A 57,671-nucleotide genomic window follows, 5' to 3' on the forward strand; every position below is an offset into this window, starting at 1 on the left:
AACTATTTGCTGTTTCGTGTATGCCAAAATTTTCGGATATCTTAGATGTCTCGCTCATAAATCCCGTCTCCTCGCTCCACTTCGCTCGACCACACAATACCAAGTCCCTCAAATGCCCTGCGCACTATCGGCAATGTCTCTTCAGGAAATACGTGGTGTGTCACCCCAGGGTGTTCGTCCATAGGGCTGGAGACCTGCCAGCCTAGAAGCAGTACCTTCGCTTCTCTCTTGGGCAATCGTCGCACTAACCGGAGTTTCACTAAACCGTTTGATGTGGCAGCTTCGATTCTGAGAGGACAATTTGCTTGCACATCTAGGTGGAAACGAAGCCTTCTTGCATCGTCCGAGGATTCTATAGAGCTCAATTTCCGAAGACGACCTCTGACAAACTGACCAATGAAGTATGAGAAAGCTAGTCCGACACGCGCCCGACACAATAATATCCCCCCCACGTTTAATGGCAGCACTGAAAGCCCAATCCATTTACGATGCAAATAGACTGCAGAGTCACCCATGTCATCAGGTGCATCCGTGAACCGTGCTGCGATTTCTGCCAACATCCGCGACGACCATACATCAAGTCCTTCTATAGGGGCACCAATCCATTCGTCCACCTCCCAAAGCTCCGCCCAATCTTTACAAGAGGTCTGTTCAATCAAGCGTATCCGTCCAGCTACTAGTGGTGTTACCGAAGGGGGGAATCCCACGGCCGGACCTCCACCCATCAGCACTGCCATACCATCCCCAACCCTTACTGCATGCACTGGAGCCGCAAGCCACTTGCCACCGTCTAACCTTACCATGTCGCCCAACTCGGCCAGGCTGTTCAGAACAGCCATCACCCCCGGATGCATATCATCCCCGTTGTCCGTAATTTCAGGCCATAGCGGCACTAACCTATGCCTCACCATACTGGTAAGGCGTATAGAGGCTGTAGATTCCCATACACCATACCTATCTGTAGGAACTGAGCACAGATACGACATAGTTCGTAAGCACTCCGATACTGCCGATATCCGTAGTCCTTCCCCAGATAATCTGCAACGCATTCCGGCGGCGACGATTTTTTGAGCCCTTTCACGGGTGACCGCTAACCATTCCATCGTCACCCCCTCAAGCTGTAGTTTCGTCTGGGCGTTCGGAAAACTCACGTTCAGCAATTCGTGCTATCTCCTTATCTGGTCCCCCTAAAGCTTTAGCCCAAGGGACAGCCCAAGAAATTAATAGCGAATGGAGGTCACCTGCAAGGTTCCCATTAGGCATTCCCATGAGGATCGCGTAGATACGGTTGACCATGCGTCGCCACAAATTGCCTCCTTCAAATCCGGCCTCATCAATTAGCTCTCTAAATTCTTCCATATCTGGCTTAGGACAGTCGGTTTCTTGACCTTCAAGTCGCCCCCATGTTTCTTTCGTCAGGCGCCCGAATTTCAACTGTGGTAGCTTTGCGGAGATTCCTCGCATCTGAAGTGTATCTGTGTCAAATACAGGCCCCAGCTCAGCAAGCATACCACCATCAGGAAATGCGGCAGGTCCCTGCGTCCAAGTGGTTATCAGAGCAAGATGATCGTAGCCGGATACGGAAAATTGGCGTCGAACGACAATGTCGCGAACCGCTGTGCCGTAGACTTCAAACGCTGAGAGGTTCGCCCCTTTCAATAGTAAACAACCCGACGATTCAGCTATCGTCTCGATGCACTCTGATGCAGCCTCGTCAGAAAATAGTCCAACCGGCACCCGCCATTCATGGTAAGTCGGGCCGCCTATAGCAGCAGCGACTGCGTCAGCCACAATGTCAGCAAGTGAGCCAGAAAATTGGATTATCTGTCCGGCAATAAAGGCTGCAACAATATGACGAGCTACAAAAATCGATGCCCCTTTAGCAACACCGACTGCTTGCAGGTTTGATTCAAGAATTTTGCAGGCACTATCGATGGACAAAATATCGATGAATGGTCCTTCCGGATTATTTTCAAGAAGCCTTACACGTTGTTTTATTCCGGAACCAGCGTTGTTTTCTACTAAGCGACCCTCCAGAAAAGTTGCTCGTTCTGTAAGAGTAGCAATGGATTCGATTACACCTACCCTCTTAGCCTCATGTTCAGAAAGCGCGGAGATCGTAGATTTGAGTTCTACAAACTCGTTTACGACTCCATCCCACCTATCTCCGCGTAACGAAAACTCTTGCAAGCTTTGAGCAAGAACATCTAGTTGGAAGTTAACTTTAGTTAATACTTCATTATTTTTTTGGCTCGCCGCACCGAGTTCATAAACTACTGTCTCAACCATCCCTGAATGTTTCGTTTCTACATCCAGCAAGGTCCTTAGTTCATTAACTGCCGCAGTATTCCAAGTGATATCATTCGAGACTTTATCCACATCTTCGATAAGAGAAGTAGAAATGGATTGAAGCCGTCCGATCCGTTCGTCCGCACCCGCAATTGCCGCTTCGATAACTTCAAGACGACTCCTGATCCCTTTCAAAAGGGCTGGAAGCTCATCGACTATCTTGTCGCGCATAAGATCTGAGGCAAGCCGAAAGTGAGCTAGCGCTACTGCTGTATCGGGATGGTCGGGAAAGCTACTAAATGTTAATAAACGTTCAACGTCTTCTCTAGCAACTCCAGGAAAACTGTCAGCAAGCTCTCTAATGAATATTGGGCTTGATACAAAGGAAGGGGAAGAAATGTCATAATTTGGCAAGGCTTTTCCAAAACGGTCCTCAGCCCAAGCACCCCAAAAAAGAGCGAAGCTCTTCCAAGCGCCCTCATCCTCTAAGCTTGTTTGTGGCCGGAACATGCGCCCAATTAGCCGCTTCTGTTTCTCCTTAACTTCAGCTTGTGAACCCTGTCTAAAACCCTGCACCCGTGGCAATTTGCTATATACAGCCCGGCGTAAATACAGAGGGATCTCCTCGATGAACTTGGTGACCGCAGTTTGTCCCAATGCGGAAATTCGCTCCTTGGCCTCTTTGCTGTATTGGTAACTCATGATGAGACACCTTTTCTCAAACGTTTTAGCTCAAAGCCGCTTGCAAGAATTTCGCTTACCAGCGAACGGTAATGAGGAATGAGTGGTAGTTCGGGGCTAATGTCAACTAAAGCCTCAACCAGCATAAGATCATCCATCTGTGCGGCTCTCGGCGAAGCAAGCTGCATTTGAAAAATGAAACTGAGCAGCCTAGTCCTTAGCTCTGGGGCGAGTTTTGTATTTATGCCATCCGGTGTAGCACATATTGGAGTGCCGGAAAGATAAATGCGACCAAAGCCACCGAATTCGATTTCCACGTGGTAAGTCGGATCGGCCAAAAAGAATGTCAATTTTGCTAATGCATCTGTACGCAGCAAGCGCATGTGTTGATTGTGCGGTGGTGCGTCACTCCCTGAAGAAAGCTTTGATATACTGCGCCCGGACATTCCTTCAACGAAAAGTATCCCCTCCGCGCCCAAAGGCATGGACAGGTATTCCAACCTGACGCCCTGTGACCTGACCTCAGCGAAAGCCTTCATGCATCCTCGTCGATGTAATGGAACTATATTACGAATACCGTCAGGAGTGAGGAAAGCTAATTCAACCGAAGGATAACTACTAAGGCACTCTGGAGGCTGGGAGAAGACAAAAAATTCTTTTACATCCTGTTTGGTTGCTTCAGATATTCCAACTAGATCACTATAATAGGGTTTAAGAGAAAAGAATGCCGGTGAACTTTCCACCCCAATTACCGAAAGTATGGTGGATGCATCTTGGACACTCATGTTAGGCCCATAGCCCTGCTGTGCCACTGGCATCGTATTCGCAGATACTAGTACTACGTCCGATCGAATACATGTGACCTCGTTAACGCTAGTTTTTCTTGTGAGAAATGGCCAAACTGGAACAATAGATGGCTTGGGAAGTGCTACAGGCAGACCAGTGAAAAACCGAAGCCAGGCAATACAATCCGCTGACATGGCATCTGGCAGAGTAACAAGGGACAAATTCCACCCCTGCCTTCCAGGAAGTTTATCAATCACAAACTCATCGGGGAAATCAGGCTCAATTGGCTCTCTCCAAAGAAACGCGAAAGTTTCAAATCTTCTCAATTCCTGAATTCGGGGAAACCCAAAGGTCGATCCGTCCCCCGAAGCAGCAAAAGCGGCAGCACCGAAAGAGGGTAAACCCGGCAGTTCTCTCTCCACCCCAGCTTCGAATAAAGGATCAGGCGTGCCAGAAAAAGATAGGATGCGATAAGATGCCGTCGAAAGTTCGGCGCTTACTCGGCGACGCTTCACCATACTATGCATATCGATCGTTTGGTTCCTACCACCTAAGTCCAGAGTAACTTTGGCTCGACATATTCGGCACGAGGGTAAAACCAACTCAATCGACCATCCTCTACGTTCAACCCCTGTAGGTATCAGCAGACGGAGTTCCATTTTCTGCCTAATAATAGTTGCGGTATTAGCAATATTAGATTGTACTTCAACATGCTGAGTATGCTGCCCAGGTACAAAATTCTCACATTCCGTCGTTCCCCATCCAGGCCAATGGGCGAAATATGATTTTTTTATCTTTCCAACGCGTAGGCTGACCTTCATTTTGCACACCGGACATATATATAAAGCAAACTTTGATGCCTGTGCTGCCGATTCAACCCTGCCTAACATTTTGTTAATGGCGTAATCCAATTGCTCTCCCCCGCGCATTGAAAGATAAAAGATTACTGGGTCATCCTATTATTTTTAACTTATCCATTTGAATGTGTAGACTTCCCGCTTGATTACCAAATAATTCAATGAAGTCGTTCGACGTCCAACTACGGTATTCAGGTCTACGTCTCGAACGGGCAATAATCCACCTGTCCATAGCCCGTTCAGCAATCTCTTTTGCTGACAGAAGCGAAGTTAGATCTGGTTGACCTTTGCCTGTATTAAGTATACTGATTGCATTATCCGCCAGTTGACTTATGAAAACCTCGCGATGAATACCGTGTTTCATCAAATCATTTCTAAAACCAAGGGCAGTTAGTGCCGCCCGTGTCGTTCGCAAACGCCAATTTGGCCCTTGTCCGAACGCATGTTGGTCTGCATAGGTGTGATCAATATCACGCAGGTAATCACGCAATTCCAAGAACAATCGGTCCGGTATGTGAAAGTGTCCCCATCCACCGGTGTAACCAATTGATTTGAGATATTGAATACCATCTAACTTTAGCCGGTTATAAACCGATGAGCGCCCCATCGACGATGTAGTTGTAATGGCTAGGAGTCGCGCTTTTTTCTCTTCTCCAGATATAACACCGATAGTATTGCCATAAGCTCTAGCAAAATCGTCATACAGATCGCGACTTCGAAGCAGGCACGCTATCAGTTTACCTCCTAGAAGAGAATTATATGGGGGAATTGCTCCAAGCACGTAGGCATCCATTATATTGACAAGACGGGCACTTCTATCATGCGTATCCCAACCTATTAACTTATCACGTACAGCAAGGTTAAAAACAGGATCTCCAATAGCAATAAGTCCCATTAGTTTCCCATTGTTTTCGTCCCATACAAGATAACGAAGACGCCGACCAAACCCGTTTGAAACAGGAACAGACCATGATAACGCTGCTAGTCTAAAGAGATCGCCTAGCTGTGTCCCAGAAGAGACTCTTTCAAGAATCGGTGATATTTTCTCAGGGTCAAGATCTCGACCTGAAGCAAAGAATTGCATCAATTTTCCAGCTTTCTGCGAAACGAAATCCTTGTTTGAGAAAAGCCGATCTTCCCTCTGGGCACGGTGGAGAGTACGGATCACATCTTTTGTACTACCAGGCGCACGTAAGCCACCTTCTTCAGATCTTGTAAAACCAAGGGACTGCAGGTGTTCCCGCAATTTTCTTTTTAGATTAGCTTCACGCGGATTGACACTAACTACAACTGTGTTGCCTTTTGGCATTTTTCTTCTTGTTTCCTCTAAGTCCTTGCCCAGTCAAAACTCTAAATGGAGCATTTGACCTGAAATGCCCCGGATTGTGTGAAAGCAGTTTTGTTTGAGGAAGGCTCGAATTAACGGTTCATTCAGACTACAGTCTCTAGGAATAGTTTGCATCAACTTAGCTTGGAGAGATACACATTTACACCAATTTAGTGAGCTCTAAGGATTTATAGTATTAGCCCTGTATTAGCCCTGTATTAGCCCCCTGATGATCCATACACCTATTCTAACTTAGGCTAATATTGCCTTGACGAGCGATATACTAGTACGCTGTAGCGGTGTTACATGCCAGCCTAGACAGCGCGGAATAGGCCGTGTGGTGACAACAGTATTTGTCTATCGACGTAGGGCGGTAGCTGTCCTTGCCTAAATTGAGATAAATTTATTTGAATTCATACGGCACTACATACCCCTCCCTATTCGCATCCAGGTAATCCGCCCACCACTGCACCATCAGCTTACGTTCTTCAATATGCTCAGCCCGATGGATATACGCCGCCCGCACCCCGCTACGCTCCTGGTGGCTCATCTGCCGCTCCACCGCATCCCGTGACCAAAGTCCCGACTCCACCAGCGCGCTACAGGCCATGGTGCGAAAACCATGGCCGCATACTTCGGTTTTCGTATCGTACCCCATCGCCCGCAGCGCCTTATTAACGGTGTTTTCGCTCATCAGCTTTTTAGGATCATGGTCGCCCGGGAATACCAACGTCTGGTTATCACCGCATAGCGCCCTAATCCGCTTAAGCAATACCACCGCCTGCCGTGACAGCGGCACCAGATGCGGCGTATGCATCTTGGAACCGCGCTGGGAGAACTTCACCCCTTCAATAGGCTCACGTTCGGCCGGCAGGGTCCACATCGCCCGTTTCAGGTCAATTTCCTGCCAGCGGGCAAAGCGCAATTCGCTGGAACGGATAAAGATCACCAGCGCCAGTTGCACCGCCAGACGGGTTAATTTCCTGCCGCCATAATCCTCCAGGCGTTCTAAAAAATCCGGCAACTGTTCCAACGGCAATGCGGGATGATGCTTCGCTTTACGGGTGGCAATCGCGCCGACCAAATCCTGGGCGGGGTTATAGTCAATCAAGCCGTTTTGCATGGCGTAACGCATTACACCGGTGACCCGTTGTTGCAACCGGGAGGCCACGTCCAGTTTGCCAGTCGCCTCTACCGCTTTTAGCGGTTCCAGTAAATCGCGTATTTTCAACTCGGTGATATCGCGATCACCCAGGCTCGGGAAGAGGTAGACCTCAAGGTAATGCATTACCCTGGCGGCATGGTCCGCCGACCAGCGCTGGTTGCTGGCATGCCAGTCGCGCGCCACCGAGGCAAAGGTATTCGCCGGCGCATTGGCCAGCTTTTCTGCTTTGCGCTGTTCGGCGGGGTCGAGGCCGTCTGCCAGTAAAACGCGGGCTTTTTCACGCAGTTCACGGGCCTTGGCTAAACCAATAAGGGGATAAGCGCCGAAGGAGAGTTTTTTTTCTTTACCCTGGTAGCGATATTTAAGCTGCCATAATTTTGATCCGGCTGGTTTTACCAGCAGATATAGGCCGTGGGCATCGCTGAGCTTGTAGGGTTTTTCGAGCGGTTTTGCGTTGTGGGCAGCGCGATCTGATAAAGGCATTTTGGGGGCCTCGTGTAAATCGAACCGAAAGAGCCCCCATTAAAGCCCCCAAATGGACCGGATGTCAATGGATGAAAAACGACCAGTATGGAAGAGGGAAAAATCGACAGGTCAGAAAGGCGTGAAAGAATTTCTTTATTTAACAGACGACTATGGAACACAGTGGAAGATTATGGACACAAAAAAAGCCACCCTTGGGTGACCTGATGGTGTACTAATGGTGCCGAAGGCCGGAATCGAACCGGCATGCCCGAAGGCGGTTGATTTTGAATCAACTGCGTCTACCGATTTCGCCACTTCGGCACTGAAGTTAGTATACGGAAAACGAGGTGCATTATACCGTTAACGCATCCCGGCGCAATACTAATCAGCTTCAGGTGCTGCCGACTGCTGAAAAAACACCCTTCCGGGCGGGTTCATGCGGCCGGTATGTGAACCCATCCCGCGCCGGCGCCTTTTTTACCGCTGGCATCCCGGGCACCAGTAAAACGGCCGCGATGTTACCGTGGTTTTTTCTATCGGCCGGCCGCAGCGCTCGCAGGGCTTGCCCGCGCGGTGAAAGACCCGGAAGCGGAATACCGCGCCGTGGTGCTTATCGATATCGCTTTGTCCACGGGTGGCGTAGGACAAGCGCGGGATGTCAAGGATGGCCTCGCACAGGCGGCGCAGCTGCTGCGCGCTTAAATCACGCGCCTTGTGCTGCGCGGTCAGGCCCGCCTGCCAGAGAATCTCCACCCGCAGGTAGTTGCCCAGGCCGGCGATAAACGACTGGTCCAGCAGCAGGCCGCCGAACTGGCGGCCGCTAAAGCGGGGCGACGATAGGCGATCGATGACCTCCTCCACCGTCAGGGCCATATCCAGGGCGTCGGGACCGATGCGCAGTAAAAACGGATGCGCGGCCAGTTCATCGGCACTGAGGATTTTGATATCCGAGGCGCTGTAGAGCAGGATGGCCTGGTCGGCGTTTTCCAGGCGTACCCGCAGATCGCGTTTGGTGACCGGTGATTCCCCGGCCGCGGCCACCCGCCAGACGCCATAGAGCTGGTTATGGCTGTAAAGCACCTGGCCATTGGAAAACCAGGTTAGCAGGGCTTTGCCCCGGGTATCGATTTTCTCGATATGCTGGCCCACCAATCCGTCCTCATAAGGCTTAAGGTGGGGAAAAGCGAACCAGGCCCGGGTTATGGGCCTGTTTGCCATCGCCGCCAGCAGGGTATCGGCGGCGCGGCGGATTTCCGGTCCTTCCGGCATTGCTGCACTCCGTTATGTTCCGTTTATGTTTCGTTTCTGTACTTAAGATAGCACCGGCCGTCGGGAATAGTCTTAATTTGCCGTCCGGCGGGGGGTTTTCACCCGTCCGCGCTGGCGGTGCGGCGCGGGTGTGGGGTAGGTTATTCGCAGATTAACAGCCGGCGCGTCCGGCGCGACTATTTCAGGAGTATGCTTATTATGATCACCACCCACCGCAGGTTAATGGCGCTGGCCGTTGCCGCCGCGCTCTGTACCGGTTTGGCCTCGGGCGTGGCCCAGGCGGCCGGCAACTGGATGGATTCGGTTAACAGCGCGGTTACCGAGCTGAATAAATCGTCCACCGGCAACGGGTCCGGCACCGCCGGCGCCACCACCGGCAATAACGCCAGTTCGCTGGCCGCCCTGTCGGGCCTGCTGAACGGCGGCGACAAGGCGTTAAGCTCCAGCAGCATGACCAATGCCGCCGGCGTGCTGCAATACTGTGTTAAAAATAACCTGCTGTCCGCCAACGGCACCTCGACGCTGAAGGACCAGTTGCTTGGCAAGCTGGGGATTACCAGCACCGCCAACGCCAAAAGCCAGGATTATCAGGAAGGCCTGGGCGGCCTGCTGACCACCGGTAAAAACGGCCAGGTGAATCTTAACGATTTGAGCAATTCCCAACTGGGGCAGAAGGTGAAAACCAAGGCCTGCGATGTGGTGCTGAAACAAAGCAAGAATTTCATTTCCTGACCGCGCGGGATAAGGCGCGGGAACTACCGCGCCGGATATGCCGTCCGGCATGGCATATGCCCGCGGGCGACAACGCCACCTATACTAAAGGGTAGTTGCAATTCTCAGACTAAGTTCAACATAAGGCACATCCACAGTCAGTTTGTGTGTATTAGTTTCCCTCCCCCGCTTATATTCGGTTATCATAAAACCGCCCTTCACATGGTAAACATAATATTAATATCATGCTATTTACACTCAATTAACTATATTATGAAACGCAACAATAATGGCAAGACATGCCAGCGCCAGCGCCCTTTCGCGGTCATTTTATGGCCTTCTCCGGCGCTGAGGCATTTCATTGGAGATATTTTCGCCTTGTCATCGTTAAAAAATAAAAGATAAAATCATTAGTCACTGAAAGCAGTACGTTAATAATTCTCATGCTATCGATATATAGGAGCAGTAGAAGCAGGATAATAATTTATTTTGCATTTATATCCGTTTAGCTATCGGATATCCCTCAAACCAGCGTTCTAGATCATGACAATTATATGAATAACTTTGATTTCAATTTATTGATAGTACTCAATGCGCTGCTGGAAGACTGTAGCGTAAATCTGGCGGCCAGGAAACTGAACGTCACCGCGCCGGCCATCAGCAAATCGCTGAATAAGATTCGGGGGCTGTTCAACGATCCCATCCTGGTGCGCAGCGGCACAAAACTGATCCCCACGCCCAAGGCTATCGCACTTAAGGAGGATGTGCGCCAACTGGTCAACCGCATAGAGTCGATGCTCAATACCAATATGGCCTTTGAACCCCATACCACCACGGTGTCCTTCACCATCGCGGCGAACGCCACCATCGTCTTTACCCTTAACGCCTCGTTATTCAGCGAAATACAGCGCAGCGCGCCGAATGTCTTTATTAATATGGTGCATGATTCGGAATTTGATGATGATTTCCTGCGCTCCAACGATATTGATCTCTACATTGGCGAAATGCGCGATCTCAATCCGGAAATTACCATCCGCACCATTCACTCGGCCAAATGTTATTTTATGTGCCGCTGCGGTCACCCTATTATTTGTGGGGATAAAAATATGGATAACTTATTGAAATATCATTTTGTCCAGACCAAGGAAAAATACCCGGCCGGGTCGGACGAAGCAATGAAATATTTTTGGTCCACGCGCCATGTGATGGGCACCACGCCCGGTTATATGGCCACCATGAACGCCATTACCCATTCCGACGCGCTGGCCATCGTGCCGGATTTTGTGGTGAATAACCTGCGTAAACTGAATATCGCGGTGGAGTTTTTCAGCGCCGATTTTGATTTGGGCAAACGCAGCATCATCCAGGCTTGGCATTCCAAGCATAATCACTCGCCCTGCCATAAATGGCTGCGCGACCTGACCAAGGTGATGTTTGTCGAGAGTATTAAATGAGTTTTTTACGGTTGTAATAAGAGAGCTGAATCTGAAGGTCGATGCAATGGGCCTGCGCCAATCCAACCCGGCGCTAACAGGTTTTGCCTGTTAGCGCGTCGGGATATCTTTACCGTTTCTTCAAGAGCAACGCCACGCTTATCACCAGGAAGGCCATGCTGGGGAGCAGCGCGCCGAACAGCGGCGGCATATTGTACACCAGGCTGAGCGGTCCGAAGATCTGATCCAACACGTAGAACAAGAAGCCGAAGCTGATACCGGTGATCATCCGCACGCCCATCGCCACGCTGCGCAGCGGGCCGAAAATAAACGACAGGGCCATCAGCATCATCACCGCCACCGAGAAGGGCGAGAAGATCTTGCTCCACATATTCAGCTGGTAGCGGCTGGCTTCCTGCCCGCTCTGCTTGAGATATTTGACATAGTCGTATAGCCCGGAAATAGACAGTGATTCCGGGTCGAGCGCCACCACGCCCAGCTTATCGGGGGTGAGGTTGGTTTTCCATTCCCCGCTGAGCGTTTGCCGGCCGGTGATCTGCTGGCTGTCGGTCAGGTCGGATTCATCCACCTGCGCCAGGCGCCAGGTGCCGTCGGTAAAGGTGGCGCTGGCGGCGTAGCGCAGCGTCTGCAGGCGGTTCTCGTGGTTGAAGTGATAGATATTCACCCCCGACAGCTGGTTGTCGCTGACCACCCGTTCGATGTAGATAAAATCGCTGCCGTCCTTGGCCCAGAGACCGTTTTGCACCGACAGCATGGAGCCGCCGTATAACGACTGCGAGCGGAAATTACGCGCCATCTGCTCGCCCTGGGGGGCGACCCATTCGCCGATGGCCATGGTCAGCAGCACCAGCGGGATGGCGGTTTTCATTACCGCCGCGGCGATTTGCATGCGGGTGAAACCGGAGGCTTGCATCACCACCAGCTCGCTGCGGCTGGCCAAAGTGCCGAGCCCCATCAGCGCGCCGAGCAGCGCCGCCATCGGGAAAAAGATTTCAATATCCTTCGGCACGCTCAGCAGGGTATAGAGCCCGGCGCCCGCCGCGGAGTAATCGCCCTGCCCCACCTTGCGCAGCTGATCGACGAATTTGATGATGCCCGACAACGACACCAGCATGAACAGGGTCATCATGATGGTGTTGAAGATGGTTTTACCGATATAGCGGTCCAGTACTCCAAACATCAGGCCGCTCCTCTGATATGTAAACGTTCGCGCGCCCGTCTGAACGGTACGCTGTCCCACAGGTTAAGCAGCAGGGCGATGCCCAGGTAGGCCAGGTTGACCAGCCACATCCATATCACCGGATCAAGCTTGCCCTTGGCGCCGTTGGAGCGCAGCGAGCTTTGCAGCAAAAAGAACACCAGGTACAGCAGCATTGCGGGCAGCATGCTTAATACCCTGCCCTGGCGCGGGTTGACCGCGCTGAGCGGCACCACCATGATAGCCATGATAAACACCGATATGATAAGGGTAAGGCGCCACTGCAGCTCCGCGCGCGCTTCCGGCTGGCTGGATTGCCACAGGGCCTGCAGGGTCATCTGCTCGGCGTCGTTGTTGTTCACCGATACCGCCTGGTGGCCGATGACCGCCTGGTACTGGGTAAAATCGGTAATGCGAAAATCACGCAGCAGCGCGGTGCCCTCGTAGCGGGTGCCTTTATTGAGGTTAACCACCTGCGAGCCGTCGGGACGCTGGGTCATATGGCCCTGGTCCGCCACCACCACCGAGGGGCGCGAGTTACCATGCGGGCGCAGCTGCGCGAGGAAGACGTTCTGGAATTCCTGCCCTTTGACGTTGCCGACAAAGAGGACGGAGTTGCCGTTTTGCGCCGCCTGGAACTGCCCGCCCACCATGGCCGCCATGCTGGGGTTGGCCTTGGCCTCCGCCAGCACCTCGTCCTGGTGCCGGGACGACCAGGGCGACAGCCAGATGACATTGGCGGCCGCGAATAACGCCGTCAGCACGCTTAACAGCAGCGCCGCCTTGATCAGTACGCTCTTGCCCAGCCCGCATGCGTGCATGACGGTTATTTCGCTTTCGGCATACAACCGGCTCAGGGTCATCAGTAACCCAAGGAACAGGCTAAGGGGAAGAATCAACTGCGCCATTTCCGGCACGCCTAAACCGAGCAGGGATAACACCAGGTTTGTCGGGATATCGCCGTCTACCGCCGCGCCCAGGACCCGCACCAGCTTCTGACAGAAAAAAATCAGCAGCAGGATAAACAGGATGGCCAGCTGGCTTTTAAAGGTTTCCCGAACCAGATATCTAATGATGATCACGCTTATTTCGCCTGTGAAAACTTGTCTTTTTGCAGGAAAATCGATAATTTCTTCGCTAATGCACTATTAATGCGTATCAATTAGTCACCTTTATCGCCAGATAGAGTATAACAACATTAAGCGTTCGGCTGTGCTATGAGAACGCACTGATTATTGCCGGAATAACGTCCTTTGCGTCGTTCAGATTAACACATAAGAGTTAATGCAAAGGCGGGGGATACGATAGGGAATGAAATATTTTATCCCGGTTGGCCGTCTTTGTCTTTAAGATTCAGGAGAGTGCATGGAGTTCAGTGTAAAAAGCGGTAGCCCGGAAAAACAACGCAGTGCCTGTATTGTCGTCGGCGTCTTCGAACCGCGCCGTCTGTCGCCGATTGCCGAACAGCTCGACAAAATCAGCGATGGTTATATCAGTGCCTTACTGCGCCGCGGCGAACTGGAAGGGAAGGTGGGCCAGACATTGCTGCTGCACCATGTTCCCAATGTGCTTTCCGAGCGTATCCTGCTTATCGGATGCGGCAAGGAACGCGAGCTGGATGAGCGCCAGTACAAGCAGGTGATCCAGAAAACCATTAATACGCTGAATGACACCGGATCAATGGAAGCCGTCTGCTTTTTGACCGAACTGCATGTCAAGGGGCGTAACACCTACTGGAAAGTGCGCCAGGCGGTGGAAACCTCCAAAGAGTCGCTTTATACCTTCGACCAGCTGAAAAGCAATAAGGCCGAACCGCGCCGGCCGCTGCGTAAGATGGTGTTTAACGTGCCCACCCGCCGCGAGCTTACCGGCGGCGAGCGCGCCATCCAGCATGGACTGGCCATCGCCTCCGGCATCAAGGCCGCGAAGGACCTGGGCAATATGCCGCCCAATATCTGCAATCCGGCCTACCTGGCATCCCAGGCGCGCCAGCTGGCGGATAAGTACGGCAAGACCACCACCACCCGCGTTATCGGCGAGCAGCAGATGAAAGAGCTGGGCATGAACGCCTATCTGGCGGTCGGCCAGGGCTCGCAAAACGAATCCCTGATGTCGGTTATCGAATATAAGGGCAATCCGGATCCGGAAGCGCGTCCGATCGTGCTGGTGGGCAAAGGCTTGACCTTTGATGCCGGCGGCATCTCCATCAAGCCCGCCGACAGCATGGACGAGATGAAATACGATATGTGCGGCGCCGCCACCGTGTACGGCGTGATGCGCATGGCGCTGGAGCTGAGCCTGCCGCTGAACCTGGTGGGCGTGCTGGCGGGATGCGAAAATATGGTCGACGGGCGATCCTTCCGTCCCGGCGATGTGTTGACCACCCTGTCCGGCCAGACGGTGGAAGTGCTGAACACCGACGCCGAGGGGCGGCTGGTGCTGTGCGACGCGCTGACCTATGTCGAGCGTTTCGACCCCGAACTGGTGATTGACGTCGCCACCCTGACCGGCGCCTGCGTTATCGCCCTGGGCCATCACTTGACCGGGCTGATGTCCAACCATAATCCGCTGGCCCACGAGCTTATCGCCGCCGCCGAGCAGTCGGGCGACCGCGCCTGGCGCCTGCCGCTGGGAGATGAGTTCCAGGAGCAGCTGGAGTCCAATTTCGCCGATATGGCCAATATCGGCGGGCGGCCGGGCGGCGCCATTACCGCCGGCTGCTTCCTGTCCCGTTTCGCCCGCAAATACAGCTGGGCGCATCTGGATATCGCAGGCACCGCCTGGCGTTCTGGCAAGGCCAAGGGCGCCACCGGGCGTCCGGTCTCCATGCTGGCGCAGTTTCTGCTCAATCGCTCCGGTCTCAACGGTGACGAGTAGGCCTAAAAAAGGTAAACTTGTCCGGGCGGCCCAGGCCGCCCGTTATTTTTCCGTTCTCCCCCTCAGGCTTGACTAAAACGGTACATGAAAAACGCAACCTTTTATCTTCTCGACCGGCAGGATCTCCAGGAAGGGCTTAGCCCCATGGAGCGGCTGGCCTGCGATCTGGCGGCGCTCCACTGGCGCGCCGGTAAAAGGGTGCTGATAGCCTGTGACGACGAGGAGCAGGCACTGAGGCTGGACGAAGCCCTATGGCAGCGGGACCCGGCCGCCTTTGTTCCCCATAACCTGGCGGGCGAGGGGCCGCGCTATGGCGCGCCGGTGGAGCTGTGCTGGCCCAAGCGCCGCGGCAATGCGCCGCGCGAGCTGCTGATAAGCCTGCTGCCGCAGTGCGCGGATTTTGCCTCCGCTTTCCATGAAGTGATAGACTTCGTCCCGGACGAAGACGCATTAAAACAGTTGGCGCGCGACCGGTATAAAGCCTATCGCAGCGTCGGCTTCCAATTGACCACGGCCACGCCGCCAACGCAGTGAAATACGACGCATAATGGAAAAGACATATAACCCGCACGATATCGAGCAGCCGCTGTACGAGCACTGGGAAAAACAGGGCTATTTCAAGCCGCATAACGATACCAGCAAAGAAAGCTTCTGCATCATGATCCCGCCGCCGAACGTGACCGGCAGCCTGCATATGGGTCATGCCTTTCAGCAGACCATTATGGACATTATCGTGCGTTACCAGCGCATGCAGGGTAAAAACACCCTGTGGCAGGTGGGGACCGATCACGCGGGCATCGCCACGCAGATGGTGGTGGAGCGTAAAATCGCCGCCGAAGAGGGCAAGACCCGCCACGATTACGGCCGCGACGCCTTTATCGAAAAAATCTGGCAGTGGAAGGCGGAATCCGGCGGCACCATTACCCGCCAGATGCGCCGCCTGGGCGCCTCGGTGGATTGGGAGCGCGAGCGCTTTACCATGGACGCCGGGCTGTCCGAGGCGGTGAAGGAAGTGTTCGTCCAGCTGTTCAAGCAGGATTTGATTTACCGCGGCAAACGCCTGGTGAACTGGGATCCCAAGCTGCGCACCGCCATTTCCGATCTGGAGGTGGAAAACCGCGAATCACAGGGATCCATGTGGCACCTGCGCTACCCGCTGGCCGACGGCGCCAGGACCGCGGACGGCCGGGACTACCTGGTGGTGGCCACCACCCGTCCGGAAACCATGCTGGGCGATACCGGCGTGGCGGTGAACCCCGCGGACCCGCGCTATAAAGACCTGATCGGCAAATTCGTCCTGTTGCCGCTGGTCGGCCGCCGCATCCCCATCCTCGGCGACGAGCATGCCGATATGACCAAGGGCACCGGCTGCGTGAAGATCACCCCGGCCCATGACTTTAACGACTATGAGGTCGGCAAGCGCCACGGCCTGCCGATGATCAATATCCTGACCCTGGACGGCGATATCCGCGAACAGGCGGAAGTGTTCGACACCCTGGGCGAGGCCAGCGACGCCTGGAGCGGCGAGATCCCGGCCGAATTCCGCTCCCTTGAGCGTTTTGCCGCCCGCAAGGCGGTGGTCGCCGCCTTCGACGCCCTGGGCCTGCTTGATGAAATCAAACCCCATGCCCTGACCGTGCCTTACGGCGATCGCGGCGGCGTGGTGATTGAACCCATGCTGACCGATCAGTGGTATGTGCGTACCGCGCCGCTGGCCAAGGTGGCCATCGAGGCGGTGGAAAACGACGCTATCCGGTTCGTGCCGAAGCAGTATGAAAATATGTATTTCAGCTGGATGCGCGATATTCAGGACTGGTGTATTTCCCGCCAGCTGTGGTGGGGACATCGCATCCCGGCCTGGTACGACGCCGCCGGCAAGGTCTATGTCGGACGCGACGAGGCCGAGGTGCGCCGCGAAAACGGCCTTGACGCCTCGGTGGCGCTGCGCCAGGACGAGGACGTGCTGGATACCTGGTTCTCCTCCGGCCTATGGACCTTCTCCACCCTGGGCTGGCCGGAGCCGACCGAGGCGCTGAAGACCTTCCACCCCACCAGCGTGCTGGTGAGCGGGTTTGATATTATCTTCTTCTGGATCGCCCGCATGATCATGCTGACCATGCATTTCGTCAAGGATGAACAGGGGCGTGCGCAGGTGCCGTTCAAGACCGTGTATATGACCGGCCTTATCCGCGACGACGAAGGCCAGAAGATGTCGAAATCCAAAGGCAACGTTATCGACCCGCTGGACATGGTGGACGGCATCTCGCTGCCGGCGCTTATCGAAAAGCGCACCGGCAATATGATGCAGCCGCAGCTGGCGGACAAAATCCGCAAGCGCACCGAAAAGCAGTTCCCCAACGGCATCGAGCCGCACGGCACAGACGCGCTGCGCTTTACCCTGGCGGCGCTGGCGTCCACCGGGCGCGATATCAACTGGGATATGAAGCGCCTGGAAGGCTATCGCAACTTTTGTAATAAGCTGTGGAACGCCAGCCGCTTTGTGCTGATGAACACCGAGGACCAGGATTGCGGCCAGCATGGCGGCGAGATGAGCCTGTCGCTGGCGGACCGCTGGATCCTGGCGGAATTCAACCGTACGGTAAAAGCCTATCGCGACGCGCTTGACGGCTACCGCTTCGATATGGCGGCCAATATCCTCTATGACTTTACCTGGAACCAGTTCTGCGACTGGTATCTTGAGCTGACCAAACCGGTCATGACCGGCGGCGCCGAGGCCGAATTGCGCGGCACCCGCCATACCCTGGTGGAGGTGCTGGAAGGCCTGCTGCGCCTGGCGCATCCCATAGTGCCGTTTATTACCGAAACCATCTGGCAGCGGGTGAAAGTGCTCAAGGGCATTACCGACGATACGCTGATGCTGCAAGCCTTCCCGCAGTTTGACGCCACGCTTGACGATACGCAGGCGCTGGCGGACGTGGAATGGATTAAACAGCTGGTTATCGCCGTGCGCACCATTCGCAGCGAGATGAATATCGCCCCCGGCAAACCGCTGGATGTCCTGGTGCGCGGCGCCACGGCGCTGACCCGCCGGCGGATTGCGGATAACAAGAGCTTTATCCAGACGCTGGCGCGGCTGCAGAGCCTGGATATCCTGGCGGACGGCGAGAAAGGCCCGGTCTCCATCGTCAAGCTGGTGGAGGAAGGCGAACTGCTGATCCCGATGGCGGGCATTATCGACAAAGCCCTGGAGCTGGACCGGCTGGCCAACGAAGTGCTGAAAATCGATACCGAGATCGGGCGCATCGAGAGCAAGCTGTCCAACGAAGGTTTTGTCGCCCGCGCGCCGGAAGCGGTGGTGGCGAAAGAGCGGGAAAAACTGGCGGGTTATGCCGACGCCAAGGCCAAGCTGCTGGAGCAGCAGGCGACCATCGCCAATTTATAGCTGACAACGAAAGCGTCACCCGCGGGCGTTTGCCGGTCAGGCCATGCCCGCGGGCATGAGGGCGAGCGTAAATCGTCCCTGGCGACATAGACGCGCGCTTATGGCTCACACGGAGGTGAGCCATAAGCGCGTGCCAACGTCCGCGCCGTCGTGCAAAGACGTGGGCGCTCGCTCGGTTCCCGGCCCGGCACACCCGCTTTCAGCGCGTGTGGAGGTTTGCCGGCAATCGACAAAAGTTTAACCGCCGTTTAATTTATTTGCATCCGCCGCCCGCGCGATGCTATTACTCATAACAATAAATCCAGAACGCTTAGTGTCTTTTTTCTTTTTTGGGTAATGACGATGTCCACAGCTACTTCAGTCAATATTCTGGTGCGCCCCATTACGCCGGAAGATAACCATGCCATTGCCGACGTCATTCGCCAGGTATCGGCCGAGTTCGGCCTGACGGCGGATAAAGGCTATACCGTCTCCGACCCGAACCTGGATAATCTGTACCAGCTCTACAGCCAGCCGCGCAGCGCGTACTGGGTGATTGAGTTTGAAGGCAGGATTGCCGGCGGCGGCGGCATTGCCCCGCTGGCCGGCGCGGATGTGGGGATATGTGAACTGCAGAAGATGTATTTTTTATCGGTCCTGCGCGGGCGCGGCCTGGCCCATGAGCTGGCGCTTAAGGCGCTGGACTTTGCCCGCGGGCAGGGGTTTACCCACTGTTACCTGGAAACCACCGCCACCCTGACCCGGGCCATAGCGCTGTATGAACGGCTGGGGTTTGGGCATATCGCCGGGCCGATGGGCCACACCGGACATGTGGATTGCGAAGTCACGATGCTTAAGCCTTTGATCTGACGGCGCGTATGGCCTTAGTGGCGGGTGCCGTTGTCGTCCTGATCCAGAAGGCCGCGCGCCGGCGGGGCCGAGCCGTCAATCCCCTCTTCGCCGTCCTCATCCGCTTCGTCGTCTTCGTCGTCTTCGCCGTCTTCAAAATACGTGCCCCAGCCGTCATAGTTGACGCCCAGGCGCTCGGCCAGGGTAAACAGCTGTTCGACCTGGGTGTCGATAAGTTCCGCGTTCAGCGCGATTTCGCTGACGGCGTCGCAGCACATCAGCACGGAGCCGTCTTCCACTTCCAGCTCTTCGGCATCGGTGACTTCATAACCCAGCTTGAAGGCTTCGACCGCGGCTTTTTCCAGCGTATCGAAATTCTCGGCGGACAGATGGTGTTCGATGGTGTAAAGCGCTTCCGGATCGCTGCCATCTTCCAGCAGCTCTTCGATTATCAAACGCGTTTCGTCACGCTGCTCTTCCAGAAATTGATGTGCCATGCCCTCAATCCTCAATGCGTCGGTCGGCCTGTTAGGAACCTATTTTCCCACAGCCGGGGGTAAGGCTCCAGCTTAAACATGAAAGAATTGATATCAACACTTGAAATTGAATATTCATACATATAAAGTGAATTTAAATTCAATTTACAATTGATTAAGACCGGAGAACGCCGCATATGAGCCAGTTCTATCACCGTCATTTCCTGAAGTTATTGGATTTCACGCCCGCCGAGATCCATGAATTACTGGCCCTGGCCGCCAGCCTGAAGCGGGAAAAACAGTCCGGGCGGGAAACGCCGCGCCTGGCGGGTAAAAATATCGCGCTCATCTTCGAAAAAGACTCGACCCGCACCCGCTGCTCTTTCGAAGTCGCCGCATTCGATCAGGGCGCGCGCGTCACCTATCTCGGCCCGAGCGGCAGCCAGATCGGACATAAGGAATCCATTAAGGATACCGCCCGGGTCCTGGGCCGGCTTTACGACGGCATTCAATACCGCGGCTATGGCCAGGAGATCGTCGAGACACTGGCGCGCCATGCCGGCGTGCCGGTGTGGAACGGGTTAACCACCGAGTTCCACCCTACCCAGTTACTGGCCGATCTGCTGACCATGCAGGAACACCTGCCGCAGAAAACCTTCGCGCAGATGGCGTTCGCCTACGTGGGGGACGCCCGCAACAATATGGGCAACAGCATGCTGGAAGCGGCGGCGCTGACCGGCCTGGATTTACGCCTGGTCGCCCCCAGCGCCTGTTGGCCGGATAAGCGGCTGGTGGCCCATTGCCGCGAACTGGCGCAACAGCGCGGCGGCAATATTACCCTGACCGAGGATATCGCGGCGGGCGTGCGCGAGGTGGATTTTATCTACACCGACGTTTGGGTTTCCATGGGCGAGGAGAAAGCCCTGTGGGGAGAGCGTATCGCCCTGCTGCGTCCCTACCAGGTCAATATGGCGATGCTCCGGCTGACCGGCAACCCAGAGGTGAAATTTCTGCACTGCCTGCCCGCGTTCCATGACGACCAGACCGGCGTAGGCAAACAAATGGCCGAACAATATGGCCTGGCCGGCGGCATGGAAGTGACCGACGAGGTGTTTGAATCGGCGCACAGCCTGGTATTCGATCAGGCGGAGAACCGGTTGCACACCATCAAAGCGGTGATGGTGGCAACGCTCGCGCGGGAATAAGCCGGCGTACTATCTGTTCAGCGAACCAGGGCGGTGTCGATTTTCACCACCGCTTTGCGCACATGGGCCGGCGCGCCGACCGCGCACAGCGGTTTATGCACTTCGCCGGGGTAATACACCACAAAGTCGCCCGCCTGCATCACAAACTGTTTTTCCTGCTCGCCCGCGGCCAGGAAGGCAATATCCTTATCCGCCAGCCAGTCGGTATCGGTCTTGCCCGCCGGCAGGTTGCTGAAGGTCATGCCTTCCACGCCGTCCAGCACGATCTGGATATCGAGATATTTAGCGTGGAACTCGGCGCGGCGCTTTTCCAGCAGATCGGTGCTGTCGTTGGAGATCAGCACAAATACCCGGTCGCCGTCGATATCATGCTTACCCAGCGGCGTCTCGCTGGTAATGTGTTGTTTGACATAGTCGATGGCGTCACGCAGCTTGGCGGGCAGATAAGGCACGAGATCGAGATGATGGATATTACCGGTGATCATAATTTTTCCTTAAAATGAAATATCGTTTCATTATAAATCAGATTGCGCGCGAAAAAAGAGAGTTATTTAACACTTATTTTGATTAGCAAGCCAATCGTTTGCTTATTCATAAATATCGGCGTCTTGGCCCTTGAAGTGTGCCGGCACGCGCGTATAATTCCGGGCAATTTGCCGGGAGGATCAATGAACAGCTGCGTGATTTTTGCTGCCTATGACTGCCGCCGCCTGCCCGCAGGCGGCCAGCTGCCGTTGCTGCTCCCGTTGCCCGTTTTTATCTATCCGTATCAGGCCCCTCGTTGAGGGGCTTTTTTTTGCGCGCTATCCCGGACCGCGATCTACACTTGCGCAAGGCCGGCGTCAACGACACCCGTAAGGAGGACATACATGGCTAACCCCCTTTATCAAAAACACATCATTTCCATTAATGACCTGAACCGCGAGGAGCTGGAGCTGGTACTGCGCACCGCAGCCGGCCTGAAAGCCCGTCCGCAACCGGAGCTGTTGAAACATAAAGTGGTGGCCAGCTGTTTTTTTGAAGCCTCCACCCGTACCAGGCTGTCGTTTGAAACCGCCATCCACCGCCTGGGCGCCTCGGTGGTCGGGTTCTCCGACGCCGGCAATACCTCCCTGGGCAAAAAGGGCGAAACCCTGGCGGACACTATTTCGGTTATCAGCACCTACGTCGACGCCATCGTCATGCGCCATCCGCAGGAAGGGGCCGCCCGGCTCGCCACCGAATTTTCCGGCGGCGTGCCCATCCTCAACGCCGGCGACGGCGCCAACCAGCACCCGACCCAGACCCTGCTTGACCTGTTTACCATTCAGGAAACCCAGGGACGGCTGAATAACCTTAACGTGGCCCTGGTGGGCGACCTGAAGTACGGCCGCACCGTCCACTCCCTGGCCCAGGCGCTGGCCAAGTTCGACGGCAATCACTTTTTCCTGATCGCGCCGGAAGCGCTGGCGATGCCCGCCTATATCCTGAATATGCTGGCGGATAAAGGCATCGGGTACAGCGTGCATGCCACCATCGAGGAAGTGATGCCGCAGTTGGATATCCTGTATATGACCCGGGTGCAGAAAGAACGGCTGGATCCGTCGGAATACGCCAACGTCAAGGCCCAGTTTGTGCTGCGCGCCGTGGATCTGCTGAAGGCGCGCGCGAATCTCAAGGTGCTGCATCCGCTGCCCAGGGTGGATGAAATTGCCCACGAGGTGGACGCCACGCCCTACGCGTATTATTTCCAGCAGGCCGGCAACGGCATTTTCGCGCGCCAGGCGTTATTGTCCCTGGTGTTAAACGATCAACTGGCAGGCTAAGGGGAAAGAGAATGACTCAGGATAATAAACTGCAGGTCGAGGCAATCAAGCGCGGCACGGTGATCGACCATATCCCGGCGCAGGTGGGTTTTAAGCTGCTGACCCTGTTTAAGCTGACCGCCACCGATCAGCGCATCACCATCGGGTTGAACCTGCCGTCGAACCAGTTGGGGAAAAAAGATCTGATCAAGATCGAGAACGTGTTCCTTACCGAACAGCAGGCGAACCAGCTGGCGATGTACGCCCCCCACGCCACCGTGAATCGTATCGATAACTATGAAGTGGTGCGCAAGCTGACCCTGACGCTGCCGGATCGCATCGACGGCGTGCTGACCTGCCCCAACAGCAACTGCATCAGCCGCAGCGAGCCGGTGGCCTCGGGTTTTACGGTCAAAAGCCGCGACAACCAGGTGCACCTGAAATGCAAATATTGTGAAAAAGAGTTCGAGCATCAGGCGGTTATCCAGAACGCCTGAGCTGGGCACGCGCCGGTTTAGTCTTTATAATGGCCGGCAATGCTTTTTGATTCGCCTATCAACCCCAGGAGCCAGCATGTCCCGTATTATCAGTACTGAAAACGCACCGGCCGCCATCGGACCCTACGTTCAGGCGGTCGATCTCGGCACTATGCTTTTCACCTCAGGCCAGATCCCCATTAACCCGCAAACCGGGCTGGTGGCCGATGATATCGCGGCGCAGGCCCGTCAATCGCTGGACAACGTGCGGGCGATTGTGGAAGCCGCCGGCCTGAAGGTGGCGGATATTATTAAAACCACGGTGTTCGTCAAGGATTTAAACGACTTCGGCACCGTCAACGCCGCTTACGAAGCTTTTTTCACCGAACATAACGCGCCCTTCCCGGCCCGTTCATGCGTGGAAGTGGCGCGCCTGCCGAAAGACGTGCAGATTGAAATCGAGGCCATCGCCGTACGGCGCTAGGCCATGACAGGCGCGCGCGGCGCCTTAGTTAATCCAGTTTTCAATCAGCAAACCCTCGACCCGGCTGAATTCCGCCGGGTTGTTGGTGACGACGACCAAACCCTCGCTGCGGGCATGGGCCGCGATATGCACCTCGTTTACCCCTATCGGCAGGCCCGTCTGTTCCAGATGGGCCAGGATATCGCCATAATGCCGCGCCGCTTTCGCGCCATACCCCAGGACTTCCATGCGCGAAACAAAACTCTCCACCGCCCGGTAATTGCGCGCCGCATCCGCGCTTTTTTCCGCGGCGTGCATCAGCTCGGCCAGCGTAATGGACGATAACACCATGCGCCCCGCATTGGCGTTAAACAGGTCGAGCATCTCAAGCGGACGCCGTTTTATCACGTAGATGACAAAATTCGTCTCGAGCATATATTTATACATTAAAAGGACTCACGCTCAGGTTGCGGTTGAGAGGGTCTTTCCTCCGGAAAATCTTCCGAGACCGCCGGGTCGGTCAAAAAAAAGCTATCCCAGCGGTGCTGCGCGGGAGAGATAATCCGCTCATTCCCCACCGCGCGGACATTCACCACCTTCACATCATCGGCAAAGCGTAACTCAGCCGGGATGCGCACGGCCTGCGAGCGATTATTGATAAAGATTGTACTCGTGGACATCCAACCTCTCCTTTAGCCTGTTTATTCATCAAATTATACGTCATTACGGTATATAGCAAGTGTATATGGCAGGCAAGCGTCCGCGTGCAACAGGTTAATTTTACGCACCATTTTGGGTAGTAAAAGGCGGCGGCGGCGTTGCGCGCACTAAAATAATGCAGGCGGACGCCCCGCGGCATGGTTTTCTCCGGTGGCCGCGGTTCCCGGGCTGGCGCGTTTTATGCATGGGTTGTCAATGGAGCTGCTAACGGGGTTTTATCAGCGTTGATGGGCCAGCAAAGGTAAACAGATGATTAAAATAAATCTTTCCGGGTCGCCCTTTTTTGATGAGATGCTGTTGGCCGACGGCGGACATCGCGGCCACTACGGCGCTTACTGGCAATGGCTGCAGCAGGCGGACCGGCAGGCCATTCAGCAGAAAAAAGAAGAAGCCGAGCTGTTGTTTCACCGGGTTGGCATTACCTTTAACGTCTACGGAGAAGAGGGCGGCACCGAGCGCTTGATCCCGTTCGACAGCGTGCCGCGCATTATCCCGGCCAAGGAGTGGGCCTGGATGGATCGCGGCATTCGCCAGCGGGTCAAGGCCCTGAACGCGTTCCTTTATGATATCTACCACGGGCAAAATATCCTAAAGGCGGGTATCGTGCCGACGGAACAGGTGCTGGCCAACGAACAATACCAGCCCTGCATGCAGGGGATCGATCTGCATAATAATACCTATGCGCATATCGTCGGCACCGATATGGTGCGCAACAGCGACGGGCACTATTATGTGCTGGAAGATAACCTGCGCACGCCGTCCGGCGTTTCCTATATGCTGGAAAACCGCAAAATGATGATGCGGCTTTATCCGGATCTGTTCGCCAGCCAGCATATCGCCCCCATCGAGCGCTATCCTTTCGACCTGCTGCAAACCCTGCGCGAAAGCACGGCGGTGGAAGACCCGACGGTGGTGGTGATGACGCCGGGGCGTTTTAACAGCGCCTACTTCGAGCACAGTTTCCTGGCGCAGCAGATGGGCGTGGAGCTGGTGGAGGCCGCCGATCTGTTCGTCAAACAGGGCGCGGTTTATATGCGCACCACCGAGGGACCGTGCAAGGTGGATGTGATCTACCGCCGTATCGACGACGCCTATATCGATCCGCTGGCCTTTCGCGCCGACTCCACGCTGGGCGTGCCCGGGCTGCTGTCGGTCTACCGCGCCGGCGGCGTGGTGCTGGCCAACGCGCTGGGCACCGGGGTGGCGGATGATAAATCCATCTATCCCTATGTGCCGGAGATGATCCGGTTTTATCTTTCCGAAGAGCCCATCCTCGGCAATATCCCCACCTGGCAGTGCCGCGATCCCAGCGCCCTGTCCTACGTGCTGGCCAACCTGGAAAAGCTGGTGGTGAAAGAGGTGCACGGCGCCGGCGGCTACGGCATGCTGGTGGGGCCGAAAGCCTCGCGCGCCGAACTGGCTGAATTCCGCCAGCGGCTGCTGGCCAACCCCAGCAACTATATCGCCCAGGAGACGCTGGCGCTGTCCACCTGCCCGACCTTTGTCGAGGAAGGCCTGGCGCCGCGCCATATCGACCTGCGGCCGTTCGCCCTGACCGGCGATGAGGTGCGGCTGGTGCCGGGCGGGCTGACCCGGGTGGCGCTGAACGCCGGCTCGCTGGTGGTGAACTCGTCCCAGGGCGGCGGCACCAAGGATACCTGGATTATGGAGGACGACGCATGCTAAGCAGAACCGCCAGCGAACTCTACTGGATGGCCCGATACCTGGAGCGGGCCGAGAGCATTGCCCGGGTATTGGACGTGACCTATAAGCTGTCGCTGATGCCGCTGCGCAGCCAGCAAAACGAGGATTTAACCCTGCCGCTTAACCTGACCGGCACCCACGAGCTGTTTGCCGAGCATTATCCCCGCCTGAGCATGACCAATCTGCTGAACTTTTTCGCCCTGGATCCCCACAATCCGAGCAGCATCTACAGTTGCTTCGAGGTGGCCTGGAACAACGCCCATGCGGTGCGCGGCAGCCTGTCATCCGAGGTGTGGGAAAGCATTAACGCCACCTGGATCGAAATGAAGCTGATGCGCGGCAAGGGCGTGGCCAAGGTGGGCACCGACGCGTTCTTTGACTGGGTCAAGGAACGGGCGCACCTGTTTCGCGGCGCCATGTTCGGCACCCTGCTGCGCAACGACGCCCTGTGTTTTATCCGCCTCGGCACGCTTATCGAGCGCGCCTACGCCACGGCGCAATTGCTGGGCGTCAAGGACCAGCAGCTGGATGCCGACTCCGATCCGGTGCGCGAATATTATCGCCTGGATACCCTGCTGCGCGCGGTCAGCGCCCGCGAGGCCTACCACAGCCTGTATAAGCATCCCGTCAGCCGCGAAACGGTGGCCGAGCTGCTGGTGCTGCGCAACGATATGCCGCGCTCCCTGCGCGCCTGCGTGGGCGACGTGGTGCAGCAGCTGGAGCGGATCGGCGGCCAGCGGGCCAATGTGCCCCGGCGGCTGGCCCATACCCTGAACGTGGAGCTGCGCTTCAGCACGCTGGATGAAGTGCTGGCGCTGGGGTTGCAGGCTTATATGATGCAATTCCAGGGCAAGATCAACGCGCTGGCGGAAAGCATTAACCATACGTATCTGGAGGCGTTATGAAACTGGCCGTCGATCACCTGACCCATTATCGCTACGATCACGAGGTCAAATTCAGCACGCAATACCTGCGCCTGACGCCGCAGAACACCGCCCGGCAACGGATTATGGAATGGTCGCTTAACCTGCCGGAGCAGGCGACGCAGGTTATCGACGGCTTCGGCAACCTGCAGCATGTGCTGACCCTCGACCGGCCGCATGAGGTGATCGCCATCCGCGCCAAAGGCGTGGTGGAGATTGCCGATAACAGCGAGGAAATCATGGAGGAATGCGGCCCGCTGTCGCCGCTGGTCTTCTTGCGTCCCAGCCCGCTGACGCGGGCGGACGAGGCCATCCGCACTTTCGCCGCGCGTTATTACCGCGCCGCCGCCGCGGACGAAAGCCTGCGCGAACTGATGGCGGAACTGCGCGAACGCATGCCCTATACCCCCGGCGCCACCCAGGTGCAGGATTCGGCGGCTAAAGTATTTGCCGCCCAGCACGGAGTCTGTCAGGATCATTCCCATGTATTCCTGGCCTGTTGCCGCAGCCTGCATATCCCCGCGCGCTACGTCAGCGGCTATATTTACAGCGAAGACACCAAACACGTGGCGATGCACGCCTGGGTGGAAGTGTGGCTGAACGAGCACTGGCAAAGTTTCGATATTACCAATAATACCTGTAACCCCAGCCAGCATCTGAAGCTGGCGGTCGGCTTCGATTATCTCGACGCCTGCCCGGTGCGCGGCTCGCGTATCGGCGGCGGCTACGAGGAGATGTTTTCAGAAGCGACGGTGGAGCAGACCGAGGGAAGCCACCCGCCAGGCAAGGAGAGCCAGGCCGGCGCCCAACAACAATAACCTGCATAACGAGGATATATTTCTATGACCTACTGCGTGGCGATGCGCCTGTCGGACGGACTGGTGTTTGCCTCCGACTCCCGTACCAATGCCGGAGTGGATCATATCTCGACCTTCCGCAAGCTGCATGTCCTGCATCAGGACAGCGAGCGCACGCTGGTGCTGCAAAGCGCCGGCAACCTGGCGACCACCCAGAGCATCATCAACCTGCTGCGGCTGCGCACCCGGGATATGGAACGGCCGAACCTGCTGACCGTGCCTACGCTGTTCGACGCCGCCAGCCTGATTGGCGAAACGGTGCGGGAAGTCATTTTCCGCGACAGCAGCGCGCAGCAAAGCGGTTCCAGCACCGATTTCAGCTGCAGCATCCTGCTGGGCGGGCAAATCGCCGGCGAAGGGCCCCGGCTGTTCCATATCTACCCGGAGGGCAATTTTATCGAGGCCACGGAAGATACCCCCTACTTTCAGATTGGCGAGAGCAAATACGGCAAACCGATTATCGACCGGGTATTGTCCTTTGACACCCCCCTGGAACAGGCCATGTGCTGCGCGCTGATTTCCATCGACTCGACGCTGCGCAGCAACCTGTCGGTGGGCCTGCCGCTGGATGTGATGATCTATCGCCGCGACAGCTTCGCCAGCGACGAGCAGTATCGCATTACCGAGCAGCACCCCTACTTCGCCACTATCCGCAAAGCCTGGGCCGAAGGACTGCTGAACACCTTCCTGCAGCTGCCGCCGCTGAAGCTGGCGGAGAATTAGCCGGCGCGGGACGAGGCTTGGCGCCGGCGTGCACTTATTGCCAGCCATACCGGCGCACGAACCAGCCTTTCATGGACTGGACCAGCGCCATATAGCCGGCGAGTATCGCCACCAGCCAGGGCCAGTAGCCGCCCGGCAGCGCCTGCAGGTGCAGGAATCCGGCCAGCGGCGTAAAGGTCATGCCGACGGTGGCGGCGATGACCGCCAGGGTGGTGATGCCAAGCTGCCAGGACGGGCGACTGTGCAAAAACGGTATTTTACGCGTGCGCAGCATATGCACCACCAGGGTTTGCGACAGCACGCCCACCACAAACCAGCCGGTCTGGAACAGAGTCTGTTGCTCGGGCGTGTTGGCTTTGAATACCCACCACATCAGGCAAAAGGTCAGGATATCGAAGATGGAGCTGATGGGGCCGAAAAACACCATAAAACGCCCCAGGTCCCCGCTGCGCCACCGTTGCGGGCGCCGTAGCTGCTCCTCGTCCACCTTATCGAACGGGATGGCAATCTGCGAGATATCATAAATCAGGTTCTGCACCAGCAGATGCAGCGGCAGCATCGGCAGGAACGGTAAAAAGGCGCTGGCCACCAGCACGCTGAAGACATTGCCGAAGTTGGAGCTGGCGGTCATGCGGATATACTTCATCATATTAACGAAGGTGCGCCGGCCCTCGATTACGCCCGCCTCCAGCACCATCAGGCTTTTTTCCAGCAGGATGATATCCGCCGCCTCCTTGGCGATGTCCACCGCCGAGTCCACCGAGATGCCGATATCCGCCGCGCGCAGGGCCGGCGCGTCGTTAATGCCGTCGCCCATAAACCCCACCACGTGCCCTTCCCGGCGCAGGGCGCCGACAATGCGCGCTTTTTGCAGCGGCGTCAGTTTGGCGAACACCGTGGTCGCCCGGGCGATAAGCGCCAGCTGCCTGTCGTCCATGCCCTCGATCTCATCGCCGGTCAGCACCCGGTCGACCGCCAGGCCGACGTCCCGGCAGACCTTGGCCGCCACCCGTTCGTTATCGCCGGTGAGTATCTTCACCGTGACGCCGTGCCTGGCCAGCGCCTCCAGCGCCGGCGCGGTGCTTTCTTTCGGCGGGTCGAGAAAGGCGATATAACCCTCGAGGATCAGGTCCGCCTCATCCAGCCGGCTGAAGTCGCCGCGTTCCATGGCGACGGGTTTACCGGCCACCGCCACCACCCGCAGCCCTTGCAGCGACAGCTCGCCGGCCACGGCGCTGATTTGCGCAAGCGACGCGGCGCCGAGCGGCACGATATCGTCGCCGTGGCGCACCCGGCTGCAAACGCCCAGCACCTCCTCCAGCGCGCCTTTACAGATAAGCCGCGCCTGGCCGTCGTCGGCGCCGACAATCACCGACATCCGGCGGCGCTCAAAATCAAAGGGGATTTCGTCGATTTTGCGCCACCGCGCCTGCGCCAGGCCGGCGTCTTCCTGCGCCATCTTTTCCAGCACCGCCTTATCCAGCAGGTTTTTCAGGCCGGTCTGGTAGTAGCTGTTCAGCCAGGCGTTTCGCAGCACCCGCTCACAGCGCTTGCCGAACGCATCGGTATGGCTGGCCAGCACAATTTTATCCTGGGTCAGCGTGCCGGTTTTATCGGTGCACAGGATATCCATCGCGCCGAAGTTCTGGATGGCGTCCAGCCGCTTGACGATCACCTTCTGGCGCGAGAGCTGCACCGCCCCCTTCGCCAGGGACGAAGTGACAATCATCGGCAGCATTTCGGGCGTCAGGCCCACGGCCACCGAGAGCGAAAACAGCGCCGCTTCCCACCAGTCGCCCTTGGTAAAGCCGTTCACCAGCAACACCACCGGCGTCATGACCAGCATAAAGCGGATCAGCAGCCAGCTGACCCGGCTGATGCCCAGCTGGAACGCGTTTGGCGGCGCGCATTGCGCCGTGGACTGGCCGGCAAGCTGACCGAACCAGGTGCTATCGCCGGTACCGATGACCAACGCCTGCGCCGTGCCGCTTACCACATTGGTGCCCATAAAACACAGGTTGCCGCATTCCAGGGGATTGCGCCCGGCCTCCCCTGCGACGCCGGCTTTTTTTTCCACCGGCAGCGCTTCGCCGGTCAGCGCCGCCTGGCCGATAAACAGATCCCGGGCATGCAGGATGCGTAAATCCGCCGGGATCATATCCCCGGCGGACAGTTTGACGATATCCCCCGGCACCAGGCTGGCCATGGCGATCTCCTGGTACACGCCGCTGCCGCCCGGCCCGTCGGCGCGCAGTACCGTGGCGGTATTGCTCACCATGGCCTTGAGCGCGTCGGCGGCCTTGTTGGAGCGCGCCTCCTGGATAAAATTAAGCAGGGTGGCAATCATCACCATCAGGGCGATCACCCCGGCGGCAATAATGTCGTCGGTGCCGTAGGACACGATGCCCAGCACCGTCAGCAGGATATTGAAGGGATTGCGATAGCAGGACCATAAGTGCCGCCGCCAGGTCAGCGGCTGCTCGGCGGCCACGCTGTTCAGGCCATGCCGCCGGTGCGCGATGGCAACGCCGGCCGCGTCCAGGCCCTGCGGGCCGCTGGCGAAACGCGCGTAGAGTTCCGCTTGCGTGGCCTGCGCGCACTCCAGGCAAGCGCGGGTCAGGGCGGCGGGCACAGTGCGGCTGGCGCCGGCTTTCAGCCCATCCAGCATCAGGTCGCGCTGGAACAGGCGGCGGGGCAAATGATGATAGAGCCGCGTAAAAAGTTGACGTGCGTAAAGTGTAATCATGATGCTGTCTTCCGTGCCGATCCGGACGAATACCGCCGGGCAGGGCAAAAAGTTCATCAGCAGAAGAGCGTCGCTTCTGCCTGCCGTTTATCATCCGGCAAGGCAGGCGCGAAAAAGCGCAGGGGCTTTACCGGATGGGAGAATAACAATCAGGGTTGGGTACGGGGTCCATACAGGTGATCCACCTCCGGTGAGACAAAAAACATGCGGTTATCGACAAATCCGCCCGCGGGAAGACGAAACTACTGTCCCTGGCGCGGCAACTTCTTTAGGGTAGGTAACGTCAGGCATAAACTGTATTGCAGGCAGCCGCGTTTATTTCCTGGCGGACTATACGGCCCCAGACATCAACGAAAAATAAACAACTATGCGTTTGCCGGCTGATAATTGAACCCCTTGGTCGCGACAGCACATTTTGCCCCGTTGCCAGGCAATCGTTATACCGTCACGATGAAAAACAACCGGGAGACCAGCGCATCGACAATCATAACGACACCGGCGGCAGGCCGGCTGCGGGGCGGAGGCTAGCATGACGGTCCCGTGGTGGCGCAACGGCGTTATTTACCAGATTTACCCGAAAAGTTTTCAGGACAGCACCGGCAATGGCTGCGGCGATCTGGCCGGGATCACCCGGCGTCTGGATTACCTGCACCAGTTGGGAGTGGATGCGCTGTGGCTGACGCCTGTCTATCGCTCGCCCCAGGTGGACAGCGGTTATGATATTGCCGATTATTACGCCATCGACCCGGCCTACGGCACGATGGCGGATTTTGACGCGCTTGTGGCCGGCGCCCACCGGCGGGGCATGCGCATCATTATGGATATGGTGCTTAACCACAGCTCCACTTCCCATCCCTGGTTTATCGCCTCGAAAGACCCGCACGGCCCGTACCGCTCCTATTATTTCTGGCGCGACGGCCGGGACGACGGCCCGCCCAATAACTGGCTGTCAAAATTCGGCGGCAGCGCCTGGCACCAGCCGGCGCCGGGCGGACAATACTACCTGCATTTGTATTCCCGGGAGCAGGCGGACCTGAACTGGGCGCATCCGCCGCTGCGCGCGGAGCTGAAAAATATCTGCCGGTTTTGGGCCGATCGCGGTATCGACGGCCTGCGCCTGGACGTGATCAACGTGATAGCCAAGCACCCGCGGCTGCCCGATGCGACCGGGGGCGACGGCCGGCCTTTTTATACCGATCTGCCGCAGGTGCAGGATTATCTGCGCGAGATGAACCGGGAAATCTTTACGCCGCTGGCGCTGACGACGGTGGGGGAAATGTCGTCCACTTCCCTGGAGAAATGCCGCCAGTACGCCAATCTCAACGGCGAACAGCTGTCCATGGCCGCCCATTTCCATCACCTTAAAGTGGATTACGCCGACGGAGAAAAATGGGCGCTGGCGCCGCCGGATTTTGTGCTGCTCAAGCAGATATTCAACCGCTGGCAACGGGGGATGCACCGCCACGCCTGGAACACGCTGTTTTGGTGTAATCACGATCAGCCGCGCATCGTTTCCCGCTTCGGCGACGAGGGCGAGCTGCGGGTCGTCTCGGCCAAGATGCTGGCCATGACGCTGCACGGCATGCAGGGAACGCCGTTTATCTTCCAGGGCGAGGAACTGGGCATGACCAACCCCGCGTTCAGCGCCATTACCGACTACCGCGACGTCGAAAGCCTGAATATGTATGCCGACGCCATGGCGCGTGGCCTGGGCCGCCAGCAGACGCTGGACGTCCTGGCCGCCCGATCCCGCGACAACAGCCGCACGCCGATGCAATGGGATGACGGCGTCAACGCCGGGTTCAGCACCGGCACGCCGTGGATTGCCGGCGCCGGCAATGCCGCCCGGATCAACGCGCGGGCCGCCCTGGCCGACGCGGATTCGGTATTTTATTGTTATCAGCGGCTGATTGCGCTGCGCAAAACCCTGCCGATCCTGACGGAGGGGGATTATCGCGACCTGAGCCCGGCGCACCCCGCGCTTTGGCATTACCGGCGCGCCTGGCGCGGCCAGCGGCTGCTGGTGCTGGCGAATCTGGGCCGGCAACCGCAGCAGTGGCAGCCGGCAACCGCCTGGCGCGGCCCGTGGCGGCGGCTGATGAGCAATTATGCCGATACGCCCCACTCGCCGGAGCCGCTGACATTGCGGCCTTATGAGGCGGTTTTCTGGCTGCGGGAATAATCACGCGCGCGGATAAAACCCGCCGGTCGCCCCGCCCGCCCGTCGGTAACGGCGACCGGAAAATCGCGCGAAAAATTTTTTAACGCCCCAAGCCGCCCCGGGGGAAATTTATTGATTTATTTTCAGCGGCATAAACCGCGACGGCCGGTTTATCGGCTAAAAACCGCGCTGTACAACTCTTCGACCACGGGTCGATTTTATTGCGTTAGGTCAAGTTTAGTGACATCTGACTAGCTCATACTCTACATCTAGTGGCATTATTGATTATAACAAACTAGATATAGTGTTTACCTTCTCTACCGCTGGTATCGCGCCCGGCCAGGCCCGCCGGGAAAACGGCCGGTAAAAGAAGGAAACACCTAACCCGCCCCCAGGCGTAAAGGAGTCGCATCGTGAAACCGGTAGTGATCAAACGAGACGGTTGTCAGGTCAATTTCGATGAGCAACGGATTTACCAGGCGATAGTGCATGCCGCGCAGGCCGCCGGTGTTCAGGATAACGATTATTGCGCCACCGTCGCCGCCCTGGTGGGCCAGCAGATGAATTCCCGCTCCCATGTCGATATCCGCGATATCCAGGACGCGGTGGAAAACCAGCTGATGGCGGGGCCGCATAAAACGCTGGCCCGTTTGTATATCGAATACCGCCACGATCGTGACGTCGCCCGTGAACAACGCGGCCGCCTGAACCAGGAAATCCGCGGCCTGGTCGAGCAGAGCAATATGGCGCTGCTCAACGAAAACGCCAATAAAGACAGCAAGGTCATCCCCACCCAGCGCGATCTGTTGGCCGGCATCGTCGCCAAGCATTACGCGCGCCAGCACATTCTGCCGCGCGACGTGGTGCTGGCCCATGAACGCGGCGAAATCCATTACCACGACCTGGATTACGCGCCGTTCTTCCCAATGTTCAACTGTATGTTGATCGATCTGGAAGGCATGCTGACCAAAGGCTTTAAAATGGGCAACGCGGAAATCGAGCCCCCCCGCTCCATCTCCACCGCCACGGCGGTAACCGCGCAGATTATCGCCCAGGTGGCCAGCCATATCTACGGCGGCACCACCATTAACCGGATCGACGAGATCCTGGCGCCCTACGTGGCCGCCAGCTACGACAAACATCGCAATACCGCCACGAAGTGGAAGATTCCCGACGCGGAAGGGTATGCCCTGTCGCGCACCGAAAAAGAATGTTACGACGCTTTCCAGTCGCTGGAATATGAAGTCAATACCCTGCATACCGCCAACGGCCAGACGCCGTTCGTCACCTTCGGTTTTGGCCTGGGCACCAGCCGTGAATCGCGCCTGATCCAACAATCCATCCTGCGCAACCGCATTGCCGGGCTGGGTAAAAACCGCAAAACCGCCGTTTTCCCGAAGCTGGTGTTCGCCATTCGCGACGGCCTGAACCATAAATTCAGCGATCCCAACTATGATATCAAGCAGTTGGCGCTGGAATGCGCCAGCAAACGCATGTACCCGGATATCCTGAATTACGATCAGGTGGTGAAGGTTACCGGTTCATTTAAGACGCCGATGGGCTGCCGCAGCTTCCTCGGCGTTTACGAGGAGAACGGCAGGCAGATCCACGACGGGCGCAACAACCTGGGCGTTATCAGCCTCAACCTGCCGCGCATCGCCCTGGAGGCCAAACGGGACGAAGCCCGTTTCTGGCAATTGCTGGATGAACGCCTGGTGCTGGCGAAAAAAGCGCTGATGACCCGTATCGCCCGGCTTGACGGCGTCAAGGCCCGCGTGGCGCCGATCCTGTATATGGAAGGGGCCTGCGGCGTGCGCTTGAAAGCCGATGACGACGTGGCCGACATTTTCAAGAACGGCCGGGCTTCCATTTCGCTTGGCTATATCGGCGTGCATGAAACCATTAACGCCCTGTTCGGCGGCCAGACCCATGTCTATGACGATCAGACGTTGCGCGCGAAGGCCGTGTCCATCGTGGCCCACCTGAAGGCGGCCACCGACCGCTGGAAAGAAGAGACCGGCTACGGCTTCAGCCTGTACAGCACGCCGAGCGAAAACCTGTGCGACCGCTTCTGCCGTCTGGACGCCGCCGAGTTCGGCATCGTCGAAGGCGTGACCGATAAGGGCTATTACACCAACAGCTTCCACCTTGACGTGGAAAAGCAGGTCAATCCTTACGACAAGCTGGATTTTGAAGCGCCCTATCCCCCGGTCTCCAACGGCGGGTTTATATGCTACGGCGAATATCCGAACCTGCAGCATAACCTGAAAGCGCTGGAAGACGTCTGGGACTATAGCTATACCCGGGTTCCCTACTACGGCACCAACACGCCCATTGACGAATGCTACGAGTGCGGTTTTACCGGCGAGTTTTCCTGTACCAGCAAAGGCTTTACCTGCCCGAAATGCGGCAATCACAATCCGGCCAAAGTGTCGGTAACCCGCAGGGTGTGTGGTTATCTCGGCAGCCCGGACGCGCGGCCGTTCAACGCCGGCAAGCAGGAAGAGGTGAAACGGCGGGTGAAACATCTGCCCGACGGCCAGCTGGGCTGACAGGGATGAATTATCACCAGTATTACCCGGTGGATGTGATTAACGGCCCCGGCACGCGCTGTACGCTGTTTGTGTCCGGCTGCGTGCACCAATGCCCGGGCTGTTATAACAAAAGCACCTGGCGGCTTAACTCCGGGGTGCCCTTTACCCCGGCCATGGAAGACCGGATTATCGCCGATTTACAGGATACCCGTATCCACCGCCAGGGGCTGACGCTCTCGGGCGGCGATCCGCTGCATCCGCAGAATCTCTCCGCCGTGCTGCAGCTGGTGCGGCGCGTGCGCGCCGAGTGCCCGGCCAAGGATATCTGGGTCTGGACCGGTTACCGGCTGGCGGAATTAACCGACGCCCAGCAGGAGGTGGCCGCGTTGATAAACGTGCTGATCGACGGTAAATTTATCCAGGCGCTGCGGGACCCGGCGCTGATCTGGCGCGGCAGCAGCAACCAGGTGGTGCATCATCTGCGTTAACATCCGCCATCATCCGCGAAACCGTCGCGATTACGCCGTATCGCGGCGGGCATCGCGGCTTACCCCCTGATTTGTCAGTTAGTGCAAATTACCCTTGCCAGTTTTTGCTTATCAAGTAAAAATTGATGCGCATCAATAAGCTGTCCGCGCTTTTCGCGTTCACTTAAGCCGACCGGCGCCTTTTCCACGCCGGAGTCGCCAAACAAGGGAATTATCGTGTCCTCCGCTTCAGTAACAGAATTCATGGTCAAGCTACGCTGCCGCAGGCGGCGGGTGTTCGCTATGATTCTGCTGGCCTTTTGGCTGTTACTGAACGCCCAGCTGGCGCTGGCCAGCCACCAGTGCTCAATGCCGGTTACCGCGCTGCCGGCGGCCCTTGAGCATAGCGAGCATATGCTGCATGACAATATGCCTTCGCAGCAGCGCGCCGCCGCGCCCGGGTTATTATGCGATAAGCACTGCGTGCCGGATTCCGCGCAAAAAGACACCCAGCACGCGCCGTTCGTGGTCCTGCCCAGCCAAACCGATCTCCAGGTGGCCGAGTGGCGCGACGAACCGCGCCTGCCGGATGTCGCCTGGCTTACCCCGCCCATAGCAGGGCCGCCGGCGGAGATTCAATTCTGCCGGTACCGGTTATAGATCCTGACATAACGCCAACGGTTGCCGTCGCCTGAACGCGACGGTAGTGGATGACTTATGTTCAGGAATCAATGCAATGCGCACATTATTTATTGTTGTTCTCTCCGCTGTTTCTGTTTTTGCCTTGCCCGCGTTTGCCGACGACATGGCCGGTATGGGCGATATGCCCGGTATGCATCATGATCACGGCGTCACGGCCGCGTCAAACGTTAACACCTCCCCCGCCGACTACCATGCAAGCGGCATTATCAAGCGCTGGGATAACCAGCATGTGGCCATTGCCCATCAGGCCATTGCGGCGCTGAAATGGCCGCCGATGACCATGACCTTCGCCGTGCCGGCCGACCTGGACGCAGGAAAGCTGGCCGCCGGCACGCAGGTGGATTTCAGTTTCCGCCAGGACGCCCAGGGCTATACGCTCACCGCCATTCATTCTCTCCAGCAGTAAGCGAGGATCGTTATGTTGCTACCATGCTCCTCCCGGACGTGGCTGGTCCTCATGCTGTTCGTTTCCGCCGCGGCTCCCGCGGCGCAAATGAGCCTGGATGAGACGCTGGCCCGGGCCGAACGCTATTCGGCGGATCTTTCCGCCAACCTTCATCAGCGCCAGGCGCTGGAAAATATGGCCGATTCCGCCCTGCAGCTGCCCGACCCCAAGCTGAAATTCGGCATTGATAACCTGCCGGTGGGCGGCGGCAATGCCCGGCGTTTTACCCGTGAAGACATGACCATGCAGCGCATCGGCGTCATGCAGGATTATGTCAGCAGTACCAAACGCGAACGCAAAGCGGACGCGATCAGGGCCGAGGCGGCCTCCACCGCCGCCGGTTATCAAAACCTGCGCGCGCAGCTGCAGCGGGATACCGCCCAGGCCTGGCTGGATTTGGCCCTGTCGCAACAGGCGGTCGAGGCGGCGACCCATCTGCTGACGGAAAGCGAACGGCAGATCGCGGTGCAGAAGGCGGCGATAGCCGGCGGGGGCAGCGCCGGCGCGGTGCTGGACGGCCGCCTGGTGGTGATCGATATGCGCGATGCGCTTACCGACGCGCAGCGGGACGTGGCGATGGCGCAGGCGCGCCTGATGCAGCTGACCGGCATCGATCGTATCCAGACCGCCGGCCCCCTGCCGCGGTTCGACCGCCTGCCGGCCGATCCGCAGGCACTGGCCCAGGGTGTGAACCAGCATCCTGAAATAGTGCAGGCGCGGCGCGAGGCGGAAGTCTCGCAGGCCCGTTCCGCGCAGTCGGCGGTGGCGGCGATTCCGGATGTCGGCGTGGAAGTGTATTACGGCAAGCGCGACAGCGGCCGCGACGATATGGCCGGCATTATGTTTACCGTCGATCTGCCGCTGTTCCAGTCGCAACGGCAGGATAAGGATCATGCCGCCGACCAGTCGCGTACCTTCGAGGCCAACGATCGCCTGGCGCAGACCATTCGGGATCATACCGCGCAGCTGAATATCCTGGTGGCCCAGTACCAGGCCGCCCAGGCCCGCTGGCTGCGGCAGCGGGACGAGGTACTGCCGCTGCAAAAGCAGCGACTGCAGCTGATGCAGGCGCAGTATCGCGCCGGCAGCGCCACGCTCGCCGAACTGCTGGGCGCGCGCAGCGCCCTGCTGGCCAGCGAGCAGAATGAAACCCGCGCCGCCAGGGAACTGGCGCAAAGCTGGGCCGCCATTCGTTATCTTATCCCGCAGGAGAACAGGTCATGAACCGTATTACCACCGGACGTACCGTCGCCGTCGTCCTGGCCCTGGCCGCGCTCTGCGCCGCCTTTGCCGCCGGTTATTTCCTGCGCCGGCCGCCGGAAGCGGCAAGCACGCCGGCCCAGGCCAATCCCGCGGCCGACAGCGGCCGCCGGGTACTGTATTGGTACGACCCCATGTCGCCGGCACAGCGCTTTGATAAACCCGGCAAATCGCCGTTTATGGATATGCCGTTGACGCCGCGTTATGCCGACGAGACGCAGCAGGACGGCGGAGTGACCGTCAGCGCCCGCCAGCAGCAAAACCTGGGCGTGCGCCTGGGCACGGTGGCATTGAGAACCGTGCAGCCGCGTTTCGAGGCGTTCGGCACCGTCAGCATTGACGATCGGGGAATACAGGTGATACCGGCGCGCGCCAACGGTCTGGTGGAAAAACTCTATGTCCGCGCCGAGCAGCAGTTGGTGAAAAAGGACCAGCCGCTGGCGCGGCTGTGGATTCCGGAATGGAGCGCCGCCCAGCAGGAGTATCTGGCGGTGCGGCATTTGGGGGATGCGTCGCTCACCGCCGCGGCGCGCCAGCGTCTGCAACTGCTGTTTATGCCGGAGGACATTATCCGCGCTATTGAAAAAACCGGCCGACCGCAAACCCGTATCGAAGTACGGGCGCCGGAGCAGGGTTTTATCAGCCGCCTGGAGGTGCGCGAAGGCAGCCAGGTCGGCACGTCCCAGGCGATGTTTGAACTCAGCTCGCTCGATCCGGTCTGGGTGGTGGTGGATTATCCTGAATCCCAGGCCGGGGCCCTCCAGCCCGGCAGCGATATCCAGGCCACGACGTCACGCTGGCCGGGGGACCTGTTTCACGGCCGGATTGCGGAAATGCTGCCGGTGGTGGATAACGCCACCCGCACCTACCGGGCGCGCATCGCGCTGGAAAATCATGACGGCAAGCTGCAGCCCGGCATGTACCTTAACATCCGCCTGGCGCAGGCGGCGCGGGGCGAAACGGTGTTGACCATGCCGCAGGACGCGCTGATCCAGACCGGCAGCCGCAATACCGTGCTGCTGGCCAAGGGCGACGGGCATTTCACCCCGGTAAGCGTTATCGCCGGCCGGGAGTTCGGCGACTGGGTGGAAGTGCGTAAAGGGCTGGCCGCCGGCGATCGGGTGGTCACCTCGGGCCAGTTCCTGATTGATTCCGAAGCCAGCCTGCGCAGCGCTCTGCCGCAGATGGCGGACGATACGGATGCCTCTTCGCCGGCGGCAACCGGCGTAAATCCTGGCGCCGGCGCGGATGATGCCCCCCCGTCCGCCGCTACGCCGGCTGACAGCGCCGCGACGCAATCGCCGCCGCCCGGCGCCGCGCAGGAATATGCCACCGAGGGCGTTATCGACGCGGTTAACGGCGAAATGGCGACGTTGTCGCACCATGCCGTGCCCGGCCTGAACTGGCCGCCGATGACCATGGATTTTATCCTGCCCGCGGGCGGACTGCCCAAGGGCATCGCCGTCGGCAGCCGTGTCATGTTCCACTTTACGCTTGACGACAGCGGTGCGCGCATCACCCAAATGATGCCGCTGGGGAGTGCCAAATGATCGCCTTTATCATTCGCTGGTCGCTGCGCAACCGTCTGCTGGTGCTGCTGGCCGCCGGGCTGCTGACCGCCTGGGGCATCTGGTCTTTGCAGCGTATGCCGGTGGACGCGCTGCCCGACCTGTCCGACGTACAGGTGATTATCCGCGTCAGTTATCCCGGCAAGGCGCCGCAGGTGGTGGAGGATCAGGTGACCTATCCGCTGACCACCACCATGCTGTCGGTGCCCGGCGCCACCACCGTGCGCGGCTTCTCGATGTTTGGCGACGCCTATGTCTATATCCTGTTCGCGGACGGCACCGATCCCTACTGGGCGCGATCTAGGGTGCTTGAGTATCTCAGCCAGGTGCAGTCTACGCTGCCGGCGGAGGCCAAGGCCAGCCTTGGGCCGGACGCCACCGGCGTCGGCTGGGTCTATGAATACGCGCTGGTGGATAAAACCGGGCGCCACAGCCTGGCCGATCTGCGCGCCATCCAGGATTGGGTGCTGAAATTCGAATTGAAAACCGTGCCGAACGTGTCGGAAGTGGCCAGCGTCGGCGGCATGGTGCGCCAATACCAAATCCTGCTGAAACCGGACCGGCTGCGGGCGCTTAACCTGTCTCACCAGCAGGTCATCGACGCGGTTAAGCAAGCCAACCAGGAGGGCGGCGGATCGGTACTGGAAATGAGCGAGGCCGAATATATGGTGCGCGCCGCCGGTTACCTTAAAACCCCGGAGGATTTTGATCATATCGTCATCACCTCGCGCGGCGGCGTGCCGGTGTTGCTGTCCGATGTGGCCGATATCCGCCTGGGTCCTGAAATGCGGCGCGGCGTGGCCGAACTGAACGGCGAGGGGGAAGTGGCCGGCGGCATTGTTATCATGCGCTATGGCAAAAATGCGCTGGAGACCATCAACGCGGTCAAACAAAAGCTGAACGAGGTGCGCCGCAGCCTGCCGCCAGGCGTGCAAATCGTGCCGGTCTATGACCGTTCCAGCCTTATCAAGCAGGCCATAGAAACCCTCTCCCATAAGCTGCTGGAAGAGTTTATCGTCGTGGCGCTGGTGTGCAGCCTGTTCCTGTTTCACTTCCGTTCGGCGCTGGTGGCGATCATCACCCTGCCGCTGGGCATCCTCGGCGCCTTTATCGTCATGCATTACCAGGGGGTTAACGCCAATATCATGTCGCTCGGCGGCATCGCCATCGCCATCGGCGCCATGGTGGACGCGGCGATAGTCATGATTGAAAATATGCACAAGGTGCTGGAGAAATGGCGGCACGATCATCCCGGACAGACGCCGAAAAGCGAGGATTACTGGGAAATCTCCGCCCGCGCATCCACCGAGGTGGGGCCGGCGCTGTTTTGCAGCCTGCTGATCATCACCCTGTCCTTTATTCCGGTATTTTCACTGGAGGCGCAGGAGGGCAAGATGTTCGGCCCGCTGGCGTTCACCAAAACCTATGCCATGGCGATCTCGGCGGGACTGGGCATTACCCTGGTGCCGGTATTGATGGGGTACTTTATCCGTGGGCGTATCCCGGACGAACACGCCAACCCGCTCAACCGGGGGCTAATCCGCATGTATCAGCCGCTGCTGGACAAGGTTTTGGCGTGGCCGAAAACCACGCTTGCCCTGTCGCTGGCGCTGCTGGTGGTCACCCTGCTGCCGCTCAGCCGCCTGGGCACCGAGTTTATGCCGGCGCTGGACGAGGGGGATTTATTATATATGCCCTCCACGCTGCCCGGCATATCGGCGCGGGAAGCCGCCCGGCTGTTGCAGCAAACCGACCGGCTGATTAAAACCGTGCCGGAAGTGGCCACTGTTTTCGGCAAGGCGGGACGCGCCGAAACCGCCACCGACCCGGCGACGCTGACCATGCTGGAAACCACCATCCATTTCAAGCCCAGGGATCAATGGCGGCCCGGCATGACCACCGATAAGCTGGTGCAGGAACTGGACCGGACGGTGTCGCTGCCGGGGGTAGCCAATATCTGGGTGCCCCCCATCCGCAACCGGCTCGATATGCTGGCCACCGGGATTAAAAGCCCGGTGGGGATCAAAGTGAACGGCAATAATATCGAGCAGGTCGAGGCGGTGGCCCAGCAGATCGAACGGGTGGTGAAAAACGTCCCCGGCGTCACCTCCGCGCTGGCGGAACGGCTCAACGGCGGGCGCTATATCGATATCAATATCGATCGGGTGCGCGCCGCCCGCTACGGCGTGTCGGTGGGTGAACTGCAGTCCATCGTGGCGGCGGTTATCGGCGGTGATAATATCGGCGAGACCATTGAAGGCCGCGAACGTTTCCCCATCAACGTACGTTATCCGCGCGAGCTGCGCGACTCGGTGCAGAAACTGCGCGACTTGCCGGTAGTGACTGCCGGGGGCGCGCAGGTCAGCCTGGCCGATCTGGCGGATATCCGCGTCAGCGAAGGCCCGCCGATGCTAAAAAGCGAGAACGCCCGCCTGTCGGACTGGATCTACGTCGATTTACGCGGCCGCGATCTCAAATCCGCCGTGCAGGAAATGCAGCGGACGGTGGCGCAGCAGGTCAAGCTGCCGGAAGGCGTCTCGTTAAGCTGGTCGGGGCAATTTGAATACCTGGAGCGCGCCAGCGCCAAGCTGAAAATCGTGCTGCCCTTTACGCTGGCGATTATTTTTGTCCTGCTGTATGTCACCTTCGGCCGGGTCAGGGACGCGCTGCTGATTATGGGCACGCTGCCCTTTGCCCTGATTGGGGGCGTCTGGCTGCTTTACCTGCTGCATTATAATCTGTCGGTGGCGGCGGCGGTGGGCTTTATCGCCCTGGCGGGGGTGGCGGCGGAGTTCGGGGTGATTATGGTGCTGTACCTTAATCATGCCATGGAAAACCATCGCACCGGCAACGAACCGCTCAGCGAGGCTCAACTGCTGGCGGCCATCCGCGAAGGCGCGGTGCTGCGCGTACGCCCCAAGGTGATGACGGTGGCCACCATCATGGCCGGGCTGCTGCCCATCATGTGGGGGGGCGGCGTCGGATCCGAGGTGATGCAACGCATCGCCGCGCCGATGATCGGCGGCATGGTCAGCGCGCCGCTGCTGTCGATGCTGGTGATCCCGGCGCTGTATCGCCTATTGCACCGCAAAGGTTAACGCACCCACGGCACGCTGGGCCCGCCATCACCAGACCGACAGAAGTCGTGTTAAAGGGAGAGCATGCCGATGGGGTCGAATCGGGCGTGCTTTTCCCGCCCGACCGAGCGCCCCATGGCAGGGTATGCCCGCCAACACCCATCTCAAAGCAGACGTGTTCAAGGGAGAGCGTGCCAATGGGGTCGAATCGGGCGTGCTTTTCCCGCCCGACCGAGGCCCCATGGCAGGGTATGCCCGCCAACACCCATCTCAAAGCAAACGTGTTCAAGGGAGAGCGTGCCAATGGGGTCGAATCGGGCGTGCTTTTCCCGCCCGACCGAGCGCCCCATGGCAGGGTATGCCCGCCAACACCCATCTCAAAGCAAACGTGTTAAAGGGAGAGCGTGCCAATGGGGTCGAATCGGGCGTGCTTTTCCCGCCCGACCGAGCGCCCCACGGCACGCTGGGCCCGCCATCACCAAACCGACAGAAGCCGTGTTAAAGGGAGAGCATGCCGATGGGGTCGGATCGGGCGTGCTTTTCCCGCCCGACCGAGGCCCCATGGCAGGGTATGCCCGCCAACACCCATCTCAAAGCAAACGTGTTAAAGGGAGAGCGTGCCAATGGGGTCGAATCGGGCGTGCTTTTCCCGCCCGACCGAGGCCCCATGGCAGGGTATGCCCGCCAACACCCATCTCAAAGCAAACGTGTTAAAGGGAGAGCGTGCCAATGGGGTCGAATCGGGCGTGCTTTTCCCGCCCGACCGAGCGCCCCATGGCAGGGTATGCCCGCCAACACCCATCTCAAAGCAAACGTGTTAAAGGGAGAGCGTGCCAATGGGGTCGAATCGGGCGTGCTTTTCCCGCCCGACCGAGCGCCCCACGGCACGCTGGGCCCGCCGTCACCAAACCGACAGAAGGCATGTTAAAGGGAGCGCGCGCCGCCTTCAGAAGGGCGTCGCGGCCGACGTCTTTAGCATCAGTACCTGCTGTTCATACGCCAGGGCCTTATCGCTATCGAACTGGTTTTCCCACTTGGCTATCACCAGCACCGCCAGCGCGTTGCCCACCACGTTCAGGGCGGTACGAGCCATATCCAAAATGCGATCGACGCCGGCGATAAACGCCAGCCCCTCCAACGGAATACCCACGCTGCCAAGCGTCGCCAGCAGCACCACAAAAGACACCCCCGGCACGCCGGCAATCCCCTTGGACGTCACCATCAGGGTCAACACCAGCACGATTTCCTGGCCGATGGACAGATCGATACCATACAGCTGGGCGATAAAAATAGCCGCGATGCTCTGGTACAGCGTGGAACCGTCCAGGTTAAAGGAATACCCGGTCGGCACCACAAAACTGGTGATTGCCGCAGGCGCGCCATAGGCTTCCATCTTCTCGATAATACGCGGCAGCACGCTTTCCGAACTGGCGGTGGAATAGGCCAGGATCAGCTCCTCCTTCAGGATGCGGATCAGCGTCCAGATGCGCAAATGGCACAACCGCGCCACCAGCCCCAACACCACCAGGGCAAAAAACAGGATCGCGGCATACACCAACAGCACCAGCTTGGCCAGCGGCAGCAGCGAGGCAAAACCAAAATTGGCCACCGTCACCGCAATCAAGGCGAATACCCCCACCGGCGCATAGCGCATGATCATATGGGTCACTTTAAACATGGTCTCGGCCACGGCCTTAAACACATTAAGCAGCGGCGTCTTGGTCTCGCCGGGCAAAGCCGCCAGACCCAAACCGAACAACACCGAGAAAAAAATAATCGGCAGCATATCGCCGCGCGCCATGGCGGCGAAAATATTCGGCGGGATCAGCGAAAGCAGCGTGCCCACCAGGCTATGGTTGCCGCTTTGCACCTGTTCCGTGGTCTTTTCATATTGGGAAATATCCACCGCCGCAAGCGTGGACATATCAATCCCGTGCCCCGGCTGGAACACGTTGGCAAGCGTAATGCCCAACACAATGGCAAGGGTGGTGATAATCTCGAAATAAACAATGGTCTTCAGGCCCAGGCGTCCAAGCTTTTTCGCATCGCCGACGCCCGCAATGCCCACAATCAGCGTGGAGATAACAATAGGCACCACGATCATCTTGATAAGACGGATAAAAATATCGCCCGCCGGCGCAAGAATATTGCCGATAAACCATACCCTGGCTTCAATCTGGTTATGCAGCAACGCCCCGGCGCCGATGCCCAGGATCAGGGCCAGGAGAATTTGCCAGGCAAGACTAATTTTTAACTTTTTCATAACATTTACAATTTCCCGAAGTGATTCCGTCGTGGCCGATTGCGGCCTGAATACGTCGTCGCGCGCATTTTTTAGCGCCCTGTCATCGGACGCGGCGGAGCCTGTTTACAGACTGCCTAAAAAAAAGGACGTCACTCTGTACCATCTTGAAAAGCCCGAATGCAAGCGCTGATTTATAGGGAGTTGGCGACGATTTAACTTATTGCGGTGGAATTAGGCCTAATATCTCATATAACCGTTTGTTATAATTTGATAAATTTTATCCATTTACGCATTATAATCAGGTTTACCCTTCTCTTTTCGGTCCTTATTTTTCTTTTTTGGCGCTTTAATCGGCGATGAAAAAGCGACCAAAAAAATATTTATGTATGATAAATAAACTCCCTACAAACGGACAAAAAGTTCAGTTCGCGGCAGATTTTTGTACACTGAGGTAAAACCTCAGTTTTGCTGCGTGATCTAACGCGCAAAAAAGAAACAAAGCCCTCAGGGCAGGTTCAATTAACCCTCGCTTGACATATTATTAACAAATCCAAGGAGGAAACCATGAGCCATCCCCATACGTACCCGATTCCCGACGCGATTGCGCAACGCGCCCTGTTATCCCAGGAGCAATATCGCCAGCTTTATCAACAGTCTGTCACCGACCCCGATACCTTCTGGGGTGAACAGGGCAAGATTATTGATTGGATCACGCCTTACCAAAGGGTGAAAAATACCTCTTTCGACCCCGGCCACGTGCGAATCCGCTGGTTCGAAGACGGAACCCTCAATGTATCCGCCAACTGCCTGGACCGGCACCTGGCGGAACGCGGCGATCAGACCGCCATTATCTGGGAAGGGGACGACGCCCGCGAAAGCGAGACCCTGACCTACCGGCAACTGCATCAGGCGGTGTGTCGCTTCGCCAATGTACTGAAAGAGCAAGGCGTCGCCAAAGGCGATGTGGTGGCGATTTACATGCCCATGGTGCCGGAAGCGGCGGTGGCGATGCTGGCCTGCGCCCGTATCGGGGCGATACATTCGGTGATCTTCGGCGGCTTTTCCCCCGAGGCCATTGCCGGACGGATTGTCGACTCCAGCGCCAAACTGGTGATCACTGCCGACGAAGGCATTCGCGCCGGGCGCAAGATCCCCTTGAAAAAGAATATCGACGACGCGCTGAAAAACCCGACGGTAAAAACCATAGAACGGGTAATTGTCTTTAAGCGCACCGGTAAAGACATCGACTGGACCGAGGGGCGCGATCTCTGGTGGCATGACGCGGTGGCGCGCGCCGCTGACGACTGCCCGCCGGCGGCAATGAACGCCGAGGATCCGCTGTTTATCCTTTACACCTCCGGCTCGACCGGTAAACCCAAAGGCGTGCTGCATACCAGCGGCGGTTACCTGGTCTACGCCGCCATGACCTTTAAATATGTCTTTGATTATCATCCCGGCGATATTTACTGGTGCACCGCCGACGTGGGCTGGGTAACCGGCCACAGCTATTTGCTTTACGGCCCGCTGGCCTGCGGCGCCATCACCCTGATGTTCGAAGGGGTGCCGAACTGGCCCGACGCCCGGCGCATGGCCCAGGTGGTGGATAAACACCAGGTCAATATCCTGTACACGGCGCCGACCGCCATCCGCGCGCTGATGGCCGAGGGCGACAAGGCCATCGAGGGCACAAGCCGCGCATCCCTGCGCATCATGGGGTCGGTGGGCGAACCCATCAACCCGGAAGCCTGGGAATGGTATTACCATAAAATCGGCAACGCCAAATGCCCAATCATGGATACCTGGTGGCAAACCGAAACCGGCGGTTTCATGATCACGCCCTTGCCGGGGGCCGTGGCGCTGAAGGCCGGCTCCGCCACCCTGCCGTTTTTTGGCGTCCAGCCCGCGCTGGTGGATAACGGCGGCGCTATCCAGGAAGGCGCCGGCGAGGGAAACCTGGTGATCACCGATTCCTGGCCGGGGCAGGCGCGCACCCTGTATGGCGATCACGACCGCTTCGAGCAAACCTATTTTTCCACCTTTAAAGGCATGTATTTCAGCGGCGACGGGGCCAGGCGCGATGAAGACGGTTATTTCTGGATCACCGGCCGGGTGGACGATGTGCTGAATGTGTCCGGCCACCGCCTCGGCACCGCGGAAATCGAGTCGGCGCTGGTATCGCATCCGAAAATCGCCGAGGCGGCGGTGGTCGGTATTCCGCATGCGATCAAAGGCCAGGCTATTTACGCCTACATTACCCTAAACCACGGCGAAATGCCCACCGCCGAACTGTATAACGAGGTGAAGCGCTGGGTGCGCAAGGAAATTGGCTCCATCGCCACCCCGGATATCCTGCACTGGACCGATTCATTGCCTAAAACCCGCTCCGGCAAGATTATGCGCCGCATCCTGCGCAAAATTGCCGCCGGCGACACCAGTAATCTGGGCGACACCTCGACGCTTGCCGATCCGGGCGTCGTTGAAAAGCTGTTAGAAGAAAAACAATCCATGGATATGCCTTCATAAAAACTCCGCCGTCTCCGGACGGCGCTTTCCGATCTTTACCTCTACCCTACTGGAGAGTCCCTGATGAATGACGTCATTTATCAAAGGATAGCGAGTAACCCACACTTCAAGGAACTGGTGGCCAAACGACAGCATTTTGCGGTGCTGCTCTCGTTGATAATGCTTATGATCTACTATGGTTTTATCATGCTGATCGCCTTTGCGCCGGGCTGGCTGGGCACGCCGATCCATGAGGGGACCAGCATCACGCGCGGTATCCCGATAGGTGTCGGCATTATCATCCTCTCATTTGTCCTGACCGCGGTTTATGTCATCCGCGCCAATGGCGAATTTGAACGCCTGACCCAACAGCTCCTGCGCGAGGTACGGTACGATGCATAAATTCATCAGATTCCCCGCGGGCTTGCTGTTGGCCTTTCCCCTGCTGGCACAGGCGGCGCCGGGGGACCGGCAGCCGCTGAACATCCAGGCCATCATCCTGTTCGTGCTGTTTGTCGCCATGACGCTGTATATCACCTATTGGGCCTCGAAACGGACCCGCTCGCGCAAGGACTATTACACCGCCGGCGGCAATATCACCGGCCTGCAAAACGGTCTGGCCATCTCCGGCGACTATATGTCGGCGGCGTCGTTTCTCGGTATTTCCGCGCTGGTGTATACCTCGGGTTATGACGGCCTGATCTATTCGCTGGGTTTCCTGGTCGGCTGGCCGATTATCCTGTTCTTGATCGCCGAACGGTTGCGCAACCTCGGCCGCTATACCTTTGCCGACGTGGCTTCCTACCGCCTTAAGCAAATGCCGATTCGTACCCTGTCCGCCTGCGGTTCGCTGGTGGTGGTGGCGCTGTACCTGATTGCCCAGATGGTGGGCGCGGGTAAGCTTATCCAGCTGCTGTTCGGCCTGAATTACCATGTGGCGGTGGTGCTGGTCGGCATCCTGATGGTGATGTATGTGCTGTTCGGCGGCATGCTGGCCACCACCTGGGTGCAGATTATCAAAGCGGTGCTGTTGCTGGCGGGGGCCACGTTTATCGCGCTGATGGTGATGAAAACCGTCCACTTCAGTTTTGACACGCTGTTTTCCGAGGCCATGAAGGTGCATAGCAAAGGCGCCGCCATCATGCGCCCCGGCGGGCTGGTCTCCGATCCCATCTCCGCGCTCTCGCTGGGACTGGCGCTGATGTTCGGCACCGCCGGCCTGCCCCATATCCTGATGCGCTTTTTTACCGTCAGCGACGCCAAGGAAGCGCGCAAGAGCGTGCTCTACGCCACCGGTTTTATGGGTTATTTTTACTTTTTAACCTTTATCATCGGTTTCGGCGCTATTTTGCTGGTCGGCGCCAACCCGGTGTTTAAGGACAGCTCCGGCGCGTTATTGGGCGGCGCCAATATGGCGGCCATCCACCTGGCGAACGCCGTGGGCGGCAACTTCTTCCTGGGCTTTATCTCGGCGGTGGCTTTCGCCACTATCCTTGCGGTGGTGGCGGGACTGACCCTGGCCGGGGCGTCGGCGGTTTCCCACGATCTTTACGCCAGCGTCATCAAGCGCGGCAACGCCACCGAACGCGACGAGCTCAGGGTGTCAAAAATCACCGTGGTGATCCTGGGCATCGTCGCCATTGCGCTGGGCATTGCCTTTGAAAAGCAGAACATCGCCTTTATGGTCGGGCTGGCCTTCTCCATTGCCGCCAGCTGTAACTTCCCCATTATCCTGCTGTCGATGTACTGGTCGAAGCTCACCACGCGCGGAGCCATGGTGGGCGGCTGGCTGGGGTTGATTACCGCCGTGATGCTGATGATCCTGGGGCCGACCGTCTGGGTGCAGGTGCTGGGCCATGCCGCGCCGATTTATCCGTATGAATATCCGGCGCTGTTCTCGATGCTGGTGGCGTTTATCGGTATCTGGGTGTTTTCGATTACCGATACCTCGGCGCAGGGCGCCAGCGAGCGCGCGCTGTTCTTCGCCCAGTTTATCCGCTCGCAGACCGGCGTGCGCGAACCCAACGCCGTGCGGCCGGAAACACCGGCCCCGGCCGCATTCAAAAAGGCCTGATCGCGGCGGCGATAAAGGTGTCGCTTGCGACCGCCGGTGGGGTTTCCATCGCCTAGGCAGGGTTACGCGTGCCATGGACTGGGCGATAGAGGAATTGCCCGGCGCAGGCAAGCGGCCCGGCGGTCCGTGCGGACGGACCGCCTTTACCAGCGCGCGTCCGGCGCCCGCGCCACTCAAGTCTTTTACCCATAAAATCAACTTACTGATGCGGCTTTACCACATCACCCGCCCAATCAGCGGCGCCACCATCACCGTAAGCACTCCCGCCAGCATCATCACCAGGCTCGACACCACGCCCTCCTCCCGGCCCAGCTCATAGGCGCGCGCGGTGCCCGCGCCGTGGGATGACGCGCCGAGGCCGGCGCCTTTGGCCATCTTGCCCGTGACCGACAAACGCAAAAAAACAATATCGCCCATCGCCATGCCGAACACGCCGGTGATCACCACGAACAGCGCCACCAGATCCGGCTGGCCGCCCATCTGCCGGGCCGCCTCGAGCGCGAACGGCGTGGTGATGGAACGCACCGCCAGGCTGCGCTGGATAACCTCGGGCAACGCCAGCAGACGCGCCAGCCATACCGAGCTGATGACCGCCGTTAGGGTCGCGGCGATAACGCCGGCGCAAAGCGACAGCCAATGCTGGCGGATAATCGCCAGGTTTTCGTATACCGGCACCGCAAACGCGATGGTGGCAGGGCCCAACAGCCATAACAACCAATGGGTTTCCACCAGATAGTGCTGATAGGACACATGGGTTTACCGCCAGCAATGCCACCAGCACCGCGGGGGTAAAAATCAGCGGCATCAGCATCAGGTGGTGATGAAGGCGATAAAGGTGCTTATTAGCGAAATACAGCACCAAGGTCACTAATAAACAAGCCAGACCCAGGATCAGATTAATCATGTCGGGCCTTTTGGCGCGCCAGCCACAGCTCAAAACGATACACCCGGTCGACCACCAGGCCGGTAACCCCCAGCACCAGCACGGTGCTGATGGCAATCACCACAAAAATACGCCAGCCGTCCAGCATCAGCAATTGGGTATAATTAATCACCGCCACCACGGCGGGGACGAAAAACAGCAACATTTCCGCCAACAGCCAGCGCGCCCCGGCCGCCACCCACGCCACCGGCACGATACCCGATAAAATCAGCGCCAGCAGCATAAACATGCCCACCACATTGGCGGGCAGCGGCAGATGAAAACGCGCCACCAATTGCTGGGCTATCAGGAACAGGCCGATATACAACCCCACCTGGACCGGGAGTTGATATTGCAGCACGCGCGGCGGCAGGTTCAGGCGCCCTTGCGACAGCATGACAGCATCCTTTTTTGCTTCGAAGAAACGGCATTATAGGCGGACGGGTAAACTTGCTTAAAATGAATTAATATCATGGATATCATTACCCATTGGAATAGTCATGGATATCCGCACCCTGCGATATTTTGTGGAAGTGGTCAAACAGCAAAGCTTTACGCGCGCGGCGCAAAGCTTATTCGTTACCCAGCCCACCATCAGCAAAATGCTCAAACATCTGGAGGAGGAGCTGGACTGCACGTTGCTGATCCGCGAGGGACGCAGGCTGCGCCTGACCGACAGCGGGCAGGCGGTGTATCACCGCGGGCTGGGCATTCTGGATCAATTCCGCCAGCTGGAGACGGAGCTGGAGGATATCGGCTCGCTGAAAAAAGGCCGCCTGCGGCTGGGCATTCCCCCCATGGTCGGTACGCAGATGGCGGATCTGATCCGCGATTTCCGCCGCCAGTACCCCGGTATAGAATTGCAGATCGCCGAGTTTGGCGGTTTGACGGTACAGCAGGCGGTATTGTCCGGCGAGCTGGATGTGGCGCTGACCGCGCTGACGCCTGATACCGAAGCCGCCCTGGCCATATTGCCCCTGTTTGGCCACCCGTTATGCGCGGTGGTGCCGCGCGCAGCGCCGTGGCTCAGGCGCGACACAGTGCCTTTTGCCGAGTTGGGGAGCTGGCCGATATTAATCTATAACGAGGATTTTGCGCTTTACCGGCAGTTGATGACCGCCTTCCAGGCCGGGGGCATCACGGCGCAAATCGCTGTGCGCAGCGGGCAATGGGATTTTCTGGCGGCCATGGTGGAAGCGGGCATCGGCATCGCCATCCTGCCCGAGCCCATCTGCCGGCGGCTGGACAAAACCCGGCTGCTGTCGCTGCCGGTAGCGCCGTTGATGATGTGGCGACTGGGGCTTATTTGGCGCCAGGACAGTTATCTGTCCCATGGCGCCCAGGCCTGGATAACCGCCTGCCGCCAGCATTGGCCGCAGCCGAAACCCGCCGATGCGCGCTAAACGGCACGCCAGCGGATAGCCGCACGCGGCCATAAACGGACATCAGCGCGCTTCCCCGCCGGACGCCCCCGGGCACTATTCCCGCTCGATGAGCAGCGCCTCGAGCAAATCCAGATCGTGCAGCAGCTTCATCAGGGTTTCATTGCTGATTTTCTGCTGGGCGCGCAGATGATAATACTCGCCCCGTTCGGCGCGCAGCGCATTGAGCCGCATGCGCCGCTCCAGGTTTTCCGCCAGCAGCGCGTCGCCCTGATCGCTTTTGCCGTCGACGCGCCGGCGCAGGTTGCCGACAACCCGCGCGCTAACCTCGTTAAGCAGCTGGGTGTCGATATTTTCTTCGTTATCGTTGGCCAGCCGCTCCTGCATTTTACGCAGGCTTTCAATAGCCACCTCGGCGGCGGCGGCGCGCGCCATGCGCTCTTCCTTGCGGTTCAGCGCCTTATCCGATACCACGATGCCGCGCAGCAGCAGCGGTAGGGCGACCACCCCGCAGATCAGCGAAAACAGGATCACCCCGGCGGCGATAAACACCAGTTGGTAGCGGGAAGGAAACGCGGCGCCGTCGCTCAGCAGCAGCGGGATCGACAACACGCCGGCCAGGGTGATGGCGCCGCGCACCCCGGCAAAGGAGGCGATAAGGATTTCGCGCATGCTGTAGTCGCCAAACACCATCGGCCGTTTATGCAAAAACCGCTGGCTGAATTTTTTCATCAACAATAGCCAGACGAACCGCAGCAGCATCAGCGCCGCATAGATCACTACGATATCGGTAAACAGCATCCAGGTTTCGATGGTCGGATCCAGCTCGGCCTGGGTAATGGAGGTGGCCAGGATTTCCGGGAACTGCAGGCCCAGCAGGATAAACACCATGCCGTTAAACACGAACTCCAGCATCGCCCAGACGCTATTGGCGCGCAGGCGCATGGCCAGCGGCGCGTTGCGGATAATGCCGGACTGGCCGATGGTCATGCCGGAGGCCACCGCCGCCAGGATACCGGACACGCCGAGATGTTCGGCTATCAGGTAGGAGGCGAAGGGCAACAACAGCAGCAATACCGTTTGGGTGGCGGGGTCGTCGCCGCTCCAGCGGTTGATCAGCCGCAACGACTTGCTATAGGCCCAGGTCACCGCCACGCCGGCCAGTAAACCGCCGGCCGCCACTTTCACGAACTCAAGCGTGGCGCCGCCCACAGTAAACACCATGGTGCCCATGGCCACGGCAATGGCGAACTTCAGCGAGACCAGGCCGGACGCATCGTTCATCAGCGCCTCGCCCTGCAGGATGTCCATCAGCTTCTTGGGGATGCGGCCTTCGCCGACGATGCCGGAAAGCGCCACGGCATCGGTGGGCGACAATACCGCCGCCAGCGCCAGCGCCGCCACCAGCGGAATGCCGGGCACCATCCAGTAAATCAGGTAACCGACCCCGACCACGGTAATCAGCACCAGCACCAGGGCCAGCGCCACGATTTCGCCGCCGTGGCGTAAAAATTCCCGCGCCGGGGTTTTCCAGCCGTCGGCGAACAGCAGCGGCGGGATAAACAGCACCAGGAACAGCTCCGGGTTAAAATCCACGTGCAGGCCGAACTGCGGCCAGGCCAGCAGCGCGCCCAGCGCAATCTGCATTAACGGCAGGGGAATTTGAAACGGCAAAATACGCGTAATCACACCCGACAGGGATACAATCAAGGTGAGGATCAGAATTGTAAAAAAGATTTCCATGCTTACCTTAGTCTGTCCTTCTGGCAACGTTTACCGTCTGGCCCTGGAGCGGGGTCCTGGCCTGAAACGCGAGTTTTGATAGTAGATCATTTTGCCAAAAGTTAAAAACCTGTTATCGGCCATGGGCGGTTTTTTTTTATCCCCCGATCGGGTAGCGGCGCCGGGATAGCAATAAAAAACCGCGCCGGTTAAAGAAACCGGCGCGGCCTGGAAGCAAGATAAAGCTGCGCAAATAACCCGCGCGACGGCGGGTAGCCGCGTCACGCCGGCATTAAACCCCTCAGATAGCCCAGCCGCCGGCGTAAAACGTGACCAGCGCCACGGCGATAAGCACCGTGCCGACGTTAAGCCTGCGCCATTCCCCGGCAAAAACCCGGCCGATAACCAGCGATCCGAAGCCCAGCATGATACCGGTGACGATATTGCAGGTCAGCACGATAAAGGTCGCGCACAGCAGTCCCGACATCGCGTCGACAAAATCGCTGAAATCCAGTTTGGCGACGTTGCTGAGCATCAGCAGGCCGACATACATCAGCGCGGGTGCTGTGGCGTACGCCGGCACCAGATAAGACAGCGGCGATAAAAACAGGATCACCAGGAACAGCAGGCCGACAATGGTCGCGGTCAGCCCGGTCTTGCCGCCGGCGGCGGTCCCGGCGGCGGATTCGATATAGACCGCGGCCGGGGACGCGCCCACCAGCGACGAAAAGATACTGCTCAGGGAATCCGCGGTCAGCGCGCGGCCGCCGTTGATAATCTGGCCATCCTTATCCAACAGATTGGCCTGCCCGGCCACCGCGCGAATGGTGCCGGTGGCGTCGAACACCGCCGTCATCACCAGCGCCAGCACGCTTGGCAATACCGCCGGCTGCAGCGCGCCCTTGATATCCAGGTTAAAAATCAGCGAATGCCCCTCGGCGTCGGACAGAGTCGGCAAGGCAAACAGCCCGCGATAGCTGACCTGGGGATCAAATATCAGGCCCAGCAGCGAGATGGCGATAATCACCAGCAGAATGCCGCCCGGCACCCGTAGCTTTTCCAGGCCAAAAATGGCCGCCAGCCCCGTCAGCGCCATCATGACCGGGAACGAGGCAAAATGACCCAAGGCCACCGGCAGGCCTTCGATAGGGTTCTTTACCACCAGGCCGACGCCGTTGGCGGCAATAATCAATAAAAACAGGCCGATGCCGATACCGGTGCCGTGGGCCACGCCCATAGGCAGGTTATGCAGGATCCAGGAGCGGATGCCGGTGGCGGAAATCAGGGTAAACGCCACCCCCATCAGGAATACCGCGCCCAACGCCACCGGCACGCTGATATGCTGGCCCAAGACCAGGCTGAACGCGGTAAAGGCGGTAAGGGAAATGGCGCAGCCGATCGCCATCGGCAGGTTGGCCCATAGCCCCATCAACAGCGAACCGAACGCCGCCACCAGGCAGGTGGCGACAAATACCGCCGCCGGCGGAAACCCGGCCTTGCCCAACATGCCGGGCACCACGATCACCGAATACACCATGGCCAGAAACGTGGTCAGGCCGGCTAATACTTCCTGGCGCAGAGTACTGCCGCGCGCGGAAATCTGGAACCAGGCATCAAGCGAGGAGCGCGGCCGGGCGTTGTCGCTGGCCGGTTGGATGGAACTGGACATAAAAAATCCCCTGGGATTATGTTGCTTCATCATCACTTACCGTCACGATTGCGATGATATAACCATGCGAGGGCGGGGATTATCCTGCCCCCGGCGGGGGGATTTCAACCGAAAGTTCCTTTAGCTGACACTTTATTGATTTGGCGGGGGTCCTCAGGCTGTCCCGGGCGGCTGCTCGCGCTCTTTCGCCCGCTGGTAGGCCGGCCGCTGCCGCAGTTTATCAAGATAAGACCGCAGCGACGGGTACCCGTCAATGCCCACGCGCGTCGCCAGGCCCTCCAGCGGAAAGCTCATCTGGATATCCGCCGCGCTGAACCGGTCGCCGGCGAACCAGAGATACTGGCTGAGATGATTCTCCAGATACCGGCAATGGGTCAGCAACTGGGGATCGAGATATTTGCGCGATACCCCCTTGCCCACCGCCGCGCCGATGGGCCTTGCCAGCAGCGGTACCGGTGGTTTACCCAGCATGCCGAAAATCAGCTTCATCACCAGTAACGGCATTAACGACCCCTCGGCATAATGCAGCCAGTAGCGATACCGTACCCACTCCTCGCTGCCACTGTCCTGCGGCGCAAGCAGGAACGCGCCGTCGTAGCGATCCAGCACATAATCAATAATGGCGCCCGATTCCGCCAGGGTCAGCGCGCCGTCGGTAAGAATGGGTGATTTGCCCAGCGGATGGATTATTTTCAGCGTTTCAGGCGCCAGCATATGTTTATCCCGCTGGTAATAAAAAACGTCGTAGGGCAGATCAAGCTCTTCCAATAGCCACAGGATACGGTGTGATCTGGATTTATTCAGGTGATGAACGGATAGCATCGCGCGCTCCTTGAAGGGATTGCCTGTTATTACTGTAGACCACCCCTTGCGCCATCCGCTGTGATCGCCAGGTTTTTCGCAGGCAATTGCAAATGTAATTCTTACTAATTGTTGCAAATGAATTCCAATTATTGATAATTAGCCACCTAAGAATGAAACTCATTATCTTTATCATTAAGGGATGTTATGCGTATGTGTTCACTGGTAGGGCGGCGGTTTAGGGTTCGCCGTTCCCTGGCCCTAGTCCTCAGTTCCGTATTAAGTGGCCATGTCGCTGGGGCAACGCTGCTCCCCGCCGCCCCTACAGCGCCCCCCGCCGCCACCGGTGCAAAGGACGACGTGATTACCGTGGTCGCCGCGCCGCAGGCGTTTAAACCCGGTGGTGACCAGCCGGTGCCGGCATACCTGGACGGACAAGTGGCCAATGGCGCTCGCTTGGGCATCCTGGGGGAACAGAGCGCGCTTGACGTGCCATTCAATGTAATAAGCTTTACCGCCAAGATGATTGAGGATCAGCAGGCGAAAACGCTGTCCGATGTCGTGCGCAACGATGCATCGGTACAGTTGGCCGGCGGCTACGGTAATATTGCCGAAAGCTATCGGATCCGGGGTTTCCAGGTCGACGGCCAGGATATTTCCCTGGGAGGGCTTTATGGTGTGATGCCGCGTCAGATTATTTCCACCCAGATGATAGATCGAGTCGAAATTTTCAAAGGTTCCAACGCCTTCCTC

Annotated in this window: 47 protein-coding genes, 1 tRNA gene and 1 pseudogene (2 of these 49 cut by a window edge); 27 read left to right on the forward strand and 22 right to left on the reverse strand. The window is 58.2% G+C overall.

Features of this window, described 5'->3' with window-relative positions:
• The 8 genes from ACL2XM_RS19755 to nei form a co-directional block, all read right to left on the reverse strand.
• Positions 1 to 58, reverse strand: partial view of a DEAD/DEAH box helicase gene (locus ACL2XM_RS19755; protein ID WP_413731478.1) — the start only. The gene continues 668 nt to the left of window position 1, outside the view; only the first 58 of its 726 coding nucleotides appear in the window; the start codon lies at positions 56 to 58; its stop codon lies off the left edge, out of view.
• Complete coding sequence (locus ACL2XM_RS19760) at positions 42 to 659, reverse strand: hypothetical protein (RefSeq protein ID WP_413731479.1); 618 nt, start codon at positions 657 to 659, stop codon at positions 42 to 44. The genes ACL2XM_RS19755 and ACL2XM_RS19760 overlap by 17 nt, the downstream gene beginning before the upstream one ends.
• A 454-nt stretch (positions 660 to 1,113) precedes the next feature.
• Positions 1,114 to 2,991 carry a hypothetical protein gene (locus ACL2XM_RS19765; protein ID WP_413731481.1) on the reverse strand — a complete coding sequence of 626 codons (1,878 nt, stop codon included), beginning with the start codon at positions 2,989 to 2,991 and terminating at the stop codon, positions 1,114 to 1,116.
• Positions 2,988 to 4,667 (reverse strand): hypothetical protein, encoded by a 1,680-nt coding sequence (locus ACL2XM_RS19770; protein WP_413731482.1) that lies wholly within the window; start codon positions 4,665 to 4,667, stop codon positions 2,988 to 2,990. Before ACL2XM_RS19770 ends, ACL2XM_RS19765 begins: the two co-directional genes overlap by 4 nt.
• A gap of 40 nt (positions 4,668 to 4,707) precedes the next feature.
• On the reverse strand, positions 4,708 to 5,922 hold the full coding sequence (druA, locus tag ACL2XM_RS19775; RefSeq protein WP_413731483.1) for a Druantia anti-phage system protein DruA: 1,215 nt from the start codon (positions 5,920 to 5,922) through the stop codon (positions 4,708 to 4,710).
• Between the two features lie 421 nt (positions 5,923 to 6,343).
• Positions 6,344 to 7,588, reverse strand: a complete 1,245-nt coding sequence (locus tag ACL2XM_RS19780; protein ID WP_413731485.1) for a tyrosine-type recombinase/integrase — start codon at positions 7,586 to 7,588, stop codon at positions 6,344 to 6,346.
• A gap of 218 nt (positions 7,589 to 7,806) precedes the next feature.
• A tRNA-Leu gene (locus tag ACL2XM_RS19785) sits at positions 7,807 to 7,891 on the reverse strand.
• Positions 7,892 to 8,047: 156 nt separating this feature from the next.
• Positions 8,048 to 8,839 (reverse strand): endonuclease VIII, encoded by a 792-nt coding sequence (gene nei / locus ACL2XM_RS19790; RefSeq protein ID WP_413731486.1) that lies wholly within the window; start codon positions 8,837 to 8,839, stop codon positions 8,048 to 8,050.
• 198 nt (positions 8,840 to 9,037) lie between these two features.
• On the opposite strand from nei, the gene ACL2XM_RS19795 reads away from it, so the two are divergent.
• Together ACL2XM_RS19795 and ACL2XM_RS19800 are read left to right on the forward strand one after the other, a co-directional pair.
• Positions 9,038 to 9,571, forward strand: a complete 534-nt coding sequence (locus ACL2XM_RS19795) for a DUF2501 domain-containing protein (RefSeq protein ID WP_410012527.1) — start codon at positions 9,038 to 9,040, stop codon at positions 9,569 to 9,571.
• A gap of 533 nt (positions 9,572 to 10,104) precedes the next feature.
• On the forward strand, positions 10,105 to 11,004 hold the full coding sequence (locus ACL2XM_RS19800; protein ID WP_410012528.1) for a LysR family transcriptional regulator: 900 nt from the start codon (positions 10,105 to 10,107) through the stop codon (positions 11,002 to 11,004).
• A gap of 109 nt (positions 11,005 to 11,113) precedes the next feature.
• Here ACL2XM_RS19800 and lptG read toward each other — a convergent pair whose 3' ends face one another.
• Together lptG and lptF are read right to left on the reverse strand one after the other, a co-directional pair.
• Positions 11,114 to 12,184 carry an LPS export ABC transporter permease LptG gene (gene lptG, locus ACL2XM_RS19805; RefSeq protein WP_410012529.1) on the reverse strand — a complete coding sequence of 357 codons (1,071 nt, stop codon included), beginning with the start codon at positions 12,182 to 12,184 and terminating at the stop codon, positions 11,114 to 11,116.
• The gene (gene lptF, locus ACL2XM_RS19810; RefSeq protein ID WP_410012530.1) at positions 12,184 to 13,284 is read right to left on the reverse strand and encodes an LPS export ABC transporter permease LptF; all 1,101 of its coding nucleotides are present in this window, start codon (positions 13,282 to 13,284) and stop codon (positions 12,184 to 12,186) included. Before lptF ends, lptG begins: the two co-directional genes overlap by 1 nt.
• Positions 13,285 to 13,567: 283 nt before the next feature.
• Here lptF and pepA point away from each other — a divergent pair, with 283 nt between their 5' ends.
• From pepA to ACL2XM_RS19830, 4 genes are all read left to right on the forward strand, one after another.
• Positions 13,568 to 15,079 carry a leucyl aminopeptidase gene (gene pepA, locus ACL2XM_RS19815; protein WP_331122916.1) on the forward strand — a complete coding sequence of 504 codons (1,512 nt, stop codon included), beginning with the start codon at positions 13,568 to 13,570 and terminating at the stop codon, positions 15,077 to 15,079.
• Positions 15,080 to 15,163: 84 nt separating this feature from the next.
• A complete protein-coding gene (locus ACL2XM_RS19820) occupies positions 15,164 to 15,613 on the forward strand; it encodes a DNA polymerase III subunit chi (protein ID WP_410012531.1) in 450 nt (149 codons plus the stop codon).
• 13 nt (positions 15,614 to 15,626) lie between these two features.
• Positions 15,627 to 18,482, forward strand: coding sequence for a valine--tRNA ligase (locus ACL2XM_RS19825; RefSeq protein ID WP_410012532.1), 2,856 nt, complete (start codon positions 15,627 to 15,629; stop codon positions 18,480 to 18,482).
• A 342-nt stretch (positions 18,483 to 18,824) separates the two neighbouring features.
• Entirely contained in the window at positions 18,825 to 19,331 is a 507-nt protein-coding gene (locus ACL2XM_RS19830) for a GNAT family N-acetyltransferase (protein ID WP_410012533.1), read from the forward strand.
• Between the two features lie 14 nt (positions 19,332 to 19,345).
• Here ACL2XM_RS19830 and rraB read toward each other — a convergent pair whose 3' ends face one another.
• On the reverse strand, positions 19,346 to 19,807 hold the full coding sequence (gene rraB / locus ACL2XM_RS19835; RefSeq protein WP_410012534.1) for a ribonuclease E inhibitor RraB: 462 nt from the start codon (positions 19,805 to 19,807) through the stop codon (positions 19,346 to 19,348).
• 176 nt (positions 19,808 to 19,983) lie between these two features.
• Here rraB and argF point away from each other — a divergent pair, with 176 nt between their 5' ends.
• The gene (gene argF, locus ACL2XM_RS19840) at positions 19,984 to 20,991 is read left to right on the forward strand and encodes an ornithine carbamoyltransferase (protein ID WP_410012535.1); all 1,008 of its coding nucleotides are present in this window, start codon (positions 19,984 to 19,986) and stop codon (positions 20,989 to 20,991) included.
• A gap of 17 nt (positions 20,992 to 21,008) precedes the next feature.
• Here argF and ACL2XM_RS19845 read toward each other — a convergent pair whose 3' ends face one another.
• On the reverse strand, positions 21,009 to 21,476 hold the full coding sequence (locus ACL2XM_RS19845) for a YhcH/YjgK/YiaL family protein (RefSeq protein ID WP_410012536.1): 468 nt from the start codon (positions 21,474 to 21,476) through the stop codon (positions 21,009 to 21,011).
• 384 nt (positions 21,477 to 21,860) lie between these two features.
• Between ACL2XM_RS19845 and pyrB the strand changes: the two genes are divergently transcribed.
• The 3 genes from pyrB (at position 21,861) to ridA (ending at position 23,735) form a co-directional block, all read left to right on the forward strand.
• The gene (gene pyrB / locus ACL2XM_RS19850) at positions 21,861 to 22,796 is read left to right on the forward strand and encodes an aspartate carbamoyltransferase (RefSeq protein ID WP_410012537.1); all 936 of its coding nucleotides are present in this window, start codon (positions 21,861 to 21,863) and stop codon (positions 22,794 to 22,796) included.
• A gap of 11 nt (positions 22,797 to 22,807) precedes the next feature.
• The gene (gene pyrI, locus ACL2XM_RS19855; RefSeq protein WP_413721888.1) at positions 22,808 to 23,272 is read left to right on the forward strand and encodes an aspartate carbamoyltransferase regulatory subunit; all 465 of its coding nucleotides are present in this window, start codon (positions 22,808 to 22,810) and stop codon (positions 23,270 to 23,272) included.
• Between the two features lie 76 nt (positions 23,273 to 23,348).
• A complete protein-coding gene (gene ridA / locus ACL2XM_RS19860; protein ID WP_410012539.1) occupies positions 23,349 to 23,735 on the forward strand; it encodes a 2-iminobutanoate/2-iminopropanoate deaminase in 387 nt (128 codons plus the stop codon).
• Positions 23,736 to 23,759: 24 nt separating this feature from the next.
• On the opposite strand, the gene vapC is transcribed toward ridA, so the two are convergent.
• Positions 23,760 to 24,161, reverse strand: a complete 402-nt coding sequence (gene vapC / locus ACL2XM_RS19865) for a tRNA(fMet)-specific endonuclease VapC (RefSeq protein ID WP_410012540.1) — start codon at positions 24,159 to 24,161, stop codon at positions 23,760 to 23,762.
• The gene (gene vapB / locus ACL2XM_RS19870) at positions 24,161 to 24,394 is read right to left on the reverse strand and encodes a type II toxin-antitoxin system VapB family antitoxin (protein ID WP_410012541.1); all 234 of its coding nucleotides are present in this window, start codon (positions 24,392 to 24,394) and stop codon (positions 24,161 to 24,163) included. Before vapB ends, vapC begins: the two co-directional genes overlap by 1 nt.
• A gap of 289 nt (positions 24,395 to 24,683) precedes the next feature.
• On the opposite strand from vapB, the gene ACL2XM_RS19875 reads away from it, so the two are divergent.
• From ACL2XM_RS19875 to ACL2XM_RS19890, 4 genes are read left to right on the forward strand one after another with little or no spacing between them, the layout of a single operon-like run.
• On the forward strand, positions 24,684 to 26,120 hold the full coding sequence (locus tag ACL2XM_RS19875; RefSeq protein ID WP_410012542.1) for a circularly permuted type 2 ATP-grasp protein: 1,437 nt from the start codon (positions 24,684 to 24,686) through the stop codon (positions 26,118 to 26,120).
• Positions 26,114 to 27,043, forward strand: coding sequence for an alpha-E domain-containing protein (locus tag ACL2XM_RS19880; protein WP_410012543.1), 930 nt, complete (start codon positions 26,114 to 26,116; stop codon positions 27,041 to 27,043). Before ACL2XM_RS19875 ends, ACL2XM_RS19880 begins: the two co-directional genes overlap by 7 nt.
• Complete coding sequence (locus tag ACL2XM_RS19885; protein ID WP_413731488.1) at positions 27,040 to 27,879, forward strand: transglutaminase family protein; 840 nt, start codon at positions 27,040 to 27,042, stop codon at positions 27,877 to 27,879. The genes ACL2XM_RS19880 and ACL2XM_RS19885 overlap by 4 nt, the downstream gene beginning before the upstream one ends.
• Positions 27,880 to 27,903: 24 nt before the next feature.
• Positions 27,904 to 28,641 (forward strand): peptidase, encoded by a 738-nt coding sequence (locus tag ACL2XM_RS19890; RefSeq protein ID WP_410012545.1) that lies wholly within the window; start codon positions 27,904 to 27,906, stop codon positions 28,639 to 28,641.
• 34 nt (positions 28,642 to 28,675) lie between these two features.
• Here ACL2XM_RS19890 and mgtA read toward each other — a convergent pair whose 3' ends face one another.
• Complete coding sequence (mgtA, locus tag ACL2XM_RS19895; RefSeq protein WP_413731489.1) at positions 28,676 to 31,387, reverse strand: magnesium-translocating P-type ATPase; 2,712 nt, start codon at positions 31,385 to 31,387, stop codon at positions 28,676 to 28,678.
• Positions 31,388 to 31,916: 529 nt separating this feature from the next.
• Between mgtA and ACL2XM_RS19900 the strand changes: the two genes are divergently transcribed.
• The 3 genes from ACL2XM_RS19900 (at position 31,917) to nrdG (ending at position 36,570) form a co-directional block, all read left to right on the forward strand.
• A complete protein-coding gene (locus ACL2XM_RS19900; RefSeq protein WP_413731490.1) occupies positions 31,917 to 33,569 on the forward strand; it encodes an alpha,alpha-phosphotrehalase in 1,653 nt (550 codons plus the stop codon).
• A 392-nt stretch (positions 33,570 to 33,961) separates the two neighbouring features.
• On the forward strand, positions 33,962 to 36,100 hold the full coding sequence (gene nrdD / locus ACL2XM_RS19905; protein ID WP_413731492.1) for an anaerobic ribonucleoside-triphosphate reductase: 2,139 nt from the start codon (positions 33,962 to 33,964) through the stop codon (positions 36,098 to 36,100).
• 5 nt (positions 36,101 to 36,105) lie between these two features.
• On the forward strand, positions 36,106 to 36,570 hold the full coding sequence (gene nrdG / locus ACL2XM_RS19910; protein WP_410012549.1) for an anaerobic ribonucleoside-triphosphate reductase-activating protein: 465 nt from the start codon (positions 36,106 to 36,108) through the stop codon (positions 36,568 to 36,570).
• Between the two features lie 74 nt (positions 36,571 to 36,644).
• Here nrdG and ACL2XM_RS19915 read toward each other — a convergent pair whose 3' ends face one another.
• A complete protein-coding gene (locus tag ACL2XM_RS19915) occupies positions 36,645 to 36,821 on the reverse strand; it encodes a hypothetical protein (protein ID WP_413731493.1) in 177 nt (58 codons plus the stop codon).
• A 31-nt stretch (positions 36,822 to 36,852) separates the two neighbouring features.
• Here ACL2XM_RS19915 and ACL2XM_RS19920 point away from each other — a divergent pair, with 31 nt between their 5' ends.
• The 5 genes from ACL2XM_RS19920 to ACL2XM_RS19940 all read left to right on the forward strand — a co-directional run bounded on the left by ACL2XM_RS19920 (position 36,853) and on the right by ACL2XM_RS19940 (position 43,622).
• Entirely contained in the window at positions 36,853 to 37,209 is a 357-nt protein-coding gene (locus ACL2XM_RS19920; protein WP_410012550.1) for a hypothetical protein, read from the forward strand.
• Between the two features lie 76 nt (positions 37,210 to 37,285).
• Positions 37,286 to 37,657: a copper-binding protein gene (locus ACL2XM_RS19925; RefSeq protein ID WP_413721886.1), complete on the forward strand. Its 372-nt coding sequence runs from the start codon at positions 37,286 to 37,288 to the stop codon at positions 37,655 to 37,657.
• Positions 37,658 to 37,669: 12 nt separating this feature from the next.
• Positions 37,670 to 38,920, forward strand: coding sequence for a TolC family protein (locus tag ACL2XM_RS19930; protein WP_413721885.1), 1,251 nt, complete (start codon positions 37,670 to 37,672; stop codon positions 38,918 to 38,920).
• Entirely contained in the window at positions 38,917 to 40,506 is a 1,590-nt protein-coding gene (locus ACL2XM_RS19935) for an efflux RND transporter periplasmic adaptor subunit (protein ID WP_413731495.1), read from the forward strand. The genes ACL2XM_RS19930 and ACL2XM_RS19935 overlap by 4 nt, the downstream gene beginning before the upstream one ends.
• The gene (locus ACL2XM_RS19940) at positions 40,503 to 43,622 is read left to right on the forward strand and encodes an efflux RND transporter permease subunit (protein WP_410012554.1); all 3,120 of its coding nucleotides are present in this window, start codon (positions 40,503 to 40,505) and stop codon (positions 43,620 to 43,622) included. Before ACL2XM_RS19935 ends, ACL2XM_RS19940 begins: the two co-directional genes overlap by 4 nt.
• A gap of 925 nt (positions 43,623 to 44,547) precedes the next feature.
• Here ACL2XM_RS19940 and gltP read toward each other — a convergent pair.
• Entirely contained in the window at positions 44,548 to 45,864 is a 1,317-nt protein-coding gene (gene gltP, locus ACL2XM_RS19945; RefSeq protein WP_413729063.1) for a glutamate/aspartate:proton symporter GltP, read from the reverse strand.
• 546 nt (positions 45,865 to 46,410) lie between these two features.
• Between gltP and acs the strand changes: the two genes are divergently transcribed.
• The 3 genes from acs to ACL2XM_RS19960 all read left to right on the forward strand — a co-directional run bounded on the left by acs (position 46,411) and on the right by ACL2XM_RS19960 (position 50,422).
• Positions 46,411 to 48,369 (forward strand): acetate--CoA ligase, encoded by a 1,959-nt coding sequence (acs, locus tag ACL2XM_RS19950; protein WP_413731497.1) that lies wholly within the window; start codon positions 46,411 to 46,413, stop codon positions 48,367 to 48,369.
• Between the two features lie 63 nt (positions 48,370 to 48,432).
• A complete protein-coding gene (locus ACL2XM_RS19955) occupies positions 48,433 to 48,750 on the forward strand; it encodes a DUF485 domain-containing protein (RefSeq protein WP_413727349.1) in 318 nt (105 codons plus the stop codon).
• Positions 48,743 to 50,422: a cation acetate symporter gene (locus ACL2XM_RS19960; RefSeq protein WP_410012558.1), complete on the forward strand. Its 1,680-nt coding sequence runs from the start codon at positions 48,743 to 48,745 to the stop codon at positions 50,420 to 50,422. Before ACL2XM_RS19955 ends, ACL2XM_RS19960 begins: the two co-directional genes overlap by 8 nt.
• A 213-nt stretch (positions 50,423 to 50,635) precedes the next feature.
• Here ACL2XM_RS19960 and ACL2XM_RS19965 read toward each other — a convergent pair.
• Together ACL2XM_RS19965 and ACL2XM_RS19970 are read right to left on the reverse strand one after the other, a co-directional pair.
• Positions 50,636 to 51,326, reverse strand: a pseudogene (locus ACL2XM_RS19965) (LrgB family protein).
• Positions 51,319 to 51,741, reverse strand: a complete 423-nt coding sequence (locus ACL2XM_RS19970) for a CidA/LrgA family protein (RefSeq protein ID WP_410012560.1) — start codon at positions 51,739 to 51,741, stop codon at positions 51,319 to 51,321. The pseudogene ACL2XM_RS19965 and the gene ACL2XM_RS19970 overlap by 8 nt, the downstream one beginning before the upstream one ends.
• Positions 51,742 to 51,844: 103 nt before the next feature.
• Between ACL2XM_RS19970 and ACL2XM_RS19975 the strand changes: the two genes are divergently transcribed.
• Positions 51,845 to 52,747 (forward strand): LysR family transcriptional regulator, encoded by a 903-nt coding sequence (locus ACL2XM_RS19975; RefSeq protein WP_410012561.1) that lies wholly within the window; start codon positions 51,845 to 51,847, stop codon positions 52,745 to 52,747.
• 75 nt (positions 52,748 to 52,822) lie between these two features.
• Here the strand turns inward: ACL2XM_RS19975 and ACL2XM_RS19980 are convergent, their stop codons facing one another.
• The 3 genes from ACL2XM_RS19980 to ACL2XM_RS19990 form a co-directional block, all read right to left on the reverse strand.
• A complete protein-coding gene (locus ACL2XM_RS19980) occupies positions 52,823 to 54,469 on the reverse strand; it encodes a Na+/H+ antiporter (protein WP_413721880.1) in 1,647 nt (548 codons plus the stop codon).
• A gap of 280 nt (positions 54,470 to 54,749) precedes the next feature.
• Positions 54,750 to 56,117, reverse strand: coding sequence for an NCS2 family permease (locus tag ACL2XM_RS19985; protein WP_410012563.1), 1,368 nt, complete (start codon positions 56,115 to 56,117; stop codon positions 54,750 to 54,752).
• 153 nt (positions 56,118 to 56,270) lie between these two features.
• Positions 56,271 to 56,939, reverse strand: a complete 669-nt coding sequence (locus tag ACL2XM_RS19990; protein WP_410012564.1) for a glutathione S-transferase — start codon at positions 56,937 to 56,939, stop codon at positions 56,271 to 56,273.
• A gap of 192 nt (positions 56,940 to 57,131) precedes the next feature.
• Here ACL2XM_RS19990 and ACL2XM_RS19995 point away from each other — a divergent pair, with 192 nt between their 5' ends.
• A protein-coding gene (locus tag ACL2XM_RS19995) for a TonB-dependent receptor (RefSeq protein WP_413731500.1) crosses the window boundary here: on the forward strand, positions 57,132 to 57,671 show its start. The gene runs 1,683 nt beyond the window's last position; only the first 540 of its 2,223 coding nucleotides appear in the window; its start codon is at positions 57,132 to 57,134; its stop codon lies off the right edge, out of view.

The organism is Sodalis sp. RH20, from assembly GCF_047324205.1.
GTDB lineage: Bacteria > Pseudomonadota > Gammaproteobacteria > Enterobacterales > Enterobacteriaceae > Acerihabitans.

Coding starts and splice junctions, on each gene's coding strand:
- ACL2XM_RS19765 (WP_413731481.1), bottom strand. CDS start 2,991: ATGAGTTACCAATACAGCAAAGAGGCCAAGGAGCGAATTTCCGCATTG.
- druA (WP_413731483.1), bottom strand. CDS start 5,922: ATGCCAAAAGGCAACACAGTTGTAGTTAGTGTCAATCCGCGTGAAGCT.
- ACL2XM_RS19780 (WP_413731485.1), bottom strand. CDS start 7,588: ATGCCTTTATCAGATCGCGCTGCCCACAACGCAAAACCGCTCGAAAAA.
- nei (WP_413731486.1), bottom strand. CDS start 8,839: ATGCCGGAAGGACCGGAAATCCGCCGCGCCGCCGATACCCTGCTGGCG.
- ACL2XM_RS19795 (WP_410012527.1), top strand. CDS start 9,038: ATGATCACCACCCACCGCAGGTTAATGGCGCTGGCCGTTGCCGCCGCG.
- ACL2XM_RS19800 (WP_410012528.1), top strand. CDS start 10,105: ATGAATAACTTTGATTTCAATTTATTGATAGTACTCAATGCGCTGCTG.
- lptG (WP_410012529.1), bottom strand. CDS start 12,184: ATGTTTGGAGTACTGGACCGCTATATCGGTAAAACCATCTTCAACACC.
- pepA (WP_331122916.1), top strand. CDS start 13,568: ATGGAGTTCAGTGTAAAAAGCGGTAGCCCGGAAAAACAACGCAGTGCC.
- ACL2XM_RS19820 (WP_410012531.1), top strand. CDS start 15,164: ATGAAAAACGCAACCTTTTATCTTCTCGACCGGCAGGATCTCCAGGAA.
- ACL2XM_RS19825 (WP_410012532.1), top strand. CDS start 15,627: ATGGAAAAGACATATAACCCGCACGATATCGAGCAGCCGCTGTACGAG.
- ACL2XM_RS19830 (WP_410012533.1), top strand. CDS start 18,825: ATGTCCACAGCTACTTCAGTCAATATTCTGGTGCGCCCCATTACGCCG.
- rraB (WP_410012534.1), bottom strand. CDS start 19,807: ATGGCACATCAATTTCTGGAAGAGCAGCGTGACGAAACGCGTTTGATA.
- argF (WP_410012535.1), top strand. CDS start 19,984: ATGAGCCAGTTCTATCACCGTCATTTCCTGAAGTTATTGGATTTCACG.
- ACL2XM_RS19845 (WP_410012536.1), bottom strand. CDS start 21,476: ATGATCACCGGTAATATCCATCATCTCGATCTCGTGCCTTATCTGCCC.
- pyrB (WP_410012537.1), top strand. CDS start 21,861: ATGGCTAACCCCCTTTATCAAAAACACATCATTTCCATTAATGACCTG.
- pyrI (WP_413721888.1), top strand. CDS start 22,808: ATGACTCAGGATAATAAACTGCAGGTCGAGGCAATCAAGCGCGGCACG.
- ridA (WP_410012539.1), top strand. CDS start 23,349: ATGTCCCGTATTATCAGTACTGAAAACGCACCGGCCGCCATCGGACCC.
- vapC (WP_410012540.1), bottom strand. CDS start 24,161: ATGTATAAATATATGCTCGAGACGAATTTTGTCATCTACGTGATAAAA.
- vapB (WP_410012541.1), bottom strand. CDS start 24,394: ATGTCCACGAGTACAATCTTTATCAATAATCGCTCGCAGGCCGTGCGC.
- ACL2XM_RS19875 (WP_410012542.1), top strand. CDS start 24,684: ATGATTAAAATAAATCTTTCCGGGTCGCCCTTTTTTGATGAGATGCTG.
- ACL2XM_RS19880 (WP_410012543.1), top strand. CDS start 26,114: ATGCTAAGCAGAACCGCCAGCGAACTCTACTGGATGGCCCGATACCTG.
- ACL2XM_RS19885 (WP_413731488.1), top strand. CDS start 27,040: ATGAAACTGGCCGTCGATCACCTGACCCATTATCGCTACGATCACGAG.
- ACL2XM_RS19890 (WP_410012545.1), top strand. CDS start 27,904: ATGACCTACTGCGTGGCGATGCGCCTGTCGGACGGACTGGTGTTTGCC.
- mgtA (WP_413731489.1), bottom strand. CDS start 31,387: ATGATTACACTTTACGCACGTCAACTTTTTACGCGGCTCTATCATCAT.
- ACL2XM_RS19900 (WP_413731490.1), top strand. CDS start 31,917: ATGACGGTCCCGTGGTGGCGCAACGGCGTTATTTACCAGATTTACCCG.
- nrdG (WP_410012549.1), top strand. CDS start 36,106: ATGAATTATCACCAGTATTACCCGGTGGATGTGATTAACGGCCCCGGC.
- ACL2XM_RS19920 (WP_410012550.1), top strand. CDS start 36,853: ATGATTCTGCTGGCCTTTTGGCTGTTACTGAACGCCCAGCTGGCGCTG.
- ACL2XM_RS19925 (WP_413721886.1), top strand. CDS start 37,286: ATGCGCACATTATTTATTGTTGTTCTCTCCGCTGTTTCTGTTTTTGCC.
- ACL2XM_RS19930 (WP_413721885.1), top strand. CDS start 37,670: ATGTTGCTACCATGCTCCTCCCGGACGTGGCTGGTCCTCATGCTGTTC.
- ACL2XM_RS19935 (WP_413731495.1), top strand. CDS start 38,917: ATGAACCGTATTACCACCGGACGTACCGTCGCCGTCGTCCTGGCCCTG.
- ACL2XM_RS19940 (WP_410012554.1), top strand. CDS start 40,503: ATGATCGCCTTTATCATTCGCTGGTCGCTGCGCAACCGTCTGCTGGTG.
- gltP (WP_413729063.1), bottom strand. CDS start 45,864: ATGAAAAAGTTAAAAATTAGTCTTGCCTGGCAAATTCTCCTGGCCCTG.
- acs (WP_413731497.1), top strand. CDS start 46,411: ATGAGCCATCCCCATACGTACCCGATTCCCGACGCGATTGCGCAACGC.
- ACL2XM_RS19955 (WP_413727349.1), top strand. CDS start 48,433: ATGAATGACGTCATTTATCAAAGGATAGCGAGTAACCCACACTTCAAG.
- ACL2XM_RS19960 (WP_410012558.1), top strand. CDS start 48,743: ATGCATAAATTCATCAGATTCCCCGCGGGCTTGCTGTTGGCCTTTCCC.
- ACL2XM_RS19970 (WP_410012560.1), bottom strand. CDS start 51,741: ATGCTGTCGCAAGGGCGCCTGAACCTGCCGCCGCGCGTGCTGCAATAT.
- ACL2XM_RS19975 (WP_410012561.1), top strand. CDS start 51,845: ATGGATATCCGCACCCTGCGATATTTTGTGGAAGTGGTCAAACAGCAA.
- ACL2XM_RS19980 (WP_413721880.1), bottom strand. CDS start 54,469: ATGGAAATCTTTTTTACAATTCTGATCCTCACCTTGATTGTATCCCTG.
- ACL2XM_RS19985 (WP_410012563.1), bottom strand. CDS start 56,117: ATGTCCAGTTCCATCCAACCGGCCAGCGACAACGCCCGGCCGCGCTCC.
- ACL2XM_RS19990 (WP_410012564.1), bottom strand. CDS start 56,939: ATGCTATCCGTTCATCACCTGAATAAATCCAGATCACACCGTATCCTG.